The following is a 55,446-nucleotide window of genomic DNA, read 5'->3' as shown; positions in this document are numbered from 1 at the left end:
CATCGCCGGAGCTCTTGCCCGGGCCCGGCTGGCCTAACAGCTCCATTGAAGGCAGGCCGTTATAGCGTTCCAGACGCGGAGAACCGTAGATCCACTTACCGGTGGCGAAGGTATCGAAGGAGACCATCTCACCGCTGCTGGAGCGGACATACCAGTTACCGATATCTTTCGGCAGCATACGGTACGGCGCTTCACCCATCACGTAGACTTTTTTCACGCGGCCGCGGTCAATAAAGTCATTAACGTACGAACCACCCCAAGTCGAACGCAGCGTGGTGTTAATATCGGACAGCGATACCCCCATCGCCTGCGCTTTTTCCTGATCGATAGTCAGTTTGTACTGTGGCGTATCTTCCAGACCGTTCGGACGCACGCCGACCAGCGTATCCGGATGCTCGGCAATCATGCCCAGCAGCTGGTTACGCGCTGCGGTCAGCTTCTCATGGCCAAGGCCACCCTGGTCGACCAGCTGGAAGTCGAAACCGGTCGCCGTGCCCAGCTCGATAATCGCCGGCAGGTTGAACGGAATCACCATCGCATCGCGGATCGACGACAGCGCACCAAATGCCCGTCCGGCAATCGCCGGGACTTTATTCTCGGCACCTGGTCGGTCTTCCCACGGTTTCAGGCTGACAAAGGCGATACCGGTGTTCTGACCACGACCCGCGAAGCCAAAGCCGTTTACGGTAAACACGGAGTTTACGGTGGCTTTTTCTTTGTTCAGGTAGTAGTCGGTCACCTGATCCAGCACCTTCTGGGTACGCTCCTGCGTCGCACCCGCTGGCAGCTGGGCCATGGTCAGGAACACACCCTGATCTTCTTCCGGCAGGAAGGAGGAGGGCAGGCGCATAAACAGTACCGCCATGCCCACCACGATCAGCAGATAGAGAACCAGGTAGCGGCCGGTGCTGCGAATGATATGGCCCACGCTATCGGTATAGTGATGGGTACTCTTATCAAACATGCGGTTGAACCAGCCGAAGAAACCGGTGGTTTTACCGTGGTCGCCTTTAGCAATCGGCTTCAGCATGGTGGCACAGAGCGCCGGGGTCAGCACCAGGGCGACAATCACCGACAGCACCATCGCTGAAACAATGGTGATCGAGAACTGACGGTAGATAACCCCGGTCGAGCCGCCGAAGAAGGCCATCGGGATAAATACCGCAGACAGCACCAGGGCAATACCGACCAGCGCGCCCTGAATCTGATCCATCGACTTACGGGTAGCTTCTTTTGGCGGCAGGCCCTCTTCGGCCATCACACGCTCAACGTTCTCCACCACCACGATGGCGTCATCAACCAATAGCCCGATTGCCAGCACCATACCAAACATGGTCAGGGTGTTTATCGAGTAACCAAAGGCGCTGATAATGGCAAAGGTGCCCAGCAGTACCACCGGTACCGCAATGGTCGGGATCAGCGTAGCGCGGAAGTTCTGCAGGAACAGATACATTACCAGGAACACCAGCACGATCGCTTCAACGAGGGTTTTCACCACTTCGTTAATGGAGATCTGCACGAATGGCGTGGTGTCGTACGGGTAAACTACCTTCAGCCCTGACGGGAAGAAAGGTTCCAGTTTGGTCAGTTCAGCCTTCACCGCGGCAGCGGTGTCCAGTGCGTTAGCACCGGTAGCCAGCTTGATGCCGAGTCCGGAAGCCGGTTTGCCATTGTAACGGGCAATAATGTCGTAGTTTTCACCCCCCAGCTCAATGTGCGAGACGTCTTTCAGCAACACGCGGGAACCGTCGGTGTTCACCTTCAACAGGATCTTACCGAACTCTTCTGCCGAGGTCAGACGGGTCTGCGCAATGATCGAGGCGTTCAGCTGCTGGCCGGCAACCGGAGGTGACCCACCGAGCTGACCCGCCGCCACCTGGGCGTTCTGAGTATTAATTGCGGCGATCACGTCGACCGGGGTCAGCGAGTAGTTGTTCAGCTTGTGCGGATCCATCCAGATACGCATCGCGTACTGCGAACCAAACAGCTGGGTATCACCCACGCCAAGCACGCGGCTGATCGGATCTTTAATGTTCGAACCGACATAGTCCGCGATGTCATTCTGGGTCATGGTACCGTCATCGTTGATGAAGCCGGCCACCATCAGGAAGCTGCTGGAGGATTTTTTAACCTGAATCCCCTGTTGCTGTACTTCCTGCGGCAGCAGCGTCATCGCCAGCTGCAGTTTGTTCTGCACCTGCACCTGGGCGATATCGGCGTTGGTCCCGGACTCGAAGGTCAGCGTAAGCTGCAGCGATCCGCTGGAGTCACTGGCTGAGCTCATGTACATCAGACCGTCGATGCCGTTCATGTTCTGTTCAATAACCTGCGTGACCGAGTCCTGCAGGGTTTTTGCATCGGCACCTGGGTAGTTTGCCGTGACCTCAATCGCCGGTGGAGCAACGTTAGGATATTGCTCGATCGGCAGTTTAAGAATCGACAACGCACCCGCCAGCATAATAATGATGGCGATTACCCAGGCAAAGATGGGGCGATCGATAAAAAACTTAGCCATGAATCAGTGGCTCCTGTTAAGACTTCGGTTGTTCAGACTGCGCCTGAGGCTTGGATGCATCCGCTTTAGCGCCGTCTTCGCTCACTTCCTGTGGCGTGACTGCCGCGCCTGGCTTCACGCGTTGCAGGCCGGAAACGATCACTTTGTCACCGTCTTTCAGCCCGCCGGTCACCAGCCACTTGTCGCCAATCGCCTGGTCAGCGGTCAGGTTACGCACTTCAACCTTGTTATCCGCGCCTACCACCATTGCCGTTGCCTGGCCGGTCGGGGTACGGGTCACGCCCTGCTGTGGAACCAGCAGCGCATTCGGGTTGGTGCCTTCTTCCAGACGCGCACGCACGAACATGCCCGGCAGCAGGCTGTGATCCGGGTTAGGGAACACGGCACGCAGGGTGATAGAACCGGTCGTTTCGTCGACGGTCACATCAGAGAATTCTAATGTACCGCTCTGCGCGAACTCGTTACCATTCTGCATCAACAGTTTGACCTGAGCCTTGCCGTTAGCCTGCTGCAGCGTACCGGCGTTCAGTTCATCACGCAGGCGCATAAATTCTTCGCTGGACTGGGTGACGTCAACGTAGATCGGGTCAAGTTGCTGTACTGTAGCCAGCGCGTTGGTCTGACCGCTCTGCACCAGGGCGCCTTCGGTGACCGATGACTTACCTACGCGTCCGCTAATCGGAGAGGTGACTTTGGTGTACGCAAGGTTAATACGTGCCGTTTCCACAGCGGCCTGTGCGGCCTGAACGGCGGCAGCAGTCTGGCTCTGGGTGGCCGCAGCCGTATCGTAATCCTGCTGACTGATGTACTTGGTGCCCAGCAGCGGCTTGTAGCGTTTGACGGTTAAGGCAGCAATCTGTGCGTTGGCCTGCGCCTGGGCGAGGTCGCCTTTCGCACTGGCGTAGGCGGCCTGATAGGTTGCCGGATCAATCTGATAAAGTGACTGGCCGGCCTGGATATCACTGCCTTCAACGAAGTTACGTTTCAGAATAATACCGGAGACCTGTGGGCGCACTTCCGCGATGCGGAATGACGACGTGCGGCCTGGCAGATCGGTGGTAATAGTAAGTGGAGCACTTTTCAGCGTGACGATACCGACTTCAGGCGCCTGGCCCTGACCGCCTTGTTGTCCCTCATTTTTATTGTCACATCCTGTTAGCATTAAGCTGCCTGAGAGAATCAGAACGGCCGCCAGAGGCGTTAACCCTCTGTTTTTGTTCATAAATAAACCTCGTGTCCGGTATCAAATGTCCAGTGGATCACAAACGCACAAAGCCATGCTGCGTTTAAATTATGGTCGTGCTATGGTACATACATTCGGAAATGTATGTAAATCTGGCATTTTGTAAAAGTCACCCCTATGGCACGAAATACCAAACAGCAGGCGCAGGAAACACGCAATCACATCATCGATGCGGCGATTGAGCGCTTTTCAGAACATGGCGTATCAAAAACGTCACTCGCTGATATCGCGGCAGCCGCTGGGGTTACGCGGGGTGCCATTTACTGGCATTTTAAAAATAAAACCGATTTACTGAATGAAATCTGGGCGCAGTCCGAGTCGGTGATGGCCGAGCTGGAACTTGAGTATTATGCAAAATACCCGGCAGATCCACTGTCTGTTATGCGTTCAATGATTATCTATGTGCTTGATGCCGCAGCCACCGACCCGCGCAGGCGGGCGCTGATGGAAATTATCTATCATAAGTGTGAGTTTGTCGGTGAAATGACCACCCTGCAACTGATGCAGCAGAACCTCTATCTGGAGTGTTATGAGAAGATAGAAGAGGTTTTACAGGCCTGTATTGTCGCCGGGCTGCTGCCCGCCAACCTCAACACCCGGCTGGCGGCGATCGTAATGCGTGGGTACATCAGCGGCATTATGGAAAACTGGTTGTTTATGCCGGACAGCTACGACCTCGCGGCTGAAGTGCCGAAACTTGTGGATACGCTGATTGAGATGCTGATGCATTGCCCGACGCTGCAACTGCCGGGTGGCCGTTAGCATGCCGGGCTGCTCAACGCCCGTTGGCCCCCGGCCACACAGCAAACGTTTTAACAAGCATCCGCCAGCCGGTTGCAGCCCGGCCTGAGTGAGGCCCTGTCATCCACTTAATATGGCTGGTGAACAGGATCTGTACGTAAGCAGTAATCCTGACTGACAGCCCCGGCAGTTATTGGTCACTCGGCAGCAACGGCTGTGTAGCAACCTTACGCTCAAAATCTCTTTTGACAATTTCCAGCGCCGCCAGCACCGTTGCCGGTGCGATCTGGTTTTCTTCCAGCAACATAATCAAATCGACGGCCAGTCTTACCTCTTGAGGTGCGGTTTCCAGTGACATCGCTTCTCCTTTTTTTCAGTAATCAGGTGACAGGGAAATGACGCTTCACCCTTATGACTGACGCTCACGGTTTTCGATCGCGCGCTCAATGCGTTTCAGCGCCTGCAGGCAGCGCTGCAGCCGGCCCTCCAGCGCCGCTACCTCACGCTGCAGCTGTTGCTGCTGTGCCAGCGTCTCCTGCGCCGCCAGCAGGCTTTCACGATCGGCGATCATCCCGCGCAGCCGCCGCTCATAGCCCTGGTGTTCAGACAGCTTCTCATACAGGTTCTCTTTAACGTTCACCGGCGCAGTTTCCTTACCGCGCAGAGACATCGTCGCCAGCTCGCGCTGCAGCGCGCTCATCTGCAGCACTACCCGCTCCGCCATCCACGCGACGCGTTCGGCACGACCATCCTGTACGCTCTGCTTCAGCTGTGCCAGCGTCTGACGGATCTCCGCCAGATAATCTCCCAGCCGGGTGGAGTGGCTGTGAAACAGCTGCTCATCAAAGCGCGCCTTGCGGGTACTTTTCGTGGCGTGCGGCGCAACGGCCTGGGCAAGCTGTTCCAGCTTTGCGTCAAGCTGCTGCAGTAAACCTGCACTTTTCATTTTCATCTCCATGGCAGTCTGCGGGCTATGATACGCTGATGGCTCTGCTGATTCAGGTTCGGCCGGCTGATTTTCAGGCCGGATGCCTAAGGCCCAACGATGCAACGTTATATTCTACTGATTATTGGCTGGCTGGCGATAGCGCTGGCAACGCTGGGTGTGATCCTGCCGCTGCTGCCGACCACGCCGTTTCTGCTGCTGGCCGCCTGGTGTTTTGCCCGCTCCTCGCCGCGTTTTCATCACTGGCTGTTGCACCGCTCGCCGTTTGGCCGCTATCTGCGCCACTGGCAGCAGCACCGGGCGATGCCGCCGGGGTCGAAAGGGCGCGCGATTGCGGTGATCCTGGTGAGCTTTGCCTTTTCGCTGTGGATGGTGAAGATACTGTGGGTGCGCCTGCTGCTGCTGGCGATGCTCTGCGTCCTGCTGGTATTTATGATCCGCCTGCCGGTGGTTGATGAATCGCAAGAAAAGCGGTGATTTTGCCTGACATGGTTGCAATTGCCCGACGATTTGCATAGATTTGGTCGTTTTCGTGCGCGGCTTCCCCTCAACGTTTGAATTTCACTCCGCCGGATACCGGTCAGGGTGAAAGAGGCTGCGCGAAATTGATTTGTATTCACCAGGCACAAGATTATGACCGCGACTGCGCAGCAGCTTGAAATTATTGAAAACAGTATCAAAAGCATCCAGGATTACCCTAAGCCGGGTATCCTGTTTCGTGACGTTACCAGCCTGCTGGAAGACCCGAAAGCGTATGCGCTGAGCATTGAACTGTTGGTGGATCGCTACCGTCACGCGGGCATCACCAAAGTGGTGGGCACCGAAGCACGCGGCTTCCTGTTCGGTGCTCCGGTAGCGCTGGCGCTGGGCGTTGGCTTTGTACCGGTGCGTAAGCCGGGTAAACTGCCGCGTAAAACCTTCGCCGAAAGCTACGAGCTGGAGTACGGCACCGACCAGCTGGAGCTGCACTGTGATGCCATCCAGCCGGGCGACGTGGTGCTGGTGGTGGATGACCTGCTGGCCACCGGCGGCACCATTGAAGCGACCGTCAAGCTGATCCGCCGCGCCGGCGGTGAAGTAAAGGACGCCGCCTTCATTATCAACCTGTTTGACCTGACCGGTGAATCGCGCCTGAAGGCGCTGGGCGTAGAGAGCTACAGTCTGGTCAACTTCCCGGGTCACTAAGATCCGTTAACGGGCCTGCTGTGGCTGGCCCGTTTTCCCCGGCGGGCCCGCTGAACGGCCAGCCCGGTACCCCGGTGTTGGATGTGACCTGAACCCAGGGCACTATCATTGACGTCCGGGCAGCGGTGGTTGAGGAGAGGCCATCCCTTCAGGCTGCAGAAAATCGAGCTGCGGTAGCCGCGCAAAGCGAATCTCACGCTGATTGACCGCCTGCAACACCTCTTCTGTACAGTTCTCCTCTCCTGCAGAGGCCAGTGCCAGCTGCGCGGGCAGTACCAGGCCAGCACCGTGCTTTTTCCGCCATTTCTCTGCTTCGTCCAGAATGATTTTTTTTAGATCGTCGCTGATCGTCCGCTCCTCCCGCTCAAACTGCTGATCGAGCATCTGCTCCGCATTAGCGATTACCCGCTGCTGTTCCGCCGCGGGCGACTGCTGATAGTCGTTATGCACCTGTTGCAGCCCCTGACGAAAATGCAGCGCCAGTTTATCCAGATGCGCGCGTCCGGCTTTACCCGGCGTGGAATCTGCGATTACTTTCTCAATGTCCAACAGGGCGATCGCCGGGGCAGGGTGCCTCTGCTGCCAGAACAGCCAGCCGAGCGCCAGCACCATCAGGCTGATAAGGGTAAAGACAAATTTCATTTGAGGGTCTCATCGTTAAATCAGGCATGAAGCCGGGCGGCAAATCTGGCGGGTTTTTAAGGCGGTTTTGTTGCATTAAATGTGATTTTTCTTCAGATGAATTATTTTAAGAAAATAAAGCAAAAAGATCCCCGATGAGGGGGACCTTTTCATAATTGGTATAAGCACGATGTGATTTTTTTGTTATCAACCGGTCTGCGACGTTATTTTACGGCAACCTTCAAGCGTGCCGGGCGGCTGCGGCCCGGCTCACCGCCGGTGACAGGAACCGCGACGACCAGGTGGGGTTTCTGTTATAGTATCCGTCTTAAACTGGGTAAAAAAATGATGAAGTCCGAATGAGCTATCAGGTACTGGCCCGCAAGTGGCGTCCACAAGCGTTTACCGATGTTGTCGGTCAGGAACATGTCCTGACCGCACTGGCTAACGGCCTGTCGCTGGGGCGTATCCACCACGCTTATCTGTTTTCCGGCACCCGTGGCGTCGGTAAAACCAGCATTGCCCGCCTGTTGGCAAAAGGGCTGAACTGTGAAACTGGCATCACCGCGACGCCGTGCGGCAAGTGCGATAACTGTCGCGAAATCGAACAGGGGCGCTTCGTTGACCTGATTGAGATCGACGCCGCCTCGCGCACCAAGGTCGAAGACACCCGCGATCTGCTGGATAACGTGCAGTACGCACCGGCGCGCGGCCGATTTAAAGTCTATCTGATCGATGAAGTGCATATGCTGTCGCGTCACAGCTTCAATGCGCTGCTGAAAACCCTGGAAGAGCCGCCGGAACACGTTAAGTTCCTGCTGGCCACCACCGATCCGCAGAAGCTGCCGGTAACCATCCTGTCGCGGTGCCTGCAGTTTCATCTGAAAGCACTCGATCAGGTACAGATCCGCGGCCAGCTGGAGCACGTGCTGCAGGCTGAGCAGATCGCGGCGGAAACCCGCGCGCTGCAGCTGCTGGCCCGCGCCGCGGACGGCAGCATGCGTGACGCGCTGAGCCTGACCGATCAGGCGATCGCCATGGGGCAGGGGCAGGTTACCACCGCCACGGTCAGCGACATGCTCGGTACCCTGGATGATGAGCAGCCGCTGGCGCTGATTGAAGCGCTGACCGCCGCCGACGGCGCGCAGGTGATGGCGCTGCTCAACCAGGCGGCGGCCCGCGGCGTGGAGTGGGAGGCTCTGCTGGTGGAGATGCTGACCCTGCTGCACCGCATTGCCATGGTGCAGCTGCTGCCCTCGGCGCTCGGTGAAGAGATGGCGGCGATTGAGCAACGCCTGCGTGAACTGGCGCGCGTGCTGCCGCCGGCCGACGTGCAGCTGTTCTATCAAACCCTGTTGGTGGGCCGTAAAGAGCTGCCGCTGGCACCGGATCGGCGCATGGGGGTTGAGATGACCCTGCTGCGCGCGCTGGCGTTTCACCCGAAAGCGGTCATCGCCGAACCGGTGGCGCGTCCGCAGCTGGTCGCGCAGGTGGTGCCTGCGCCAGCGGCTGATTCCGCGCCGGCAGCGCCACCTGCGCGTGCGTCCGGCGTCGCTTCAGCACCCGCTGCACCCGCCCGTCCATCCGCTGCGCCGTCGGCCCCCCCGTTAGCGACCCGGCCGGCCGGCCCGGCCGTGGACCAGGCCGATGGCCCGGCGGATTTCGCTCCGCCGCACGGTCAGCCGTCTGCTGCCGCACAGGCCAGACCCGCTGAGCCCGCGCACGGCCAGCCGCCTGCCACCGCGCAGACCAGACCCGCTGAGCCACCGCCCGGCGGGCTGTCGGAGACCACCAGTCAGTTACTGCAGGCGCGCACTCAGCTGCTGCGCCAGCAGGGAGCAAACAAAGCAAAAAAGAGTGAGCCGGCAGCGCAAAGTGCGCGGCCGGCGAGTTCGGCCCTGGAACGGCTGGCTAACGTTACCGAGCGCGGTCAGCAGCGGTTGCAGCAGGCCGCCAGCGAGGCTGCCCCGGTAAAAGAGGAGGCCTACCGCTGGAAGGCCTTAACGCCGACCGAAATCAAAGCCGCGCCGGTCGCCACGCCGAAGGCGCTGCGCACCGCGCTGGAACATGAAAAGACCCCGGAGCTGATCGCCCGGCTGACGGTAGAAGCGCAGCAGCGCGACGCCTGGGCCGCCGAGATCGCCACGCTGCCGATGCCACGTCTGGTGCAACAGCTGGCGCTGAACGCCTGGAAAGAGGTCACGGAGCAGGGCATCTGCCTGCACCTGCGTTCCAGCCAGCGCCACCTGAACTCGCCGTCGGCGCAAAAGGCGCTGAGCGACGCGTTAAACGCGTCGGGCGCAGCGCCGGTTGAATTAACCGTGGTGGAAGATGATAATCCGGCGGTGCTGACGCCGCTGGAGTGGCGGCAAAAAATTTATGAAGAGAAGCTGGCGCAGGCGCGCCAGTCGATTAGTGCAGATACGCATATTCAGACGCTGCGGCGGTTCTTCGACGCTGACGTTGATGAAGAGAGTATTCGTCCTGTGTAACCCGCCGCAGCAGCATAACGTTGCTGTGGCCTGAGCTTAAGAGAGAGAACCTATGTTTGGTAAAGGCGGATTGGGCAACCTGATGAAGCAGGCCCAGCAGATGCAGGACAAAATGGCGCAGGTGCAGGAAGAGATCGCCGCGATGGAAGTGACCGGCGAGTCCGGTGCCGGTCTGGTTAAGGTCACCATCAACGGTGCGCACAACTGCCGTCGCGTGGAAGTTGACCCGAGCCTGCTGGAAGATGACAAAGATATGCTGGAAGACCTGGTCGCCGCAGCATTTAACGACGCCGCACGCCGCGTAGCCGAAGCGCAGAAAGAGAAGATGGCCGGCGTCTCTTCCGGTATGCAGCTGCCGCCTGGCTTCAAGATGCCGTTCTGATGCAGACCAGCCCGCTCCTTGAAGCCTTAATGGAGTCGCTGCGCTGCCTGCCGGGCGTTGGGCCGAAATCGGCCCAGCGTATGGCGTTCCAGCTGCTGCAGCGGGACCGCAGCGGCGGCATGCGGCTGGCGCAGGCGCTGACCCGCGCCATGTCCGAAATTGGCCACTGCGCCGACTGCCGCACCTTCACCGAACAGGAAATCTGCACCATCTGCGCTAACCCGCGGCGGCAGCAGAACGGCCTGATCTGTGTGGTGGAAACCCCGGCCGACATTCATGCCATTGAGCAGACCGGGCAGTTTGCCGGCCGCTACTTTGTGCTGATGGGGCACCTGTCGCCGCTGGACGGTATCGGTCCGAACGATATCGGCCTGGACAGGCTGGAGCAGCGGCTGGAGCGTGAGTCGATTCAGGAACTGATCCTCGCCACCAACCCGACGGTGGAAGGGGAGGCAACCGCCAACTACATCGCCAGCCTGTGTGAGCAGTATGGCGTGGAAGCCAGCCGCATCGCCCACGGCGTGCCGGTGGGCGGCGAACTGGAGATGGTTGACGGCACCACGCTGTCGCACTCGCTGGCCGGTCGTCGCAAGATGATTTTCTGAACAATCAACGGCACGAGCTCTCGTGCCGCCTTGAAATAGTTTTTTCCCGTCCCCATCTCTGGTCTCAACGTTCATCAACCTGTTTTTAGTTGAGGTAGCAATGACCATGAAAGGACAAGAGACCCGTGGCTTCCAGTCAGAAGTGAAGCAGCTGCTGCACCTGATGATCCACTCGCTCTATTCAAACAAAGAAATCTTCCTGCGTGAGCTGATCTCCAACGCCTCGGACGCCGCCGACAAGCTGCGTTTCCGCGCGTTGTCCACCCCGGATCTCTACGAGGGTGACGGTGAGCTGCGCGTGCGGGTTTCCGTTGATAAGGAAAAACGCACCCTGACGCTGAGCGATAACGGCATCGGTATGCGTCGTGACGAAGTCATTGAAAACCTTGGCACCATCGCCAAATCCGGCACCAAATCCTTCCTCGAATCACTGGGTTCAGACCAGGCGAAAGACAGCCAGCTGATCGGCCAGTTCGGCGTTGGCTTCTACTCGGCGTTTATCGTGGCGGACAAAGTGACCGTGCGTACCCGCGCGGCCGGTGCAGCGGTGGATGAAGGCGTGTTCTGGGAGTCCGCCGGCGAGGGCGAATACACCCTGGCAGAGATTGAAAAAGCCGATCGCGGCACCGAGATCACCCTGCACCTGCGCGAAGGCGAAGACGAGTTCCTCGACGCCTGGCGCGTGCGCAGCATCATCAGCAAATACTCAGACCACATCGCCCTGCCGGTTGAGATCGAATCCCGCAACGAAGAAGAAGACACCACCAGCTGGGAGAAGATCAACAAGGCACAGGCGCTGTGGACGCGTAACAAGTCTGACGTCAGCGAAGACGAGTACAAAGAGTTCTACAAGCACGTGGCACACGACTTCAGCGACCCGCTGACCTGGAGCCATAACCGCGTGGAAGGCAAGCAGGAATACACCAGCCTGCTCTATATCCCGGCCAAAGCGCCGTGGGACATGTGGAACCGCGATCACAAGCACGGCCTGAAGCTCTACGTGCAGCGCGTGTTTATCATGGACGACGCAGAGCAGTTCATGCCGAACTACCTGCGCTTCGTCAAAGGCCTGATCGACTCCAGCGATCTGCCGCTCAACGTCTCCCGCGAAATCCTGCAGGACAGCCGTATCACCCAGACCCTGCGCGGTGCACTGACTAAGCGCTCGCTGCAGATGCTGGAGAAAGTGGCGAAGGATGACGAAGAGAAGTATCAGTCGTTCTGGCAGCAGTTCGGCCTGGCGCTGAAGGAAGGCCCGGCGGAAGACAGCGCTAACATTGAAACTATTGCTAAGCTGCTGCGCTTCGCCTCCACCAGCAGCGACGGTGCGGCGCAGACCGTGTCGCTGGAAGATTACCTGACCCGCATGGTCGAAGGGCAGGAGAAAATCTACTACATCACCGCTGACAGCTACGCCGCCGCCAAGAGCAGCCCGCACCTGGAGCTGTTCCGCAAGAAAGGCATCGAAGTGCTGCTGCTCTCCGATCGCATCGACGAATGGATGATGAGCTATCTGACCGAGTTCGACGGTAAGCCGTTCCAGTCGGTGAGCAAGGCCGACGAGTCGCTGGACAAGCTGGCGGACGACGAAACCGAAGAGCAGAAAGAGGCCGGTAAGGCGCTGGAGCCGTTCGTGGAGCGTGTGAAAACGCTGCTGGGCGAGCGCGTAAAAGAGGTGCGTCTGACCCACCGTCTGACCGACACCCCGGCTATCGTTACCACCGAAGCCAGCGATATGAGCACCCAGATGGCCAAGCTGTTCGCCGCGGCGGGCCAGGACGTCCCTGAGGTGAAATACCTGTTCGAGCTGAATCCGGACCACGCGCTGGTGAAACGCGCGGCCGATACCCAGGATGAAGCGCGCTTCGCCGAGTGGATCGAGCTGCTGCTGGAGCAGGCGCTGTTAGCCGAGAAAGGCACGCTGGATGACCCTAACCAGTTTATCCGCCGCATGAACCAGCTGCTGCTGGGCTAACCGACCGCTACGCTGTCGGCAATAAAAACCGCCGCTGGGGCTGCTCAGCGGCGGTTTTTTTATGCCTTCGCAACCTCCCTGTTTGATGTCAGCAGCGTTTTCCCTGCTGCTCTGGACGCCTCGCGGCGTTGCCGCCTGCATTCCTGCAGTGACTCAGCCCGCCAGCACCGCCTCCTCCAGCAGCCAGCGGCGGAACAGGCCGATCTCCCGCTCCTCGCTGCGCGAGGCTTTCACCATCATCCAGGTAGCGCGATCCACTTCGGCAAAGCCCAGCGGCGCAATCAGCGTGCCTTCCCGGATCTCTTTCTTCACCAGGATCTGCGGCGTCATGATGATGCCCATGCCGTTGCGCGCAGCCTGAATCGCCAGCGTCAGGTTATCAAAGTGGCGTCCGGCCCAGAAATCCCCGCGCGCACCGGTCTTTTTCGCCCACTCGGCCCACGCATGCGGTTTGGTATCGGCATGCAGCAGCGGCAGGGTGGAGAAGTCGGTTTCAACGGTAAAGCCTTTAACCAGGGAGGGGGCGCACACCGGGCCGATGTTATCGACGGCGATCGGCGTGGCGGCAATATCCTCCTGCAACGCCTGCTCGTGGCTGAGGATCAGCACGTCGGTGTGTTCGCTGCGTACCTTATCGATATCGACGTGGGTTTGAAAGGTCAGCGCAATCTCACCGTGGCGCTCGCTGAAGCGGCTGATGCGCGGGATCAGCCACTGCGCCAGAAAACTCGGCGCGCAGGATACGGTCAGGCTGTGCAGATTGCGCGTGCGGATCTTCTCACAGGTGGTCTCAATCTGGCTGAAGGTCTGCATGCAGCACACCTTCAGGCGCTCCCCGTCCGACGTCAGCTGCACCCGGCCACTGGTTCGTAAAAACACCGGTTTACCCAGCCACTCCTCCAGCAGCTTGATCTGATGGCTGACCGCGCTGTGCGTCACGTTGAGCGACTGCGCCGCCAGGCTGAAACTTTGATGCAGCGCTGCCTGGTGAAAATAGCGCAGCGCGCGCAGTGATGGAAGTCCTGGCATAGGCCTGCCCTGTTAGAAAAATTCACAGTAAGTGTCTGTTTATATCATTTTAAAGTCCAGCCCGTTTTCCCTACTCTCAACTGGTTATCATCACGTTCACAGGAGAATCACGGGTAGCACTGTGTCAGTCTGTTATCTGAAGTTACAGGGGGGTCCTGTGTATCTCCGCTCAGTACAGCGGAGGTTCACTGCACAATAACGTAGCCTGCTGTCCCTTCGGCCGTTTCACGGCCGTGCCGGGAATGGAAATCGGGAGAATTTTGGGAGATGAAAAATGAGCAATATGCTGCCGTTGAACGGCAATATGATCGGTATTCTGGGTGGGATCATCCTCAGCACCGATTCGGTGTTTATCCGCATGATGGGTATTGCCGACTCCTGGCTGATCGTCGCCCTCAGAGGCGTGCTGATGTGGGGGATCTGCCTGCTGGTGTGGTGCTGCTGGCGGCAGAGCCGTAGCATGCTTGGCTCGCCCTGGCTGACCAGGGACAACGTGCTCTCCACGCTGTTTTTTTGCGTCTCATCGGCCTGCTTTGTTAACGCGCTGAACCGCGGCAACGTGGCAACCGTGCTGGTGATTATCTCCGCCACGCCGTTTATCTCTGCGCTTATTTCCCGGCTATTTTTCGGCATAAAAAGCGACCGCAGCGTCATGCTGGCCGCGCTGGCGGCAATGACTGGGGTGACGATCGTAATGTCCGGCCGCGGCGTTGATGACAGCGCCGTCGCCAACCTGTTTGCGCTGGGTACGGCGGTCTCAATGGCGCTGGCCTTTATCTTCAGCTCGCGGGTCAGCGGCGGAACGCTGGTGCTGCCTTCGCTGGGGGCGGTACTGGCTTCGGTCCTGATCGCACTGTGGTCCGGCGGCACGCTGGTCAGCGGCCTGGAACAGCTCAGCCCGGCGCAGGTTGGCTGGGTAGTGGCCGAAGGTGCGCTGGTTATGCCGCTGGCGATGGGATTAATTACGCTGTCGACGCGATTTGTTTCACCGGCCAACGCCGGGCTGTTCCTGCTGCTGGAAACCGCGCTGGCACCGTTATGGATGTTTCTGTTCCTTGGTGAAGTGCCGACGATTCAGGCAGTTATTGGCGGTGGCATCATTATCATCGCGGTGATCTCACAGAGCCTGCATGCCCGCCGACAGGGCGCGCCGGCGGGCCTGGCCGATGCGGGATAAGTTCCTGTTACCTTGTGATGCGCGGGGCATGATGGTATGTTCTTGCCCTCAGATATCATGAACTTTAAAGCAATTCGCAAGGGGATTTACGCAATGCGTATTATTCTGCTCGGGGCTCCGGGTGCAGGAAAGGGGACTCAGGCCCAGTTTATTATGGAGAAATACGGTATTCCGCAAATCTCCACCGGTGACATGCTGCGTGCTGCAGTGAAAGCAGGCTCAGAACTGGGGCTGCAGGCCAAAGAGATTATGGATGCCGGTAAACTGGTGACTGACGAACTGGTGATTGCGCTGGTCAAAGAGCGCATCGCTCAGGAAGACTGCCGCAACGGTTTCCTGCTGGACGGCTTCCCGCGCACCATCCCTCAGGCGGATGCCATGAAGGACGCCGGTATCAGGGTCGACAACGTGCTGGAATTCGCGGTACCTGACGAACTGATCGTTGAGCGTATTATTGGCCGCCGTGTGCACACACCTTCTGGCCGCGTCTACCACGTCACCTTCAATCCACCGAAGGTTGAAGGTAAAGACGATGCGACCGGCGAAGAGCTGACCACCCGTAAGGACGATCAGGAAGAGACCGTGCGTAAGCGCCTGGTGGAATACCATCAGATGACCGCACCGCTGATTGCTTACTACAGCAAAGAAGCGGCCGCCGGTAACACCGCGTACCACAAGATCGACGGCACCCGTAAGGTAGCCGAAGTCAGCGCCGAGCTGGCTAAAATCCTCGGTTAATCCGTTCCGGGGCCGACGATTGTCGGCCCCTGTTACAGCAACAGCTACATCCCCCGCCATTTTCCGCTAGAATAAGCCTCGTTTTCATTTCCTCCGTTTGCCATGAAAGGATGAACCATGCGGCAAGATAAGCCCGGTGTACTGCTGGTGAATTTAGGCACGCCTGATGCCCCCACCACGCCCGCCGTCAAACGCTACCTGAAACAGTTCCTCAGTGACCCGCGCGTGGTGGATTCGCCCCGCTGGCTGTGGTGGCCGATTCTGAATCTCGGTATTTTGCCGATTCGCTCACCGCGCGTAGCGAAGCTCTACGCCTCGGTGTGGACGGAAGAAGGTTCGCCACTGCTGGTTTACAGCAAGCGCCAGCGCGATGCGCTGGCCGCCCGGCTGGACATGCCGGTGGCGCTGGGGATGTCTTACGGCAACCCGAGCCTGAAAAGCGCGCTGGATCAGCTGATGGCGCAGGGCGTAAACCGGCTGATCGTGCTGCCGCTTTACCCGCAGTTCTCCTGTTCCACCGTTGCCGCGGTCTGGGACGGTATTACAAAAGTCTTTGCCGGCTATCGTAGCCTGCCGACCGTGCAGTTTATCCGCGACTACGCCGAGCATCCGGCCTATATCGCCGCGCTGGCCGCTTCAGTGCAACGTTCGTTTACGCAACACGGCAAGCCGGACCTGCTGGTGGGTTCCTTCCACGGCATACCGCAGCGTTTTGCCGACGAGGGTGATGATTATCCGCAGCGCTGCTATGACACCTTCGACGCGCTTAAGGCCGCGCTTGGCCTCGGTGAAAGCGAAGCGATGCTCACCTTCCAGTCGCGCTTTGGCCGCGAACCCTGGCTGATGCCGTACACCGACGAAACCATGAAGGGGCTGCCGGCCAAAGGCATTAAGCACGTGCAGATTATGAGCCCGGGCTTCTCCTCTGACTGTCTGGAAACGCTGGAAGAGATCAACGGAGAAAACCGCGAGATCTTCCTGCACGCGGGCGGCACGCGCTTTGAATATATTCCGGCGCTGAACGACGACGAAGAACACATCACCATGATGCTGGAGCTGGTTAACGCTTACCGTTGACGGCCCCCGCCGGTGAACGGCAGCTGATAAGCCAGTCTGTGCTGAGTCAGGCTTTTCACCGGCGATAAGCGTTAACGGCCCTGTTGCCGTTACCGCTGTGCCAGAGGCATTAATCAGACCTGGCAGACCTGCCAAATCCCCGAGGCCTGCTTACGGCCCGCGAAACGCCACCGGATTGCGCAAATCCGCCCGACCGGTTGCTGAGACGGTCAACGCGTTGCGCAACTGTGCTATCATCGCCCTCTGTTTCCCTGCCCGTAGTCAGCAATTATGAAATTCCCCGGCAAACGTAAGTCCAAACACTATTTCCCCGTCAGCGCGCGCGACCCGCTGCTGCAACCGGTCCAGCCGGAAAACGAGTCGGCCAGCAGCTGGATCGTCGGTATTGACCAGATCCTCGTGGATATTGAAGCGAAGGTGGACGATGACTTCGTCACCCGCTACGGCCTCAGCTTCGGCCACTCGCTGGTGATTGAAGATGACGTGGCCGAGGCGCTGTACGCCGAGCTGGTGCGCGAAAACCTGATTGCCCACCAGTTTGCCGGCGGCACCATCGGTAACACCCTGCATAACTACTCGGTGCTGGCGGACGACCGCTCGGTGCTGCTCGGCGTGATGTGCAATAACGTGCAGATCGGCGGCTATGCTTACCGTTACCTGTGCAACACCTCCAGCCGTACCGATCTTAACTACCTTCAGGGCGTGGACGGCGCTATCGGCCGCTGCTTTACGCTGATTGGCGATAACGGCGAACGCACCTTCGCCATCAGTCCGGGGATGATGAACCAGCTGCGGGCGGAGAGCGTGCCGGAAGCGGTGATCGCCGGCGCATCGGCGCTGGTGCTGACCTCCTATTTAGTGCGCTGCAAACCGGGCGAACCGATGCCCGCCGCCACCATGCAGGCGATTAGCTATGCCAAAAAGCATAACGTGCCGGTGGTGCTGACGCTGGGCACCAAATACGTGATTGCCGACAACCCGCAGTTCTGGCGTGATTTCCTGCGCGACCACGTTTCGATCGTGGCGATGAATGAGGATGAAGCCTTTGAGCTGACCGGCGAGCGCGATCCGCTGCAGGCGGCCAATATCGCCCTCGACTGGGTTGACCTGGTGCTCTGTACCGCCGGGCCGAACGGGCTGTATATGGCGGGCTTTACCGAAGAGTCCGGCAAACGCACCACCCAGCACCCGCTGCTGCCGGGGGCGATTGCCGAGTTTAACCAGTATGAGTTCAGCCGCGCGATGCGCCACCAGGACTGTGAGCAGCCGCTGCGCATCTACTCGCACATTGCGCCGTACATGGGCGGGCCGGAGAAGATCATGAACACCAACGGGGCAGGGGACGGTGCGCTGGCGGCGTTATTACACGACATCACCGCCAATAACTTTCACCGCAGCAACGTGCCCAACTCGAGCAAGCATGGCCGCAGCTACCTGACCTACTCGTCGCTGGCCCAGGTGTGTAAATACGCCAACCGCGTCAGCTATCAGGTGCTGAACCAGCACTCCCCGCGCCTGACCCGCGGCCTGCCGGAGCGCGAAGACAGCCTGGAAGAGTCTTACTGGGAACGGTAAGCATCGACATGGGGATCAACGAAGCCTGTAAAGCGCGTCGTTTTTCCCTGTAAGCGTGTTAATCGCAGAGGCCCGCCCGTCTGAATTGCACCCTAAAGGTTGTACACCCAACCGACGAAGGTACAGTTCACGTTTCCCGGGCGGGCATCAGATAACGGCTAAACACAGGGGCGCGTTTAACCGTTATCCGGTGACTGTCAGATCGGGCACTCGCTGGCTTTAGTCTCTTCCGGCTCGACCAGAATCAGATTGAGCATATTGTTGGCAATTTCCCGCTCGCCCATCACCACGCGGTCGGCACCGCGTTCCATAATATAGTCGACCTCGTCGTCGTAATGGGCGCGGGCGATAATCTCAATGTTGGGGCGTTTTTGCCGGGCGGCGGTGACGATCTCCCCGGCTTCGTAGCCGTTAGGAATGGTCAGCAGCAGCCAGCGCGCGCAGTCGAGTCGCGCCAGGTCCATCGTATCTTCGCGAGCGGCATTGCCCAGCACCGCCCGGATACCCTGCTCACGCAGCGCTTCCACGCGCGGGCGGCTGTTCTCCACCACCACCATTGGGATCCCGGCTTCCGTCAGCCGCTTGCCCAGCAGGCTGCCGACGCGGCCGTAGCCGACCAGCACCGCATGGTTGCACAGGTCAACCGGGATCTGCTTCTCTTCCTCGATCGCTTCTTCCTGGGTTTGCTCTTCGACGGTTTCGGCTTTCTGCAGATAGCGTTCCAGCAGGGCAAACAGAATCGGATTCAGCATGATCGACAGGATGGCGCTGGCCAGCACCAGGTTACGGCCGGTTTCCGGCAGCAGATTAAGGCTGACGCCGAGCCCGGCAAGAATAAATGCAAACTCACCGATCTGCGCCAGGCTGACGGAGATGGTCAACGCTGTGCGCCTGGAGTGGCCAAACAGCCGTACCAGGAACAGGGCAATCAGTGACTTACCCAGCACGATAATCGCCAGCGCGCCCAGCACCGCCAGCGGCTCCTGCACCAGGATCATCGGGTCGAACAGCATGCCGACCGACACAAAGAACAGCACGGCAAACGCATCGCGCAGCGGCAGCGTATCGTGCGCCGCCCGGTGGCTTAGCTCAGACTCGTTCAGCACCATACCCGCGAAGAAGGCACCTAATGCAAAGGAAACATCGAAGAACTCCACCGCGCCAAAAGCGATACCCAGCGCCAGCGCCAGCACCGCCAGGGTAAACAGCTCACGCGAGCCGGTGGCGGCGCTGCGCGCCAGGATCCACGGTACCACCCGGCGGCCCACCACCATCATCAGCACCATAAAGGCCACCACCTTGCCGATGGTCAGCAGCAGGTCCCACAGCACCAGCGTCACGCTGGCCTTGCCCTCTTCGAACATCCCGGCGATGGCAGGCAGCAGCACTAACGCCAGCACCATCACCAGGTCTTCAACAATCAGCCAGCCGATGGCGATCTGTCCGCGCTGGCTGTCAATAAGCTGCCGTTCTTCCAGCGCACGTAGCAGCACCACGGTACTGGCGGTGGACAGGCACAGCCCGAACACCAGCCCGGTCATTATCGACCAACCCAGCGCCCATGACAGCCCCATTCCCAGCACCGTGGCACCCGCAATCTGGGCGACAGCACCGGGAATGGCAATCGACTTTACCGCCATCAGATCTTTTAGCGAGAAGTGCAGACCAACGCCAAACATCAGCAGGATCACGCCCAGCTCGGCCAGTTCGGGGGCCAGATTGGTATCGGCGACAAAACCCGGCGTAAACGGGCCGGCCAGCACGCCGGCCAGCAGATAACCGACTAGAGGAGAGATGCGCAGGCGGTGAGCCAGCATACCGAAGAGGAAGGCGAGAACTAAGCCTCCGACAATGGTGGTGATAAGCGGGGTAGTATGGTGCATGCCTGTCTCCTTTAAATGCCTGGTCGTCATACTTCGCGTTGCAGATACGCTGGCGGTACCTGGCGAATCAGCCCCATCCGGGAGCTGAATATGACAGGCACTGGCGAGTGCCCGCGGGACTGACGGGCTTGCCGTTTTCCTGCAACTGGAATTAATCGGAGCAAAAATTGTGTCCAGTTGTAAGTTTTCAGTGTATGGCATAATCGGGTGAGGCGCTTGTAATAATTGGCCATAATCGAAAAAAATATCAGCCACAGCGGTAAACCAGGCAGAACGTGCGATTTCTCCCACTTATCGGCGAACAGGACTGATGTTACCGCCGTATGAACCGGTGCAAACTTCACTCATTTGCACCGGTAAGGGACTATTTATGGCGGTTATCAGGCAGGAAAGCGGTGAGAATGCCGAGAAGCGGCAGATAAGCGCAGATTTGATAGACCCGTTCGATACCGGTGTGGTCGGCTACCAGGCCAAGCACCGCCGCCCCGATGCCGCCCATACCAAAGGCAAAACCGAAAAACAGCCCTGAAACCATACCGATACGCGCCGGCATCAGCTCCTGGGCGTAGACCAGAATCGCCGAGAAGGCCGACGCCAGCACAAAGCCGATAATTACCGACAGCGCGCCGGTCCACCACAATCCGACGTGCGGCAGCAGCAGGGTAAACGGGGCGACGCCGAGAATCGACGCCCAGATCACCCGCTTACGGCCAATCTTATCGCCGATCGGCCCACCGATCACCGTACCGGCCGCCACGGCGAACAGAAACACGAACAGGTGCAGCTGGGCGCTCTGCACCGACAGGCTGAATTTCTGCATCAGGTAGAAAGTGTAATAGCTGCTCAGGCTGGTGAGGTAGAAGTACTTGGAGAATACCAGCAGCAGCAGGATGCTAATCGCCTGTGCTACCTTGCGGCGCGGCAGCGGGCTGACGGCCGGTGCCGGCTGGCTCTTCACCGCGCGGTGCTGCGCCTGATACCAGCGGCTGATTTGCAGCAGCAGCACAATCGCCAGCAGCGCGGCCAGCGTAAACCAGCCGACGTTACCGCGGCCGTAAGGGGCAATCACCAGCGCGGCCAGCAGCGGGCCGAGCGCGCTGCCGGCGTTACCGCCGACCTGGAACAGCGACTGGGCCAGCCCGTGACGCCCGCCGGAGGCCATACGGGCCACCCGCGACGACTCCGGGTGGAACACCGACGAACCGGTGCCGACCAGTGCTGCCGCCAGCAGGATCATAGGGAAGCTGCCGGCGGTGGCCAGCAGCGCCAGCCCGGCCAGGGTAAAGCCCATGCCAATCGGCAGTGACCACGGCTGCGGGTGTTTATCGGTGTACCAGCCAATCACCGGTTGCAGCAGCGAGGCCGTGACCTGAAAGGTCAGGGTGATCAGGCCGATCTGTACAAAGCTCAGCGAGAAGTCGGCGCGCAGCAGCGGGTAGATCGCCAGGATCAGCGCCTGCAACATATCGTTCAGCAGGTGGGCAACGCTGATAGCGCCAAGAATGCCAAAGGCGGTACGCCGCGCCGGTGCGGCGGGCGGGGAGGAGAGAGTACGTTCGCTTGCCATAAAATTAACCTGTCATCGTTATCTGTTTTAATGGGTGAACTGCAGGGAATCTTCCTTTATAACCAACTATCTTGTGCGTGATAATGACTTTTTTGATCTATGCCTGCGGCATAATTACACCCTTGATGAACGGCGCGGCCGTTTGTCTGATTTTTCATCACTGCCCGGTCAGGGCAATCGCGGTTATTCAACAAGGAGAGGCAGATGGCGGCAGTAAAAAAACAGATCCTCAGCGTGCTGGCGTTGGCACTGGTGAGCGCCCCGCTAATGGCGCAGGCGTGGGTCAAAGATCGCACCTATAAATTTACCGTATTGCACACCAACGATCACCACGGTCGTTTCTGGAACAACGAACGCGACGAGTACGGCCTGGCCGCGCAGAAAACCATGATGGACCAGATCCGCATGGAGGTGCAGGCGCACGGTGGGGCCACGCTGATCCTCTCCGGCGGCGATATCAATACCGGGGTGCCGGAATCAGACCTGCAGGACGCCGAGCCGGATTTCCGCGGCATGAACCTGATCGGTTATGACGCGATGGCGATCGGCAACCATGAGTTTGATAACCCGCTGTCGGTGCTGCGCCAGCAGCAGAAATGGGCGAAGTTTCCACTGCTCTCGGCCAATATCTATGAAAAAAGTACCGGCAAGCGCCTGTTCCAGCCCTATGCGCTGTTTAACCGCATGGGGCTGAAAATTGCGGTGATCGGCCTGACCACCGACGACACCGCCAAAATCGGCAATCCGGAAAACTTCACCGACATCGTATTCCATAAGCCGGCGGATGAGGCGAAAAAGGTGGTGGAGGCGTTACGTAAAAAAGAGAAGCCGGACGTGATTATCGCCGCCACCCATATGGGCCACTACGATAACGGCAACCATGGCTCTAACGCACCGGGTGACGTTGAAATGGCACGTGCCCTGCCCGCAGGTTACCTGGATATGATCGTCGGCGGCCACTCGCAGGACCCGGTCTGCATGGCAAAAGAGAATGTGAAACAGGCCGACTACGTGCCGGGTACCCCGTGTGTGCCGGACCGGCAGAACGGCACCTGGATCGTACAGGCGCACGAGTGGGGCAAATACATTGGCCGTGCGGACTTCACCTTCCGCAACGGCAAGCTCAGTCTTGAACACTACGAGCTGGTGCCGATCAACCTCAGGCATAAGGTCACCAACGCTGACGGCAGCACCACCTGGGTGAACTACACGCCGGAAATTGCCAAAAATCCAGCGATGATGAAGCTGCTGACCCCGTTCCAGAAAAAGGGTGAAGCGCAGCTGGGGGTAAAAATCGGCAGCACCGACGGGCGGCTGGAGGGGGATCGCAGCAAAGTGCGCTTTGTGCAGACCAACATGGCGCGGCTGATCCTTGAGGGGCAGATTGAACGGACCAACGCCGATTTTGCGGCGATGAGCGGCGGCGGCGTGCGTGATTCCATTGACGAAGGGAATATCACCTACAAAGACGTGCTTAAGGTGCAGCCGTTTGGTAATACGCTGGTGTACGTGGAGATGACCGGCCGCGAGGTTGAGCAGTATCTGGCGGTGGTGGCCAACAAGCAGGTGGATTCCGGTGCTTACGCCCAGTTTGCCCGTGTCAGCCTGGTGGCCGATGGCAAGGGGGTCAGCGAAGTGAAGATTAACGGTGAGCCGCTGCAGGCGGATAAAACCTATCGCATGGCGACGCTGAGCTTTAACGCCACCGGCGGTGACGGCTGGCCGGCGGTCGACAAACAGCCCAGCTACGTTAATACCGGTTTTGTTGATGCCGAAGTGCTGAAGCAGTACATCGCGGGCCACTCGCCGCTGAAGGCGGCCGACTACCAGCCGCACGGGGAGATTGTCTATCGTCAGGCAGAGAGTGCGGCATCCGGGCAGGACGCAACGGCGAAAAGCGATCTGCCTGCTATCTCCTCACCGCCGGTGAATGGTCCGGCCAACGCCGCGACGGCATCCGCAAAATAACAGGCGGATTAGGATGCGGAACAGGCCGCAATGACCGGCTGCTAAGGGCATAAAAAAACGGGTTCTCTTCACCATGACGAGAACCCGTTTTTGATTACGCCACGCGGGCGTTATGACCGACAGGCGGCGCGCTTCTGACGCGCGCCGATCAGACGGTCGCGCAGTTTGTCATACACCCAGTTGTACACCACGGTATACGGCAGGAAGAACAGGAAGAAACCGATCTCAATCATAAACGCCTGCAGCAGGCCGATATCCAGCATCCACGCGGCCAGCGGCAGGCCGATCAGAATAAAACCGCCCTCAAAGCCCAGCGCATGGGCCACGCGCAGCTTCAGGCCGCGGGTAACGCGCTCGCGCGGCCACAGGCGATCGAAACCGGCGTTGTAAATAATGTTCCACAGCATTGCCACCGTGGACAGCATAATCGCCAGCGCACCCATCTGAAACAGGGGCTTATCCATCAGCCAGGCGGCGGTGGGGGCAACGATCGCCAGCGCGACGGCTTCAAAACCGACCGCGTGTAAAATTCGCTCTTTCAGCGTGCGTACAGACATGGTAACTCCTTAAGGTTTAACGGCAGACGGCGACGTTCCTGTCTGTTAACTCTCACTTCGCCTGCCTGGGCGGGCCCGCTTCCGGCCCGTGACATCAGCTATTTTCTGTGATTTTTCTGCTAAGATAAAATGAATATCCATCGATAAAAGCGATACATTGATGCGCTACTCCCCGGAATCTCTCGAAGCCTTTGTGCAAACCGTTGAAAGCGGTTCCTTTTCGGCCGCGGCCCGCGCGCTGCGTAAAAGCCAGTCGACCATCAGCACCGCCATCGCCAACCTGGAAAGCGATCTCGGCTACGCGCTGTTTAACCGTGAGGCGCGCACGCCGGTGCTGACCGAAAACGGCCAGCGCACGCTGGCCCAGGTGCAGGCGATCCTCGCGGCGTCGGCAAAGCTGGATGACCTGGCGATAAGGCTGGCCGGCGAGGTGGAGCCGCACCTGCGGCTGGCGATTTCTGATTTCTGGCAGGCCGATCACCACGAACGGCTGCTGCAGCGGCTGGCCAGCCGCTACCCGGAGATTGAGTTCGAGTGCATGATTGCCGAAGACGACGATGTGATTGACCTGCTGCAGAGCGGGCGGGCGCACGTTGGCGTGATACGGGTGCAGCCGCGCTATCCGGCCGATATCAGCGTGCAGCGCCTGCAGGTTGAAGCGCAGATGGCGATCTACCTGCACCGCGACCACCCGCTGGCGCAACAGCCGCTGGTCAGCGAAGCGGATCTGCAGCGCGAACGGCAGCTCAGGCTGCGGCTGATGACCGCGCCGGTGCCGGTATCCGGTGGAAAGGTCTGGCTGGCAGATTCCTACCTGCTGCTGCTGGAGATGGCCGAACAGGGATTTGGCTGGACGGTATTGCCGCGCTGGATGGACGAACAGTTTGGTCATCAGAAGCTGCGCGAGCTGCCGGTGGCGGGCTGGCCGCAGCGCATCCAGGTGGACGTTGCCTGGTCCCGGCGCGCACCGCCAGGCCCGGCCGGGCGCTGGATGATCGACCAGCTGATTGCGCAGACTGCTGACTAATCGTGTTTAGCGATATCCGCAAAGCGCGCATCGAGCAGCGCCGCCAGATCGCCGGGGGCCAGTTCGAGATCCAGCCCGCGTTTGCCGCCGGAGATAAACAGGGTGGCAAACGCCTGCGCCGGCTGGTCAATCACCGTCGGCAGCCGTTTTTTCTGCCCCAGCGGGCTGATGCCCCCCAGCAGGTAGCCGGTGCTGCGCTGCGCCGCCTGCGGATCGGCCATCTCGGCCTTTTTCGCGCCCAGCGCCTTCGCCACCTTTTTCAGGTCCAGCTGCCCGGCAACCGGCGTCACCGCCACTGCGAGGGTTTTGTTGTCACCGTTCAGCGCCACCAACAGGGTTTTGTACACCTGCGCGGCGTCCAGATTGAGTTTCCGTACCGCCTCTTCACCAAAATGGGTTTCGTTACTGTCGTGCTCATACGCGTGGATGGTGAAATTAATTTTATGTTTTTCGAGAAGTTTTACTGCCGGCGTCATCGCGGTCATCCCTCTTTTATGCTGGTGAGTCACAAGTCTTGATTTGATGAATAAAAGTACTGGCGAAAAAGTGCACTTTGCGCGACAATCTGCCCCGCGTCAGCACCCGTGCTGGCTGACAACCAAAATCATAAAAATTTCCTTATTGACTGGCCGGTAGTGATACCGGCCATTTTTTTTATTTTTCCTGCAGCAGGTCGGGCAGATTGCCGTCCCCGTAAAGATGCAGCGCCCCGACCGCCACCACATAATGCCCCGGCGGCAGCTGGCGCAGCGTCTGTTGCCACTGGCGGTTGCGCTGGTGCATCAGCAGCTCGTTAAGCCCGCTGCTGAACGTATCCGGCAGGGCGAAGCGGTCGCGGTGCCGCGGCGGCGTAGCCAGCCACCAGCCGATCATAGTTTGTAGCAGGCGGGCGTTCACCTGCCAGTGCTGCAGGGTATCCAGCAGCAGCGGTAAGCCGTTATCCGACAGTGATTTCAGCAGCGCCAGCTGGGTTTCTGCTCCTTCCAGCTCGATAATCGGCTTTTGCTGTTGCCGGGCAGCCCGCAGCAGCTGGTAGTCAATTCCGCAGTCGGCATGCAGCCCGAGACGTTGCGCCTGTTGCGCCTGCAGCATCAGCGCCACCTGCCAGGCGGGCAGCGTCTCCACGCGGGCCGCGTCGATCCCCAGCTCTTCACAACGCTGCTGCAGATCGCTGAACGCCTGCGGCGTCAGCCGCTCCGCGAGCGGCGCGCAGACCTCGGCTTCAGAAAACGGCGAGGCGGCGTGGGTGATATCGGCTTCCACAATCAGCGCATCGGCCTGCGCCAGCCGGGCCAGCAGCGCCTCAGGCAGCGGCTGCATGGTGCGGGTGCCCATATGGATGCTGCCGACCAGATGCAGCTGGCAGTGGGGCAGGGTAATATCCAGCGCAGGGTAACCACAGGGTTCCTGCCAGATCCTGCGCCAGCACGCCCGCAGGTCGCGGATAAATTTGCCCATCGCTTCTCTTCCACCTTATAGCCCCGGAACCCCCATGCTAGCCTGATAAGTGACTGATGGACAGATTACAACCGCGTGATTTTACACCTTATCCTGCGGCGGCCGGAAGCGCAGCAGGCGGTTGGCGTTGCTGACCACGGTAATCGACGACAGCGCCATCGCCGCCCCGGCCACCACCGGGCTGAGCAGGGTGCCGGTCAGTGGATAGAGCACGCCGGCGGCGATCGGGATGCCGCAGGCGTTATAGATAAAGGCGCCCAGCAGATTCTGTTTCATATTACGCAGCGTGGCATTAGCGATCGCCAGCGCATCCACCACCGCATTCAGATCCTGGCGCATCAGCGTGATCGCCGCGGTTTCAATTGCCACGTCGCTGCCGCCGCCCATGGCGATGCCGACGTCGGCCTGCGCCAGCGCCGGGGCATCGTTGATACCGTCGCCGATCATCGCCACCCGCTGGCCCTGCTGCTGCAGTTCGCGAATCGCCTGCGCTTTACCGTCCGGCAGCACCCCGGCAATCACCCGATCGATGCCGGCTTCACGGGCCACCGCCTGCGCGGTCAGCTGATTGTCGCCGGTCAGCATTACCAGCTGATAGCCACGCTGGTGCAGGCGTCGCAGCGCGTTAACGCTCTCACTGCGCAGCGGGTCGCGGATGGCGAACAGCGCCACGATGCGCCCTGCGGCGGCCAGCAGCACCGGCGTCGCGCCCAGGCTGGCCTGCTGCTCCAGCGCGGCCGCAACCGGTGCGGTGTCTATCTGCTGCTGCTCCATCAGCGCCCGGTTGCCCAGCAGCAGCGGCACACCGTCAAGTAAGCCGCTGACGCCCAGGCCCGCCAGGGTACGGAACTGAGCGACCTCCGGCAGCGTCGCCAGCCCGGCGTGGCTGAGAATAGCCCGGGCCAGCGGGTGGCCGGAGCCCTGCTCCAGCGCTGCGGCCTGAAGCTGCACCTGCGACAGCTCCGCACCGTTAAACAGCAGCACCTCGGCCACTTTAGGTGCCCCTTCGGTCAGGGTGCCGGTTTTATCAAACACCAGCGTGGTCAGCGTACTGGCCTGCTGCAATGCGTCGGCATCGCGCACCAGCACGCCAAACTCGGCGGCGCGGCCGACGCCGGCGATAATCGACATCGGCGTGGCCAGGCCGAGTGCACAGGGGCAGGCGATGATCAGCACGGTGGTGGCAACCACCAGGGTGTAGACCAGCTGGGGTGCCGGGCCAGACAGGTACCAGACCGCCGCGCTGACCAGCGCAATGGCCACCACCACCGGCACAAACACCGCCGAGATGCGGTCCGCCAGCCTGCCGATTTCCGGCTTGCTGCTCTGTGCCTGGCGTACCAGCTGAATAATTCGCGCCAGGGTGGTGTTCTTACCTACGGCATCGGCGGTAAACAGCACGCTGCCGTCCTGCATCACCGTTCCCGCGTGCAGCGTATCGCCCGCCGCCTTCTGCTGCGGTAGCGCTTCGCCGGTCAGCATCGCCTCATCCAGCCACGCCTCGCCCTGCACGATGGTGCCGTCCACCGGCACGCGATCGCCGGTATTGACCCGCAGCGTCATCCCCGGCTGCACCTCGCTCAGCGGCAGGCTGCGTTCACCGTTTTCCGTCACCACGCGGGCGACAGGCGGGGTCAGATCCAGCAGCCGCTCCAGCGCCCTGGAGGAGCGCTGCCGTGCCCGCTGTTCGAGCATATGGCCAAGATTAATCAGCCCGATAATCATCGCGCTGGCTTCGTAATAAAGGTTCTGCGCCGCCATCGGGAACCACTGCGGCCACAGGTTAACGCTGAAGGAGTAGAGCCAGGCCGCGCCCGTGCCCAGTGCTACCAGCGTATCCATGGTCGCCACGCCGTTGCGCAGGCTACGCCAGGCGCTGCGGTAGAAATGGCCACCGGCTACCACCATCACCATTAACGTCAGGACGCCGAGCCCCAGCCACAGGCTGCGGTTGTCGGCGGTCAGCATCATATTGTCGCCGAGCATCCCCCAGATCATCAGTGGAATACCCAGCGCTAACGCGAGGGCCGCCTGCCAGCGGAAACGGCGCATCGCCGCCAGCGCGCTCTGCTGCTGCTTCTCGCGGCGCTCGCCTTCATCTTCAATAATTTCCGCGCCGTAGCCGGCGCGGCTCACGGCCTCAGTCAGCATGGCCGGCGTGGCCGTACCCTGCACCAGGGCGCTGCGTTCGGCCAGATTGACGCGTGCCTGACGGACGCCGGGCACGTTTGTTAACGCCTTCTCCACCCGGCTGACGCAACTGGCGCAGCTCATTCCCTCGATCAGCAGCTGGTGGCTGTCGTCGGGCATCGCCGACTTAGCCTGGCTGCTGCTGTCGGTTATCCCCGCCGCCGGGGCCTGAATGCTCTCTTCGGTTTTGCCTGCTTTGGCAGAAAGCGCATCCCGACCAGCCTGCTTCGCGCGCACGGCGGGCTGGATGCCGACAACGCGCAGCGGTTGCGTTGCAGCGCTGTGCATGCCGGTCATTTTCGCCGGAAGCTTCGACGCCGCCGCTGTCAGCGCTTCCGGCTGAGATTCTGATTCTGTCAGCGGGTCAGCCTTTGGGCGCGCGGCCTCCGTGGCCAGCGTGGCGTGATAACCCGCGGATTCAACCGCGGCGATCAGCGCTTCACCGCTGGCACTGCCGGTTACCTGCGCTGCATCGACCGTAACGTCTGCATGCTGCACGTCATCGCGTTTTTCCAGCGCCTCTTTCACGCGTTTTACGCAGTGGCCGCAGGTCAGGCCATCCAGCGCAAGATGAATGGTATCGGTCATAATTCTCTCCTGTGAGTGGGACATCACAGACAAGGTTAAACCTTCCCGCAAGGGGAAGGTCAAATGTTAACGTGAAGAACAGGATCCACACGCTATGCCGCGGGTTTGCCTGCACTGCTGCGGGCATCGGGTCTGCCAGCGGCGAGTGTTGCTGAGTAACCGGGTAAGCAACGTGTGCGTCTGGTTTTTTTCGGCGTGGCAGCGGCTATCAGGCCTGCGTCTGCCAGCGGCGGCAGCAGGCGTGCGTGATACCTGAGGATATGTAGAATAAGAGTGATGACAGAGATACGGCCAGCCTGTGGAGAAGCGATGAATATCAGCGATGTGGCGAAAAAGACCGGATTAACCAGTAAAGCGATCCGTTTCTACGAAGAGAAGGGGCTGGTCACGCCGCCGCTGCGCGGCGACAACGGCTACCGTACCTATGGGCCGAAACATCTGGAAGAGCTGACGCTGCTGCGCCAGGCGCGCCAGGTGGGGTTCAACCTTGACGAGTGCCGCGAAATGGTCGGGCTGTTTAACGATCCCGCCCGGCACAGCGCCGACGTTAAGGCACGCACCCTGGAGAAAGTCAGCGAAATTGAGAACCATATCCAACAGCTAACAGAGATGCGCCAGCGCCTGCTGGATCTCGCCGCCAGCTGCCCCGGCGATGACAGCGCCGACTGCCCGATCATCAATCATCTGGCAGGCTGCTGCCAGAAAGCAACGTGACGAACGTCAGGCCGAACCGAACGCCGGCTATTTTTGGATATTTTACGACGATTACTGGAATCTTAAAGGCGGTATAATCAGCGCGGCGCTTGAGGCTTCTGCCTCAGGCTGCTGGCAGCAGTGCCGGTTGGTGTGAGGCAGAATGCAGAAAAGCCCCGAAGTTAATCTATCCCATTAACCCCGAGGCCCCTGTATGACCAAACACCATCAGGATAGCCTCTTACCTGCCGCAAGGCAAGGAGAAGCCTGCCATGAAACTGCCACGCAGTACCCTGTTATGGTGCGTATTAATGGTGTGTTTAACGCTGTTAATATTCACCGGCCTGATGCGGAAGTCGCTGTGCGAAATCCGCTATAAAGATGGCTTCAGGGACGGCATCCATGGCCTGTGGATCCGGTAAGTAGCCACCCGGAGGCGGGGGAAACCCCGCCTTTTCAGGAAACTGATGATGCCAGGGCGTCACAAGCGTCTTTATAAAGGGCTTCTCTTAACATCGGGAAGCCCTTTTTCTGTCTTCCAGATTACCGATTGAAGTCAATGACCTCTCAATCATCAGTCGGCCTCGCTTTCCTTAGTCGTATTGCTGGTGTAGATAAACCACAGCGCCAGCACCAGACAGAGCACCGCCAGCCCGCGACTGCCAGAGAACGGGATCTGCGCGTTACCCAGCCAGCCAAAGCTGTCAATCATCAGGCTCATGGCAATCTGCCCGGTAATCACCGCCACGGTCGCCACCGCTGAGCCGATGCGCGGCACCGCAAACGCCATAATTGCCACATAGGGTACGCCGAACAGCGCACCGAGCAGCTGCCATTTCGGCACATCCAGCAACGTCACCGTCTGTTTGGGCTCAAAGAAGACGATTAACAGCGCGGTGATCAGCGCACCTATAGCAAAGGTCAGAAACGCGCTGCGGAAGGTGCCTACCGCGCTGCCCAGCCTGCCGTTGATCGCGGCCTGAATACTCAGCAGCGCACCGCCCACCAGGCTCAGTAAGATCATCAGTAAAATCATGCTTTACCTCCGGCAATCAGCCCCAGCGCAACAACAATCAGCAGCAGAGCAACCAGCCTTCTGGCGTTAACCGGCCTGCGCGGGCTGCCGAACCAGCCAAAATGATCGATGGCCAGGCTCTTAAAAATCTGCCCGGCAAGAATGCCGATCATGGTCATCGCCAGTCCGATCACCGGTGAGGCGAGAGTCAGGATCACCACATACCCCGGGCCTAAAATCCCCCCGGTAAGTTGCCAGCCGGGTCGGGAGAAGAAGGAGGGCGCGTCGCGCGGGCCGAAAAACAGCATCAGCAAAAACGCCAGCGCGGTGCCGATGCCAAAAATGCTGAAGGTCGCCCACAGATGCCCGACCTCCCCACCCAGCGGGCCAAGCAGGCCGCCTTCTACCGACAAACCCATGCCGGCCAGTACCACCAGAATAATTAACAGTATTTGCATCAGGACAATGTCTTCGCTCAAAAAGGAGCAGTAGGGTAGCCGAACCGGTTATGTTGAAAAACGCTATAATGCAGAAAATACTTTTTCATATTCCGATGAGATGAACATGCTAAACCAGATCGACTTCCGCGCGCTGCGCCTGTTTGTCGCCGTTTTCGACCTGCAAAGTTTTTCACTGGTTGCCCGCAGGGAAGACGTTTCCGCGTCGCTGGTGACGCGTACCATCAACCAGCTGGAAAGCTCACTGGGCCAGCAGTTGTTCCACCGTAACACCCGCGCGGTGGTGCCGACGGAAGCTGGGAGTATCTTTGCAGCCCATGCCCGCACCCTGCTGGCACAACTCGCTGACGCCCAGGCCGAACTGCAGGAGAAAGAGAGCGAACCGTCTGGTCTGGTGCGCATTAACGCGCCGGTGGTGTTTGGTCAGCGGCATATTGCGCCGTGGCTGGCCGAGCTTTATCAGCGCTATCCGCGCATCCGCGTCGATCTGACCCAGACCGACAGCTATATCGAGCCGCATCGTGAAGGGGCCGATCTGATTTTTCGCATTGGCGTGCTGGCCGACTCCGGCCTGCAGGCGAGGATCTTTGGCCCGCAGATCAACTCGCTGCTGGCGTCACCCGCTTACGTAGCGCGCTACGGCAGGCCGGAAACGCCTGAGGATCTCGCCGCTCACCGCAGCCTGGCCTTTAACGGCCCGCAGGGGCTGAACCGCTGGTACTTCCGCCGTGGACAGGAAAGCTGGCGGCACTATCCCCTGAATCCGGTGTTGACCTCGAACAATGCCGACACGTTGCTGACGGCGGCGTTGAACGGCATGGGAATGGTGCTGTTCCCCGACTGGATGAGTGGTGAACACCTGAGCAGCGGCAGGCTGATTAATCTGCTGGAGGGCTTTGAGTGTGCGACTACCCTGGAGCAGCCGCAGATCGCCGCCGTCTGGCCCAAATCGCGACGCCTGCCGCTAAAGGTACGGGCAACGGTGGATTTTTTTGTCGAGAAGTTTGGCTCACCGCTCAACTGGCGGAACCGCTGATTTTTGGATTTTTTACGACAATTACTGGAATTATAAAGGCGGTATAATCAGCGCGGCGCTTGAGGCTTCTGCCTCAGGTTGCTGGCAACAGTGTCAGTGGATGTGAGGCAGAATGCAGAAAGCCCCGACGTTAATTTTCCAATTAACCCCGAGGCCCCTGTATGACCACACATCATCAGGATAGCCTCTTACCTGCCGCAAGGCAAGGAGATGCCGACCATGAAACTGCCACGCAGTACCCTGTTCTGGTGCGTGTTAACGGTGTGTTTAACGCTGTTGATATTCACTGCCCTGACGCGGAAATCGCTGTGCGAAATCCGTTACCGGGATGAAACCAGGGAGGTGGCAGCCTTTATGGTCTGCGGATCCGGTAAGTAGCAACCTGGAGGCGGGGGAAACCCCGCCTTTTCAGGCAGCTGATGATATTGGTTCAGCACAAGCGCTTTTACAGAGGGCTTCCCGGGCAACTGGGGAGCCCTTTTTTCAGCTTAGCCGGTGCAGATAAGGCGGCAGCTGCGGGACCGGCAGTACTGACAGCACCTTAAGTTTTTGCAGCGTTCGCGCCTGCGCGCGCTCCAGATGCTCACGCAGGCTCATCGCCGCCAGGTCCCAGCTGCCCTTCAGCAGCATTTCATACACCAGCCGGTGTTCATCGATCACCGTTTGCTCCAGCGGCAGCGCCAGCACTTCGTAGAAGATCCTCGTCACGATCAGCGGGGACTGACTCTGCCGCAGCATCTCCAGCATCGGTCGGTTGCCCGCCGGCTGCAGGCAGGCAAAGTGCAGGTCGTCTTCCACCTGTTCCAGCGTGGCGGCGGTAATCTGGTGCCCTTTCAACTGCGACAGCCGCTGTAAATTATCGAGCAGCTGCCGTTGCGGGATCAGCGGCGCGGCTTTGCGCAGGGCGAAAGGCTCCAGGCTGGCGCGGATCTCATAGTGGTCAGCGATCTCGCGGGCGGTCAGCGGGCCGGACAGCCACTGCGCGTAGGGTTCTTTCTCGACCAGCCCCTTGTCACGCAGGCGCATCAGGCTTTCGCGGATGCTGCTGCGGCTGATGTTGTAAAACTCAGCGGCCAGCCCCTCGTTGAGCTGATAGTGGCCAAACACCATGCAGGTCGACAGCGCCTGCTGCAGGCTCTCCAGCACCTGCTCCCCGGCGCTGCGGGTGTCAACCAGCTCGCGCTCCTGGTCGAGTCCCAGCACGCTGCGGGTCAGGGCGATGCGCTGCGGCTCCACGTCCTGCCCGTCTGCGGCGACAATAAAGCCGCGCCCCTCAAAACGGGCAATCAACCCCTGCTCGTGCAGCAGCCCCAGCGCGCGACGCACCGGCACCCGGCTGGTGCCAAACAGCTGCGCCAGCGGCCCTTCCAGTAAAACCAGCCCGTCCGGTACCGCCTGCGAGACGATGGCCTGCTGCAGTACCTGGCGGATCACCTCATAGCGTGCGGCCGCACGCGCTTCTGTCTGAGTTCCGTCGCTGTCGTTAAGCATCCTGGGGATCGCCGCTCCTGCTGGTTGATAACGCGCAGTATGACATATCGTGCCGCTCGCCGGGGCGGGGTACGATCAATTCACCCGCCTGCCTGTCGATGGTGCAGCATTGCACGGTATTGGATCATTAAATCAAAAATTCATTATCAACAGACAAGAAAAACCAGTCACTCAGCAAAATTATGCCAGTGCATGCGGGCATTTCATTACGCTTCTCCGTCGGTATTTGCCGGTATCTTCACAATTTCGAGCGATCCTTTCGCGCTAACCGTGATCAACCTGGCATCTCTATTGCAATGCCTAAATGTACATTTAAAAAAAAGATACATTTTATGGGTGAGATAATAACCGATTATCTGCTGGCACCGGCCAGCGTTACCCAGACGGACGGAGAGAAGATCATGGCTAAAGAAATTCTGTGTGCATTTGGCGTCGATGTGGATGCGGTGGCGGGCTGGCTGGGCTCGTACGGCGGTGAGGATTCACCGGACGATATTTCGCGCGGGCTGTTCGCTGGTGAGGTCGGATCGCCTCGCCTGCTGAAGATGTTTGCCGAGCATAACCTGCGCACCACCTGGTTTATTCCGGGCCACTCCATCGAGACCTTCCCGGAGCAGATGAAGGCGGTGGCGGCGGCCGGCCATGAAATCGGCATTCATGGCTACAGCCATGAAAATCCGATCGCCATGACCCCGGCGCAGGAAGAGGCGATCCTCGATCGCAGCATCGAACTGGTCACCGAGCTGGCTGGTAAACGGCCGACCGGCTACGTGGCCCCCTGGTGGGAGTTCAGCAACGTCACCAACGAGCTGCTGCTGAAAAAAGGCATCAAGTACGATCACAGCCTGATGCACAACGACTTCCACCCTTACTACGTTCGCGTTGGCGACAGCTGGACCAAAATCGACTACAGCCAGCACCCGGACAGCTGGATGAAGCCGCTGGTGCGCGGAGAGGAGACGGATCTGGTGGAGATCCCCGCCAACTGGTATCTCGACGATCTGCCGCCGATGATGTTTATCAAAAAATCCCCCAACAGCCACGGCTTCGTTAACCCGCGCCATCTGGAAGAGATGTGGCGCGATCAGTTTGACTGGGTGTATCGCGAAAATGATTTCGCGGTGTTCACCATGACCATTCACCCCGACGTCTCCGGCCGCCCGCAGGTGCTGCTGATGCTGGAACGCCTGATTAAGCACATCCAGAGCCACGAAGGGGTGCGTTTTGTCACCTTCGATGAGATCGCCGACGACCACCTGAAGCGCTACCCGCGCCACGGCTGACCGCCCCCTAACCCGGAACAGTGAGAGCAATATGAGCATCTTTAAACGCCGCAGTGTCAACGGCTGGCAGCCGCAGCAGCTGACCCGCAGGGACGTAACATTCGCAACCTGGATTGCTTTCTTCGCGTGGGTCTTTGCCGTCTATGACTTTATTCTGTTTGGTACGCTGCTGCCGGAGATCGGCGCACACTTTGGCTGGAGCGAAGTGGAGCAGTCGGAGATCGCCACCCTGGTGGCGGTGGGCGGGGCGGTGATCGCGCTGGCCGTGGGTCCGCTGGTTGACCGGCTTGGCCGACGGATGGGCATTGTGATCACCGTGGGCGGCGCGGCGCTCTGTTCGCTGCTGACAGCCGTCGGCGGTGCCTGGGGCAAAGGCGCGCTGACCGCCATTCGTTCAGTGGCCGGCCTCGGCTATGCCGAGCAGACCGTCAACGCCACCTACCTGTCCGAGCTGTATACCGCGCTGGACGATCCGAAGCTCAACAAGCGTAAAGGCTTTATCTACAGTCTGGTGCAGGGCGGCTGGCCGGTGGGGGCGCTGGTGGCCTCGGCGCTGACTGCGGTCCTGATGCCGCTGATCGGCTGGCAGGGCAGCTTTGTTTTTGCCGCGCTGCCGTCGCTGGTGATTGCCTTTCTGGCGCTGAAGCTGAAAGAGACGCCGCAGTTCGAGGTGCACCGGCATATTCGCCAGCTGCGTGAAGCCGGTAACGAGAACGACGCCCGTCAGGTGGCCAGCGATTATGCGGTGGAGTATGACGAGCATAAAAGCGCTGGCCTGGCGGCCGCATTCCGCGGGCCTGCGCTGCGCGCCACGCTGGTACTCGGCGGTGCGGTGCTCCTCAACTGGTTTGCAATTCAGATCTTCAGCGTGCTGGGCACCACGGTGATCACCAAAACCCACGCCATCTCGTTCAACAACTCGCTGCTGATCCTGATCATGTCTAACCTGGTCGGCTACTGTGGCTACCTGGCGCACGGCTGGCTGGGCGACCGTATTGGCCGCCGCAACACTATCGCGGTCGGCTGGATGCTCGGCGGCGTAGCCTTTACCGGCATGCTGTTCTGCCCGGACAACTTTGCCACCATTGTGGTGCTCTACAGCCTCGGCCTGTTCTTCCTGATTGGCCCGTACGCGGCGGCGCTGCTGTTTATCAGCGAAAGCTTCCCGACCGCCATCCGCGCCACCGCCGGTTCGCTGATTGGCGCGATGGGTCCGGTCGGCGCGATCATTGCCGGCATCGGCACCACCACCATTCTGAGCAAAGGCGGCAACTGGCAGGACGCGGCGCTGTGGTTCGGCGCGCTGCCGTGCTTTATCTCCGGGATGGTGATCCTGCTGGCGCGCCAGCTACCGCAAACCACCGCCGCGGTGACGCCGCCGGTTAATGCCCAACTGCAAGGAGCTCCTCATGAATAAAGGTTCAGCCAGCGCCCCGGTGGCGTTGATTAGCGGCGCGGCCAGCGGTATTGGCCTGGCGCTGGCAACGGTCTACGCCCGGCGTGGCGTACGGGTGGTCGCCGGTTACTACCCGGCCGACCCGCACGACCCGCAGCAGGCGGCGGCAGAGGTTGAAGCCGCAGGCGGTGACGCGCTGTGGCTGCCGCTCGACGTGGCGAACACGGCATCGGTGGAGCAGTGGGTCAGCGCCGGGCTGGCTCATTACGGCCGGCTGGATTACGTGGTGGCCAACGCCGGGGTACTGCGCCGCGCGCCGATTGCGGAGATGAGCGACGCGCGCTGGGACGAGATGCTGAACGTCGACCTCAGCGGCGTCATGCGCTGCTTCCGCGCCGCTGCACCGCACCTGACGGAGGGGGCCAGCCTGGTGGCGGTCTCCTCCATCGCCGGTGGCGTTTACGGCTGGCAGGATCACGCGCATTACGCCGCGGCCAAAGCGGCGATCCCCGGTCTGTGCCGTTCGCTGGCGGTGGAGCTGGCGGCGCGTGGCGTGCGCTGTAACGCGGTGATCCCTGGCCTGATCGAAACGCCGCAGTCGCTGGATAAACAGAACTCGCTGGGGCCGGAAGGACTGGCCAAAGCCGCACGGGCAATCCCGCTCGGGCGGGTCGGGCGGGCGGAAGAAGTGGCGGAGGTGATTAGCTTCCTCACCAGTCCGCAGAGCAGTTATCTCACCGGGCAAAGCCTGGTCATCGACGGCGGCCTGACGGTACGCTGGCCGGATTAGGGAGGTCATCATGCAGTTAGAGCAAAAACGGGTAGCGATCAGCGGAGCGGGCAGCGGTATCGGCGCGGCGATTGCGCTGCTGTTTGCCCGTGAAGGGGCGCGGCTGCTGTTAAGCGATCGCAACGCAGAGACGCTGCAACGGCAGGTTAGCGCCTGCCGTGAGCAGGGCGTCGAGTGTTACGGCGTGGTCGCTGACGTGGCTGAGGTGGCGGGCGCACGGGCCGGCGTGGACGCCTGCGTCGCGCGCTTCGGCGGTATCGACGTGCTGGTCAACAATGCCGGCATGCTCAGCCAGGCGCGCTGCGAGGAGATTACGCTGGCGATGTGGGATCAGATGCTGGCGGTGGATCTGCGCAGCGTGTTTCTCGCTTCGCAGCGGGCGCTGCCGCTGATGCGCCAGCAGCGCTGGGGGCGCATTATCAATATTGCCTCACAGCTGGGTATCAAGGGTGGGGCAGAACTCTGCCACTACGCCGCTGCCAAGGCCGGGGTGATCGGCTTTACCAAATCACTGGCGCTGGAGGTCTCGGCCGACAACGTGCTGGTCAACGCCATCGCCCCAGGCCCTGTCGCCACGCCGTTGATCGACGGCCTCAATCCGCAGTGGCAGCGGGCCAAAGCCGCTGAACTGCCGCTCGGCCGCTTTGGCCTGGCGGAGGAGGTTGCGCCGGTGGCGCTGCTGCTGGCCAGCGAGCCGGGCGGCAACCTGTTTGCCGGCCAGACGCTGGGGCCGAATTCCGGCGACGTCATGCCTTAGGAGATTTGCCATGTGTGGCGTATGCGGTTTACTTGATGACGGCCCGCAGTGGAGCGATCCGCTGCAGCAGACCCTGCCGCGCCGCCAGCTGCGGCTGCAACAGCTGGCGATGCTTAACCGGGCGCTGGCCCCGTACCGGCTGAAGCTGAGCGATTTCCACAGCAGCTGGCTGCTGGCCGGGCCGACCGGGCAGCAGGCGCTGGTCAGTAACCTGCAGCAGATCTGGCAGGAGGCGGAAAAAATGCTCAGGCGGCCAGTCGATCCACTCGACGAAGCTTATCTGGCGGCGCTGGATGGGGGGAGCGGGCGATGAACGGCGATAGCCGGCTGCCGGTGCAGGTGCTGAGCGGTTTTCTCGGCAGCGGCAAAACCACGCTGCTCAAACGCTGGCTGCAGGGCCAGGTGCTGAGCGACGTGGCGCTGCTGGTTAACGAGTTTGGCGAGGTGGGCATCGACCATCTGCTGTTAAATGAGGTGGCGCCGGACACGGTGCTGCTGCCCGGTGGCTGCGTCTGCTGCCAGATCCGCGGCGAGCTGAAACAGGCGCTGCTGGATCTGTGGGAGCGGCGCGAGCGCGGTGAGCTGCCGCCGTTCAGCCAGGTGATCCTCGAAACCACCGGGCTGGCCGATCCGGCACCGATCCTCTCCACCCTGCTGCACGACCGCCAGCTGCAGTTCCACTTTAAGCAGGGCGCGCTGGTCACGCTGGTGGATGCCGAGCACGGGCTCAGCGAGGGGCAGCAGCACCCGGAGTGGCTGGCGCAGGTGACGGCCGCCGACCGGCTGCTGATTAGCAAGCGTGACCGGGTCAGCGCCACGCAGGCAGAGGCGCTGGCGGACCGCCTGTGCCAGCTGAATCCGCTGGCAGAGCTGCTGCCAGCCGGGGCTGAACTGGCTGACCTGTTCCGGCTGAGCTATACGCACGGCAGCGCCAGCCAGCGTTTTCGCTGGCTGGGACCGGCCCCGGCCGTGGCGGCAGCGCGTGCCGTTGCGAAAAGTGGCGACGTCAGCGCCGGGGGGCATCCGCAGCTGCCACACCTGCAGCACCCGCTGACCGAAACCTGCGTCATCACCCTGCAGGATAAAATAAACTGGCCGGCTTTTGCCGTCTGGCTGTCGATGCTGTTACATTGCCACGGGGCCAGCATTTTACGTATGAAAGGCATTCTGCGGGTCAGCGAAAGCCAGACGCCGGTCGCGATCCACGGCGTGCAGCACAGCCTGCACCCGCCGGTGCACCTTAACGACTGGCCGGGGGAACTGCAGCAGTCACAGCTGGTGTTCATTCTGCGCGGCGTGTCGGCCTCGCGGCTGAAACAGGCGTTTCTGCGCTTCCAGCAGCCATTTTTAACCGGGGACACAGCACCATGACTTCAGCGGCGGTTGCCACCAGTAACATTACCCTGCGCGTGCTTGGCACCTCGGTCACCCTGCTGGAGCTGCTGCGTGAGCGCGCCGAGCAGGACCTGGGGATAAAAATCGACTACCTGCTGCGCAGCGTCGAGGACGCGCAGCGCATCGCGGTGATGGAGCCGGAAAGCTACGATCTCTACGATCAGTGGTTCCACAATATCGATTTTGTCTGGCCGGCGCGGGCGATCCAGCCGCTGGAGATCGCCCGCCTGAGCTACTGGGATGAGATCAACAGCCTGCCGAAAACCGGTACCCTGCGTCCCGGCGGCCGGCTGGGAGATGGCAGCGTGCCGGTCAACCGGCTTTACGTGCAGCGCGACAACAGCCTCGGCTGCCTGCCGGGCGAGCTGATCAGCATGCTGCCGCTAACCCACAACGCCGACAGCTTTGCCTATCACGCCGACCGGCTGCCGCGCGGCCTGCAGGGTGAGGAGGAGAGCTGGGGCTGGCTGCTGCACCCGGCTTACTCGGGGCAGGCGGCGTTTCAGGACGATGCGGCGATGGGGGGGCTGGACGCGGCGCTGGCGGTGCAGGGGGCCGGGCTACAGCGCTTTGCCAACGTGGGGAATCTGACGCTGGAGGAGATCGACAGCCTGACCGGCGAGCTGGCGCGGCTGCGGCGGCAGGGGCACTTTGCCGCCTTCTGGTCGACCCAGGATCAGGCCTGCAAGCTGATCGAAAATCAGCAGGTCGGCGTGCAGAGCCTGTGGGCACCGACCTATTTTCGCCATCATTTCCGCCAGCACGGTTATAAGCTGGCTACGCCGCGTGAAGGTTATCGTGCCTGGTACGGCGGCATGTCGCTGTCGCGCTGCGCCAGCGGTAAAATTCGTGATGCGGCCTATGACTACCTGAACTGGTGGCAGTCCGGCTGGCCGGGGGCGGTAATGGCGCGGCAGGGGTATTACATCTCCAACCCGCAGCGCAGCAGGCCGTATATGTCCGCCGCCGAGTGGGACTTCTGGTACGGCGGATTGCCGGCGCGGGAAACGTTGCCCAACGCCTGGGGCGAGCCGCTGATTGCCAAAGGCGAACTTCGCGACGGCGGCAGCTATGAACAGCGTATGAGCCATATTGCGGTATGGAACTCGGTGATGGACGAACACAACTATCTGGTCAGGCGCTGGCAGGACTGCCTGCGCGCCTGAGGATGCCGATCGTGTCTGGCAGGGGTGCCAGCGTGTCTGAGGCTGCACATGCTGCCTGGCAGGAGTGCGGAAGAAGGCTATGGCTGGCTGCGAACGATACGCAGCGTAATCCCTTCCACCGCCACCACGGTCACCAGGCTACCGGCAGGCAGACCCTCATCCGCCTGCACCCGCCAGTTGCCATCGCCGACGCGCACGTGGCCGAAGCCGTTCACCAGCGGTGCGTCCAGCGTCAGCTGGCGGCCAATCAGCTGCTGGCCGCGCTGGTTAAGCTGGGAAGGGGGGTGACGGCGGTCGCGGTGCTTCAGCCAGCGGTGCCACCACAGCGCCGCCAGCACGGTAAGGACGGCAAAACTCAGCCCCTGCCACTCCCACGCCAGCGGTACCAGCCACACCAGCAGCCCGACCAGCACCGCCGCCACGCCGCTCCACAGCAGGTAGCCGCTGGTGCCGAGCATCTCGGCGGCCAGCAGCAGTCCGCCCAGCGTCAGCCACAGCCACCAGGGGTGAGAGAGCAGCTCACCAATCATCCCTTGTTACGCTCGCGCTTGCTGTCGCCCAGCAGTTCGCTGATGCCGGCAATCGAGCCCATCAGGCTGCTGGCCTCCAGCGGCATCATCACCACCTTGCTGTTGCTGGCCGAGCCGATCTGCTGCAGCGCATCGGTGTACTTCTGCGCCACAAAGTAGTTAATTGCCTGAATATCGCCGGCGGCAATCGCCTCAGAGACCATTTTCGTCGCCCGCGCTTCCGCTTCTGCCCCGCGCTCGCGCGCCTCAGCGGCCAGAAACGCCGACTGACGTTCACCCTCCGCCTTAAGGATCTGCGACTGCTTCTCGCCCTCTGCACGCAGGATCGCCGCCTGGCGCACCCCTTCCGCTTCCAGAATATCGGCGCGCTTGGTGCGTTCGGCCTTCATCTGCGCGTTCATTGAGGCGATCAGCTCGGCCGGCGGCCGCACGTCGCGGATCTCAATACGGGTGATCTTCACCCCCCACGGATTAGTCGCTTCATCGACGATGTGCAGCAGGCGGGTATTGATGTTGTCGCGCTGCGACAGCATCTCGTCCAGCTCCATAGAGCCGAGTACGGTACGCATGTTGGTCATGGTCAGGTTGATGATCGCCAGCTGCAGATTGCTGACCTCATAGGCGGCACGCGCCGGGTCGACCACCTGAATAAAGCACACCGCATCGATGGTGACGCTGGCGTTATCCTTGGAGATGATCTCCTGGGAAGGGATATCGACTACCTGCTCCATCATATTAATTTTGCGGCCGACGCGGTCCATAAACGGCACCACCAGGTTCAGGCCCGGCTGCAGCGTCGTGGTATAGCGGCCAAAGCGCTCCACCGTCCACTGATAGCCCTGCGGTACGATCTTGATGCCCGACCAGACCAGAATAAGCGCCAGGACGACAATGACGGGAATGACAGCCAGCATACAACCTCCGGATTGTTATATGGGAGAGCAAGGGCCCGCTCACGCGGCCGGCGGCCAACTGAGCGGACAGGGGCGATAGTTAATTTTAGTACAGCAGCGAATAGAGCTGACGACGATATTTAGCCGCCAGCGCGTCGCCGGTGCCCAGCGCCGCGAGGATCTCCTGCAGGGTTTTACGTGCCTGGCCGTCGGCAGCGCCAAGATCTTTCTTCAGGTAGCTGAACAGCAGCTCCAGCGCCTCTTCGTTACGGCCCACCTGCTGCAGCTGGATCGCCAGCTGGGTGGCCAGCGCCGCGTTGTCCGGATCGGCTTCATGCTGCTGCTGAAGCTGCTGGATCTCCGGGCTGTCCGCTGCCTGCTTCAGCAGGTCGATCTGCGCCACCAGCCCCTGATAGCGGGTATCCTGATCCTGCAGCGGCACCACCTTCAGCACCGCTTCGGCCTCGTCGCTGCGGTTCAGGCCAATCAGCACTTCCGCCAGCAGGAAGCCGATATCGCTGCGCTGCTTGCTCAGCTGCCAGGCATCTTTCAGCAGCGGCAGTGCCTCAATCAGCTTGCCTTCGTCCATCAGCTGCATCGCCTGCTGTGCTTTCAGCTCCTCTTCCTTCGGCAACACTTTTTCCAGCAGGGCACGGACCGCCTCTTCCGGCTGTGGCCCCTGGAAGCCATCGACCGGCTGACCGTTCTGGAACAGATAGACGGTCGGGATCGAGCGCAGGCCAAACTGCTGGGCGACCGCCGGTTCGGCGTCGCAGTCCAGTTTTGCCAGAATAAACTGCCCGGCATACTCCTGCGCCAGGCGGTCAAGGAGCGGGGTCAGCTGCTGACAATGCTGGCTGCGGGCAGACCAGCAGTAAAACAGCACCGGTACCTGCATCGACTGTTCCAGCGTGGCGTGCAGGTTGGTTTCGTTAATATCAACAATGACAGCTTGTGGTGACATGAATTCGTCTCTTTTTCACGTGAGTTTCTCACTGTATTGGGGCAGCGGCGTCAGCTTCAAGCCCTGCCGGCTATTTCTGGCGTAAAATACGATCCAGTATCCGGCCCGGCAGCAGGCGTTTCAGCACGCTCATCAGATGTGCGACCAGCGTCACAGGATAACGCAGCCGCGGACGGCGGCTCTCCAGCGCATGGCGCAGCTTAGGCAGCACCGCCTCCGGCGGCAGGGTAAAGCGTGCGGCGATGCCGGGATTTTTCACCGGCTTATCCTGCTCGGCCTGGCTGACGTTATCGGTAAAACGGCTGGCGATCGGCCCCGGTTCGATCAGGCTGACGCGTACGCCGCTGCCGTGCAGCTCCATGCGCAGCGCATCGGACCAGGCTTCCAGCGCGTATTTACTGGCCGCATAGGCACCGCGACCGGGGGTGGAGACCAGTCCGAGCACCGAGCTGGTATTGATAATGCGCCCGTCGCCGCTGGCGATCAGCGCGGGCAACAGCAGGGTGGTCAGCTGGTGGGTGCCAAACAGGTTGGTGGAGAACTGCTGCTCCAGCTGCTGGCGGGTAATCAGCTGCAATGGCCCGTAAATACCAAAGCCGCCGTTGTTAAAAAGCCCGTACAGCCGCCCGTCGCACAGCGTCAGGATCTCTGCGGCAGCTCGCGCCACGCTCTGCTCATCATCCAGATCCAGCTGCACACCGCTGAAGCCCAGCTCAGCCATCCGTTCCACATCCTGCGGTTTCCGGCACGCGGCGATGACATGATAGCCACGGCGCAGCAGGTCATTGGCAGCCGCCAGACCGATACCGCTGGAACTGCCGGTAATTACGACTGATTTTTGCATATCTTTACCTGCCTGCCCGCTCACAACCGGGTCACTCATGGTTAACTAAGGGGGTCAGTTGCTTCGCCAGCAGATCGGCGATAAACGGCTGCGCGGCAGGAGCCGGGTGGATACCGTCATCCTGCATCCATTCCGGTTTCAGATAGACCTGCTCCATAAAAAACGGCACCAGTGGAATTGAATAGTGCTGCGCCAGCTCAGGGTAAATCGCCGAAAAGGACTCGGTGTAGCGGCGGCCATAGTTGGCGGGCAGGCGCACCTGCATCAGCAGCGGCTCGGCTTTCGCCGCTTTGACCTGGCTAATTACCTGGTCCAGCGTCTGTTTCAGCTGCTGCGGCGGAAAGCCGCGCAGGCCATCGTTGCCACCGAGTTCAATCAGCACCCAGCGCGGCTGATGCTGCTTCAGCAGCGCGGGCAGGCGCGACAGGCCCTGCGCCGCGGTGTCGCCACTTATGCTACCGTTAACCACGGCAGGGGATTCTTGCCACTTATCATTGAGCAGCGCCGGCCATGCGGCACTGGCCGACATCCGGTAACCGGCGCTCAGGCTGTCACCGAGCACCAGCAGGGTATCTGCTGCCGTCGCACGCAGCGACATCAGCGCTATTAACAACAGGACAGGGTAATGCCAGCGGAAAACATTCTTGAAGTTCATCGTCTTAGTAAGTCCGTCGGTTCGGGTGAGCATCAGCTTTCCATCCTTACCGGAGTTGAGCTGGTTGTCAAACCGGCAGAAACGATTGCCCTGATCGGCGAGTCCGGCTCCGGCAAGTCGACCCTGCTGGGAATTATTGCCGGGCTGGATGACGGCAGCGAAGGCGAGGTGCACCTGCTGGGCCAGCCGCTGCACCAGATGGATGAGGAGCAGCGGGCCGAGCTGCGCGCGCAGAACGTCGGTTTTGTCTTCCAGTCGTTTATGCTGGTTCCCACCCTCAACGCCGTAGAAAACGTGCAACTACCGGCCCTGCTGCGCGGCGACAAAGATCGCCAGAGCCGCGAACAGGCGGCGGCGCTGCTGGCCCAGCTGGGGCTTGGTGAGCGCTTAACCCACCTGCCGGCGCAGCTCTCCGGCGGTGAGCAGCAACGCGTGGCGCTGGCCCGCGCCTTTAACGGCCGCCCGGCGCTGCTGTTTGCCGATGAGCCCACCGGCAACCTCGATCGTAAAACCGGCGATCGCATCGCCGACCTGCTGTTCTCCATGAACCGCGACTTCGCCACCACGCTGATCCTGGTGACCCACGACGAGCAGCTGGCGGCGCGCTGCGACCGCCGCCTGCGGCTGCGCGACGGCAAGCTGTGGGAGGAAGCATGATCTGGCGCTGGTTCTGGCGCGAGTGGAAATCCCCCTCGCTGCTGATCGTCTGGCTGGCGCTGACCCTGGCGGTGGCCTGCGTGCTGGCGCTCGGCTCGCTCAGCGACCGCATGGAGAAGGGGCTGACGCAGCAGAGCCGCGACTTTATGGCCGGCGATCGCACCCTGCAGACCGCGAAGCCGGTACCGGACGCGTGGCTGCAGCAGGCGCGTGATGACGGCCTGCAGGTGGCGCGACAGCTCACCTTTATGACCATGACCTTTGCCGGTGACACGCCACAGCTGGCCTCGGTCAAGGCGGTGGACGACGCCTACCCGATGTTTGGCACGCTGGACACGCAGCCAGCCGGGCTGAAACCGGCGGCGGGCACGGTGCTGGCCGCGCCGCGCCTGCTGGCGCTGCTGGGGCGTAAGGCGGGGGATGAGCTCGACGTGGGAGATACCACGCTGCGTATCAGCGGCGAGGTGATTCAGGAGCCGGATGCCGGCTTTAACCCGTTCCAGACCGCGCCGCGCCTGCTGATGAATCTGGCCGACGTGGAGAAGACCGGGGCGATCCAGCCCGGCAGCCGCGTCACCTGGCGTTACAAATTTGCCGGTAATCCCGACCAGCTGGCGCGTTACGACGGCTGGATCGCCAGCCGCCTGACCGCCGATCAGCGCTGGATCAGCGTCGAGAACTCGGAGGATGCGCTGGGTAAATCGATGCAGCGTGCCCAGCAGTTCCTGCTGCTGTCGGCGCTGCTGACGCTGATGCTGGCGATTGCCGCGGTAACGGTAGCGATGAACCACTACTGCCGCAGCCGCTACGACCTGGTGGCGGTGCTGAAAACGCTCGGCGCCAACCGCCGGGCGCTGCGTAAGCTGATCGTCGGCCAGTGGCTGTCGGTGCTGCTGCTGGCGGCCGTCACCGGCAGCGCCATCGGGCTGGGCTTTGAGGCCTTGCTGTTGCGGATGCTGCGCCCGGTGCTGCCGGGGGAACTGCCCGCCGCCAGCGCCTGGCCGTGGCTGTGGGCGGTCGGCTCACTGTTTGTGATTTCGCTGCTGGTGGGTCTGCGCCCCTACCGCCTGCTGCTGGCTACCCAGCCGCTGCGCGTGCTGCGGCGCGATACGGTGGCTAACCTGTGGCCGCTGAAGTTCTACCTGCCGGTAATGGCGCTGGTGGTGATCGGCCTGCTGGCGCTGCTGGTCGGCGGCAGTAAACTGCTGTGGGCGCTGGTGGCGGGCATCGTGCTGCTGTCGCTGCTGCTGGGGGCGATTGGCTGGGGCGGACTGCTGCTGCTGCGTCGCCTGACCGTGCGTAACCTCGCCTTCCGCCTGGCGGTAAACCGCCTCTTGCGCCAGCCGTGGACCACCCTCAGCCAGCTGGCGGCGTTCTCGCTCTCGTTTATGCTGCTGGCGCTGCTGCTGGTAATGCGCGGCGATCTGCTGGACCGCTGGCAGCAGCAGCTGCCGCCGGGCAGCCCGAACTACTTCCTGCTGAACATCACCACGGAGCAGGTGCCGCAGGTGAAAACCTTCCTTGAACAGCATCAGGTGACACCGGAAACGTTTTATCCGGTGGCGCGGGTGCGCCTGACCGGCATCAACGGTCAGCAGGCTGACCCGGAGAAGGACGAATCGCTGAACCGCGAGCTGAACCTGACCTGGCAACAGGATTTACCGGATCACAACCCGCTCACTGCAGGCCAGTGGCCGCCGAAAGCGGGTGAAGTGTCGATTGAGCAGGAGCTGGCCGGGCGGCTGGGGGTGAAACTGGGTGATACGGTGACGTTTACCGGCGATACCCAGCCGTTCAGCGCGAAGATCACCAGCATGCGTAAGGTGGACTGGGAGAGCCTGAAGCCAAACTTCTTCTTTATCTTCCCGCCGGGCGCGCTGGACGGTCAGCCGCAAAGCTGGCTGACCAGCTTCCGCATGGAGGGCAACGACGCCGCGCTGGTGCAGCTTAACCGCGCGTTCCCGACCCTCAGCCTGCTGGATATCGGCACTATTCTGAAGCAGATTGGTCAGGTGCTGGCGCAGGTCAGCCAGGCGCTGGAAGTTATGGTGATTCTGGTCACCGCCTGCGGCGTGCTGCTGCTGCTGGCGCAGATCCAGGTCGGCATGCGCCAGCGTCGTCAGGAGCTGGTGGTCTACCGCACGCTCGGCGCCGGCAAAAAGCTGCTGCGCGGCACGCTGTGGTGCGAGTTTGCGCTGCTCGGCGTGGTCTCCGGCGTGGCCGCCGCCATCGGCGCGGAAGCGGCGCTGTGGGGCCTGCAGCGTAAGGTGTTCGACTTCCCGTGGCAGCCGGACTGGACGCTGTGGCTGGTGCTGCCGCTCAGCGGTGCGCTGCTGCTGTCGCTGTGCGGCGGCTGGCTCGGCGTACGGCTGCTGAAGGGCAAGGCGCTGTTTCGCGGGTATTATGCGGGATGAGGAGGCTTTTGACGTTGGGAGGCTTCTCTGACAAACTGCCCTAATCGGTTTAGCTGCAATGTAACGGAGACGACAATGACTACACGTTATGACAGCGACTTTTATGGCTGGACTCAGGAGCAGGCGGGTTTGCTGCGTTCGGGTAACCTGCACTTGCTGGACACACGGAACCTGCTTGAGGAAATTGAGAGCATGGGTAACAGTGAGCGACGTGAACTGGAATCACGCCTGGAAGTGCTGTTTCAGCATCTGCTGAAGTGGCAGTATCAGCCTTCTCATCGCGGCCGTAGCTTGCAGCTAACTATTGCGGAGCAACGGCGAAAAATAGTGCGTCGCCTCAGCCGTAACCCGAGTCTTAAAAATGAACTGGGGGAGCTGATGGCAGATGCCTACGGGGATGCTATCCTCTCTGCATCAAGAGAGACGGGCCTGGAAGCGCAGACCTTTCCGGCCGACTGCCCGTGGGACTATGAGCAGCTGACGGACAGCCAGTTTTACCCGCAATAGCCTGCTCACTATAAAAAAACACCGCCGTGGCGGTGTTTTTTTGTTAAGCAGAACGGTGGCCGGATTTACCCCAGCTTCTCCACCGCCCACGCAATGCCGCTGGCGTACTCTTCCGGCAGCATCGGCACCAGCGCGTTCAGCGCGTCGGCCAGCGCGGCCGGGCTGCGATCGGCCAGGTTAAGGTGGCCGACCTTACGGCCCGGGCGCACCTCTTTCTCGTACCAGTGCAGATGCACCAGCGGCTGGTTCAGCCAGTCCCGGTTTACGTCGGTGCCGATCAGGTTAACCATCACCGCCGGCGTATTGGCCACCGGCTGCGGCAGCGGCAGGCCAAGGATCGCCCGCAGGTGCAGCTCGAACTGACCGATCGACGCGCCGTTCTGCGTCCAGTGGCCGCTGTTGTGCACGCGCGGTGCCAGCTCGTTGATCAGCAGGCCTTCCGGCACCACAAAGCACTCCATCGCCATCACGCCGACGTAGCTGAGCTCGTTCATGATCGCCGACAGCATCTTCTCAGCCTGCTGCTGGTGCGCCGCATCCACATCCGGCAGCATTACGCTGGTGCGCAGAATGCCGTCCTGATGCAGATTATGGGTCAGCGGATAGAACACCGTTTTACCGTCGTGGCCGCGTGCGCCCACCAGCGACACTTCACCGGAGAAGTTAATCCCGCGCTCCACGATGCACTCGCCGTAGCACTCGGCGGGCAGGGTGGCGGTATCCGCCGCGCGCAGCCGCCACTGGCCGCGGCCGTCGTAGCCGCCGGTGCGGCGCTTAACGATCGCCAGCTCGCCGAGGGTGGTGAACACCTGCGCCCACTGGTCAGCGTCAGACAGCAGCTGCCACGGTGCGGTCGCCAGGCCCAGCTGATCCAGCAGCTGCTTCTGCGTCAGGCGGTCGGCCAGCCGCGGGAAAATATCGCGGTTCACAAAGGCGCTATGGCTGGCCAGCTCGCGGGTCAGCGCGGTTTCCGGCCAGCGCTCGATCTCGGCGGTGATCACGCTGGAAGCGATCGGCAGCGCGGCCGGATCGGCGTCCAGACCCACCGGATACACGGCGATGCCCAGCGGCTCACCGGCCTGGCGCAGCATACGGCCCAGCTGGCCGTTTCCTAATACGCAGACCGGTTTCATGCCTGCACCTGCGGATCCGGGTTGTTCAGCACCTCATCGGTCTGCGCCTGACGCCAGGCCGCCATACGGGCCGCCAGCTCAGCGTCGTGCAACGCCAGGATCTGCGCCGCCAGCAGGGCCGCGTTGGCCGCGCCCGCTTTGCCGATCGCCAGCGTACCCACCGGAATGCCGCGCGGCATCTGTACGATGGAGTAGAGGCTGTCGACGCCGCTCAGCGCCGCGCTCTGCACCGGCACGCCCAGCACCGGCACCAGCGTTTTTGCCGCCAGCATGCCCGGCAGGTGCGCCGCGCCGCCCGCGCCCGCAATAATCACCTGATAGCCGTTTTCCGCCGCCGTTTCGGCAAAGCTGAACAGCTTATCCGGCGTGCGGTGCGCGGAAACGACTTCGCAGTGGAACGGCACGGCCAGTTCAGTGAGGATATCCGCGGTGAACTGCATAGTAGCCCAGTCACTTTTGGAACCCATAACGATAGCAATGCGGGCCGGAGCGGCGTTGGATGACATGCGGGTAAACTCCTGTGAATGTAAAACGTCACCGGGAGAGCCGAAACAGCGGCTGACCGGGTGGGAAGGGCAGAGAGAATACCATGACTGATGGCGAAGGAAAACGGTTGCGTAGCGCAAAGTGACCGCCGTTCAGCGGCAACTTTATCGGGACGGGGCCGATAATGGCGCTGGGAGGAACGGCCAGTCTTTTCAGCTGGCAGAGCAACCGGTAAGCCGTCTGTTCAGAGCGGGAAGGCGATCTGCGGACGGTCTGAGCGCAGAAGCCACGGCGATCGAAAATCGTCTGCCATGGCATATCAACGGTGAGGCAAACTGCCTGGCGTCGCAAAGGGGATCGCGAATCGTCTGCCTGGTGCGGCTATCCTGTCAGCAGAGGGGCTGCTCAGAAGGGAAAAGCGATCAGCGCGATGTCGTCTGCACTCACTTTAATCATCGACCCCTGCTCGTGCCAGGCTCCCAGCACCAGCCGTTCGGCGGGATGGCCGTCGATCTCAAGCTGATGTACCGCCGGGCGATGGGTGTGGCCGTGGATCAGGTAAGGCACGTTCCGGCGATGCATGGCTTCAGCCACCGCCTGCGGATTGACGTCCATAATCGCCATATCTTTGCCGCTGTTAGCCGCTTTACTGCCGGCCCGCATTTTGCGCGCAATACGCTGGCGCACAAACAGCGGCAGGGCGAGGAACAGCCGCTGTACCCACGGGTTATGCACCTTGCGGCGAAACCTCTGGTAGCCTTCATCGTCGGTGCAGAGCGTATCGCCGTGCATAATCAGCACCCGCTTACCGTACAGCTCCAGCACCTGTTCTTCCGGCAGCAGCCGCATACCGCTGGCCGCCGCAAAGCGTTTACCGAGCAGGAAGTCGCGGTTGCCGTGAATAAAGTAGCAGGGAATGGTCAGCTGGCGCAGGGCGCGGGCCACCTCCGCGTGCAGCGGATTCGGATCGTCGTCGCCGATCCAGGCTTCAAACAAATCGCCGAGAATATACAGCGCGTCGGCGTGCTGTGCTTCACGGCGTAAAAAATGCAGAAAACCGGCAGTGATTGCCGGTTCTTCAGTACACAGATGGATATCTGCGATAAACAGCGTGTGCGACATTATTCGCTGACGGTGACTTTCTGAACGATCACGTCGTCTTTCGGCACGTCCTGGTGCATGCCGCTGCGGCCGGTAGAGACGGCTTTGATTTTCTCAACCACGTCCATACCTTCAACCACTTCAGCGAACACGCAGTAACCCCAGCCCTGCAGGCTTTCGTCACGGAAGTTCAGGAAGTCGTTGTCGGCAACGTTGATGAAGAACTGTGCGGTGGCCGAGTGAGGAGCCTGAGTACGCGCCATCGCCAGGGTGCCTTTGGTGTTCTTCAGGCCGTTGCTGGCTTCGTTACGGATCTCTTCTTTGGTGTCTTTCTGCTTCATGCCCGGCTCAAAGCCGCCGCCCTGAATCATAAACCCGTTGATCACACGGTGGAAAATGGTGTTGTCGTAGAAACCTTCGCGGCAGTATTCCAGGAAGTTCTTAACGGTTGCAGGGGCTTTATCGTCGAAAGTCTTGATGACGATGTCACCATGGTTAGTCTGGAAAGTGACCATATTCTCATCCTGTCAGGGTTGGAGTTTTTAACGATTGGCGCACGAAACGGTCAGGCAAACGCTTCCCGCGTGCGACAGACGGCTCTTATATCACAAAATGTGATGGTGAGTCAGCCCTGCTGCATATCGCCAGTGTCTGTAGCGGTGCTTTGCGTGGCGCTTCGCTAAAAAATACGTCAGAATACCGGATTCACCTTTTTTATCGTTAACCCGCACACGCCTAAAACGGAATGTCTCAATGCTAAAGATTTACAACACCCTGAGTCGTCAAAAAGAGGAATTTAAACCTATCCATGCTGGCCAGGTCGGCATGTACGTGTGCGGCATTACCGTTTATGACCTCTGTCACATTGGACACGGCAGGACCTTTGTCGCGTTTGACGTGGTGTCACGCTACCTGCGTTACCTTGGCTACTCGCTGAAGTACGTGCGCAACATCACCGATATTGATGACAAGATCATCAAACGTGCCAACGAGAACGGTGAAACCATCGAGCAGCTGACCAACCGCATGATCGCGGAGATGCACACCGACTTCGCGGCGCTGAATATCCTGCCGCCGGACCTGGAGCCGCGCGCCACCCGCCATATCGCTGAAATCATTGAGCTGGTGCAGACGCTGATCGCCCGCGAACACGCCTACGTGGCCAGCAACGGCGACGTGATGTTCTCGACAGACAGCGATCCCAACTACGGCTCGCTGTCGCGCCAGGATCTGGAGCAGCTGCAGGCCGGCGCCCGCGTGGCGGAAGTGGCCGACGTCAAGCGCAACCCAATGGACTTCGTGCTGTGGAAAATGTCGAAAGAGAACGAACCCTTCTGGGAATCGCCGTGGGGCAACGGCCGTCCGGGCTGGCATATCGAGTGCTCGGCGATGAACTGCAAACAGCTGGGGGCGCACTTTGACATCCACGGCGGCGGCTCGGACCTGATGTTCCCGCACCATGAGAACGAAGTGGCGCAGTCGACCTGCGCCCACGACGGCCCGTACGTCAACTACTGGATGCACTCCGGCATGGTGATGATCGACCGCGAGAAGATGTCCAAATCGCTGAACAACTTCTTCACCGTGCGCGACGTGCTGGCGCACTATGACGCGGAAACCGTGCGTTACTTCCTGATGTCCGGCCACTACCGCAGCCAGCTCAACTACGGCGAAGATAACCTGAACCAGGCGCGTTCGGCGCTGGAGCGCCTGTACAACGCGCTGCGTAATACCGATCCTGCGGCAGAACCGGCGGGCGGCGATGAGTTTGAAGCGCGCTTCCGTGAGGCAATGGACGATGACTTCAACACCCCGGTGGCCTACTCGGCGCTGTTCGACCTGGCGCGTGAAGTTAACCGCCTGAAGGGCGAAGACGCGGCGGCGGCCAACGGCCTGGCGGCGCGCCTGCGCCAGCTGGCGGCGGTGCTCGGCCTGCTGGCGCAGGATCCGGAGCAGTTCCTGCAGAGCGGCGTGAACATCAACGACGAAGAAGTGGCGCAGATTGAAGCGCTGATCAAGATGCGTTTCGATGCGCGTCAGGCGAAGGACTGGGCGCAGGCGGACGTGGCGCGCGACCAGCTGAACGCGCTGGGCATTATTCTGGAAGACGGCCCGGCGGGCACCAGCTGGCGTCGTAAGTAACCAGCGGCACGGGAACAGCAGCTCGCGGTTCCCGTGCGGGCTTCGGCCTGGCCACATCAGGGCAGCCGAAGAGTCGCTACCGCCCGCAGCAGAGCCATATGTTGCGGGCGGCAGCATCACACTGCCGCTGACGACCCGCCCGTCGGCACTCTGAGTACGCGGGAGCGGGCACCGCCCCTTTCCTGCCTGTGATCCCCTTTAATACCCTGAGGATCTCACGTTGATCAGACAGATCGCCATCACCAACTTCCGTTCTATCCGCCAGCTGGAACTGCGGCTCGGCCAGCTTAACGTCATCACCGGGCCGAACGGCTGCGGCAAATCCAACCTGTATAAAGCGGTACGGCTGCTGCATGAGGCGGCCTGTGAACGGCTGTCGCCGGCGCTGGCCGAAGAGGGCGGGATCCAGAAATCGATGTGGGCGGGCGGCGGGCGGCGCGGCGAACGCAACAGCGAGCTGAAGCGCATGGTGCTCGCGGCGGAGATGGAAGATTACGACTACCAGCTGGAGATCGGTTACCCGGAGCCGCTGGTCAGCCTGTTTAACCTCGATCCGCTGGTGAAAACCGAGCAGCTGTGGCTGAGCGGCCACCGCCGCCGCCCCTCATCGCGGCTGCTGGATCGGCGTAACCAGGTCGCTTTTCTCAACAACGTCGACGGCGAGCGGGTGGCCTATCCGGCTTCGCTGCACGCTGAAGAGTCGGTGTTCGGCCAGCTGTCGGAGCCGCACCTCTATCCCGAAGTGTCGCGGGTGCGGGAAACCCTGCGCGGCTGGCGCTTCTACCACGAATTTGCCATCTGGCCGGGGTCACCGCTGCGCGCGCCGCAGGTGGGCATCCGCTCGCCGATCCTCGCCCATGACGGCAGCAACCTCGCCGCCGCTTTTGAAACTATTCGCGAGCGCGGCCATAGCGAGCTGCTGTTCAGCATTCTCGGCCAGGCCTTCCCGGAGAGTGAGTTCAGCGTGGAGGCGAACAGCGGCCGTTTCCAGATGCTGATGCACCGCCAGGGCATCCTGCGCCCGCTGGAAGCCGCCGAACTCTCCGACGGCACGCTGCGCTTTCTCTGCCTGGTGGTGGCGCTGCTCAGCCCGCGTCCGCCGGCGTTTATGGCGCTGAACGAACCCGAAAACAGCCTGCACCCGGACCTGCTGCCGGCGCTGGCGCAGCTGATCGCCGAAGCCAGCCGCTACAGCCAGCTGTGGATAACCAGCCACTCGCCGCTGCTGGCGGAACTGATCGCCCGCCACACCGATGTCACCCACTACCGGCTGGAGCAGGTGAATGGGGCGACGCAGGTGGCCGTTAACGATGGTGAATAGCGCCTGCTGAACGCATGGCGCTGAACACCGCCAGCAGCGGTGCCAGCGCCAGCACGCCGAACAGCACATACGCGGCGCTCTGCGCCCCGGCAATGCCGCCCGGCGCGTTCAGCCCGCCCTGATTGGCCAGCATACCGGCCAGCGCAGCCCCCAGCGCGGTAGCCACCAGCTGCACGGTGGTGATCGAGGTGGCGGCAGCGTCCTGCTCCTCTTCCGGCGTCACCTGCAACACCCGGGTCAGCAGATGCGGCCAGCCCAGCCCGATACCGAAACCGACCAGCAGCAGCGCAAGTGAAATCACCACCAGCAGCCCCGGCGCGCCGTTGCCGTTCACCGGCAGCGCCAGCGTCAGGGCGACCATGCCCGCCAGCACCAGCAGCGGACCGGCTACAATCGCCAGCCTGATGCGCTTGCCCTGCCAGCCGGAACTCCAGATCTCCGCCAGCGTCCAGCCGGCCGCCATCAGCGCTGCCAGATATCCCGACAGCAGCGGCGACTGGCCGTGCAGCAGCTGCAGGAAGTAAGGCACAAAGGTCTCACTGGTCATACCCACCACCAGCAGGCCGATGGTCAGGTAGAGCGGCAGCAGCGGCGAGCCCCGGCGCAGCGCGTTGCGCGGCAGCATACGGTACTTACCGTTGCGCTCGCGGCGCACCAGCAACAGCAGCAGTATGGCAGCGAGGGCCACGCTGGCGAGGTTAACGCTAAGGCGCGGATCGGTGCTGCCGAGGCCGATCGCCAGCACGGCAGCGGTCAGCAGCAGCAGCTGTGCCAGCGGCA

Annotated in this window: 54 protein-coding genes, 2 pseudogenes and 1 other annotated feature (1 of these 57 running past the window's edge); of the genes and pseudogenes, 31 read left to right on the top strand and 25 right to left on the bottom strand. The window is 61.1% G+C overall.

The window, feature by feature from the left end; translation table 11 throughout:
- Window positions 1–2,515, bottom strand: the 5' portion of a protein-coding gene (gene acrB, locus NV64_RS13350; protein ID WP_056240462.1) for a multidrug efflux RND transporter permease subunit AcrB. 632 nt of this gene lie to the left of the window's left edge; only the first 2,515 of its 3,147 coding nucleotides appear in the window; its start codon is at window positions 2,513–2,515; the stop codon falls past the left edge of the window.
- Window positions 2,516–2,531: 16 nt separating this feature from the next.
- Complete coding sequence (locus NV64_RS13345; protein ID WP_056240456.1) at window positions 2,532–3,737, bottom strand: efflux RND transporter periplasmic adaptor subunit; 1,206 nt, start codon at window positions 3,735–3,737, stop codon at window positions 2,532–2,534.
- Between the two features lie 138 nt (window positions 3,738–3,875).
- Between NV64_RS13345 and acrR the strand changes: the two genes are divergently transcribed.
- Window positions 3,876–4,520 carry a multidrug efflux transporter transcriptional repressor AcrR gene (gene acrR, locus NV64_RS13340; protein ID WP_056240453.1) on the top strand — a complete coding sequence of 215 codons (645 nt, stop codon included), beginning with the start codon at window positions 3,876–3,878 and terminating at the stop codon, window positions 4,518–4,520.
- A gap of 169 nt (window positions 4,521–4,689) precedes the next feature.
- Here acrR and rsmS read toward each other — a convergent pair whose 3' ends face one another.
- Window positions 4,690–4,857 (bottom strand): pleiotropic regulatory protein RsmS, encoded by a 168-nt coding sequence (gene rsmS / locus NV64_RS13335; protein WP_072166442.1) that lies wholly within the window; start codon window positions 4,855–4,857, stop codon window positions 4,690–4,692.
- A gap of 51 nt (window positions 4,858–4,908) precedes the next feature.
- Window positions 4,909–5,445 (bottom strand): primosomal replication protein PriC, encoded by a 537-nt coding sequence (priC, locus tag NV64_RS13330; protein WP_101506104.1) that lies wholly within the window; start codon window positions 5,443–5,445, stop codon window positions 4,909–4,911.
- A 99-nt stretch (window positions 5,446–5,544) separates the two neighbouring features.
- On the opposite strand from priC, the gene NV64_RS13325 reads away from it, so the two are divergent.
- Window positions 5,545–5,922, top strand: a complete 378-nt coding sequence (locus tag NV64_RS13325) for a DUF454 family protein (RefSeq protein ID WP_101506093.1) — start codon at window positions 5,545–5,547, stop codon at window positions 5,920–5,922.
- 156 nt (window positions 5,923–6,078) lie between these two features.
- Complete coding sequence (gene apt, locus NV64_RS13320) at window positions 6,079–6,630, top strand: adenine phosphoribosyltransferase (protein ID WP_056240440.1); 552 nt, start codon at window positions 6,079–6,081, stop codon at window positions 6,628–6,630.
- Window positions 6,631–6,735: 105 nt separating this feature from the next.
- Here apt and NV64_RS13315 read toward each other — a convergent pair whose 3' ends face one another.
- Window positions 6,736–7,272 (bottom strand): hypothetical protein, encoded by a 537-nt coding sequence (locus tag NV64_RS13315; protein ID WP_101506092.1) that lies wholly within the window; start codon window positions 7,270–7,272, stop codon window positions 6,736–6,738.
- A gap of 338 nt (window positions 7,273–7,610) precedes the next feature.
- Here NV64_RS13315 and dnaX point away from each other — a divergent pair, with 338 nt between their 5' ends.
- From dnaX to htpG, 4 genes are all read left to right on the top strand, one after another.
- Window positions 7,611–9,743, top strand: a complete 2,133-nt coding sequence (gene dnaX / locus NV64_RS13310; RefSeq protein ID WP_101506091.1) for a DNA polymerase III subunit gamma/tau — start codon at window positions 7,611–7,613, stop codon at window positions 9,741–9,743.
- Window positions 9,082–9,143, top strand: a sequence feature (DnaX frameshifting element). It overlaps the preceding gene by 62 nt.
- Window positions 9,744–9,795: 52 nt before the next feature.
- Window positions 9,796–10,125 carry a YbaB/EbfC family nucleoid-associated protein gene (locus NV64_RS13305; protein WP_056240426.1) on the top strand — a complete coding sequence of 110 codons (330 nt, stop codon included), beginning with the start codon at window positions 9,796–9,798 and terminating at the stop codon, window positions 10,123–10,125.
- A complete protein-coding gene (recR, locus tag NV64_RS13300; protein ID WP_056240423.1) occupies window positions 10,125–10,730 on the top strand; it encodes a recombination mediator RecR in 606 nt (201 codons plus the stop codon). The genes NV64_RS13305 and recR overlap by 1 nt, the downstream gene beginning before the upstream one ends.
- A 100-nt stretch (window positions 10,731–10,830) precedes the next feature.
- A complete protein-coding gene (htpG, locus tag NV64_RS13295) occupies window positions 10,831–12,705 on the top strand; it encodes a molecular chaperone HtpG (protein ID WP_101506090.1) in 1,875 nt (624 codons plus the stop codon).
- 153 nt (window positions 12,706–12,858) lie between these two features.
- Here the strand turns inward: htpG and NV64_RS13290 are convergent, their stop codons facing one another.
- The gene (locus NV64_RS13290) at window positions 12,859–13,734 is read right to left on the bottom strand and encodes a LysR substrate-binding domain-containing protein (protein WP_101506089.1); all 876 of its coding nucleotides are present in this window, start codon (window positions 13,732–13,734) and stop codon (window positions 12,859–12,861) included.
- Between the two features lie 274 nt (window positions 13,735–14,008).
- Here NV64_RS13290 and NV64_RS13285 point away from each other — a divergent pair, with 274 nt between their 5' ends.
- The 4 genes from NV64_RS13285 (at window position 14,009) to NV64_RS13270 (ending at window position 18,301) form a co-directional block, all read left to right on the top strand.
- Window positions 14,009–14,911 carry a DMT family transporter gene (locus tag NV64_RS13285; protein WP_101506088.1) on the top strand — a complete coding sequence of 301 codons (903 nt, stop codon included), beginning with the start codon at window positions 14,009–14,011 and terminating at the stop codon, window positions 14,909–14,911.
- A 93-nt stretch (window positions 14,912–15,004) separates the two neighbouring features.
- A complete protein-coding gene (gene adk, locus NV64_RS13280; protein WP_056240573.1) occupies window positions 15,005–15,649 on the top strand; it encodes an adenylate kinase in 645 nt (214 codons plus the stop codon).
- A gap of 117 nt (window positions 15,650–15,766) precedes the next feature.
- Window positions 15,767–16,726, top strand: coding sequence for a ferrochelatase (hemH, locus tag NV64_RS13275; protein WP_056240410.1), 960 nt, complete (start codon window positions 15,767–15,769; stop codon window positions 16,724–16,726).
- Between the two features lie 270 nt (window positions 16,727–16,996).
- The gene (locus NV64_RS13270) at window positions 16,997–18,301 is read left to right on the top strand and encodes an inosine/guanosine kinase (RefSeq protein WP_056240404.1); all 1,305 of its coding nucleotides are present in this window, start codon (window positions 16,997–16,999) and stop codon (window positions 18,299–18,301) included.
- 197 nt (window positions 18,302–18,498) lie between these two features.
- On the opposite strand, the gene ybaL is transcribed toward NV64_RS13270, so the two are convergent.
- The gene (ybaL, locus tag NV64_RS13265) at window positions 18,499–20,184 is read right to left on the bottom strand and encodes a YbaL family putative K(+) efflux transporter (protein ID WP_056240398.1); all 1,686 of its coding nucleotides are present in this window, start codon (window positions 20,182–20,184) and stop codon (window positions 18,499–18,501) included.
- Window positions 20,185–20,548: 364 nt separating this feature from the next.
- Entirely contained in the window at window positions 20,549–21,751 is a 1,203-nt protein-coding gene (locus tag NV64_RS13260; protein WP_056240396.1) for an MFS transporter, read from the bottom strand.
- 204 nt (window positions 21,752–21,955) lie between these two features.
- On the opposite strand from NV64_RS13260, the gene ushA reads away from it, so the two are divergent.
- Window positions 21,956–23,719 carry a bifunctional UDP-sugar hydrolase/5'-nucleotidase UshA gene (ushA, locus tag NV64_RS13255; protein WP_101506087.1) on the top strand — a complete coding sequence of 588 codons (1,764 nt, stop codon included), beginning with the start codon at window positions 21,956–21,958 and terminating at the stop codon, window positions 23,717–23,719.
- Window positions 23,720–23,829: 110 nt separating this feature from the next.
- Here ushA and NV64_RS13250 read toward each other — a convergent pair whose 3' ends face one another.
- Window positions 23,830–24,276: a multidrug/biocide efflux PACE transporter gene (locus tag NV64_RS13250; RefSeq protein ID WP_056240392.1), complete on the bottom strand. Its 447-nt coding sequence runs from the start codon at window positions 24,274–24,276 to the stop codon at window positions 23,830–23,832.
- Window positions 24,277–24,436: 160 nt separating this feature from the next.
- On the opposite strand from NV64_RS13250, the gene NV64_RS13245 reads away from it, so the two are divergent.
- On the top strand, window positions 24,437–25,303 hold the full coding sequence (locus tag NV64_RS13245) for a LysR family transcriptional regulator (RefSeq protein ID WP_056240388.1): 867 nt from the start codon (window positions 24,437–24,439) through the stop codon (window positions 25,301–25,303).
- Here the strand turns inward: NV64_RS13245 and ybaK are convergent.
- The 3 genes from ybaK to copA all read right to left on the bottom strand — a co-directional run bounded on the left by ybaK (window position 25,300) and on the right by copA (window position 29,539).
- Window positions 25,300–25,779, bottom strand: coding sequence for a Cys-tRNA(Pro)/Cys-tRNA(Cys) deacylase YbaK (gene ybaK / locus NV64_RS13240; protein WP_056240570.1), 480 nt, complete (start codon window positions 25,777–25,779; stop codon window positions 25,300–25,302). The two genes, NV64_RS13245 and ybaK, sit on opposite strands and share 4 nt — an antisense overlap.
- Before the next feature lie 178 nt (window positions 25,780–25,957).
- Complete coding sequence (locus NV64_RS13235) at window positions 25,958–26,761, bottom strand: TraB/GumN family protein (protein ID WP_056240385.1); 804 nt, start codon at window positions 26,759–26,761, stop codon at window positions 25,958–25,960.
- A gap of 81 nt (window positions 26,762–26,842) precedes the next feature.
- The gene (gene copA, locus NV64_RS13230; protein ID WP_056240382.1) at window positions 26,843–29,539 is read right to left on the bottom strand and encodes a copper-exporting P-type ATPase CopA; all 2,697 of its coding nucleotides are present in this window, start codon (window positions 29,537–29,539) and stop codon (window positions 26,843–26,845) included.
- A 309-nt stretch (window positions 29,540–29,848) separates the two neighbouring features.
- Here copA and cueR point away from each other — a divergent pair, with 309 nt between their 5' ends.
- The 3 genes and pseudogenes from cueR to NV64_RS13220 all read left to right on the top strand — a co-directional run bounded on the left by cueR (window position 29,849) and on the right by NV64_RS13220 (window position 30,654).
- A complete protein-coding gene (gene cueR, locus NV64_RS13225; protein WP_056240379.1) occupies window positions 29,849–30,253 on the top strand; it encodes a Cu(I)-responsive transcriptional regulator in 405 nt (134 codons plus the stop codon).
- Between the two features lie 193 nt (window positions 30,254–30,446).
- Window positions 30,447–30,548, top strand: a pseudogene (locus tag NV64_RS24080) (DUF5431 family protein); the annotation flags it as partial.
- A complete protein-coding gene (locus NV64_RS13220; protein ID WP_056240376.1) occupies window positions 30,505–30,654 on the top strand; it encodes a type I toxin-antitoxin system Hok family toxin in 150 nt (49 codons plus the stop codon). The pseudogene NV64_RS24080 and the gene NV64_RS13220, both read left to right, overlap by 44 nt.
- A 152-nt stretch (window positions 30,655–30,806) precedes the next feature.
- On the opposite strand, the gene NV64_RS13215 is transcribed toward NV64_RS13220, so the two are convergent.
- Entirely contained in the window at window positions 30,807–31,268 is a 462-nt protein-coding gene (locus NV64_RS13215; RefSeq protein ID WP_056240374.1) for a DMT family transporter, read from the bottom strand.
- Window positions 31,265–31,705 carry a DMT family transporter gene (locus NV64_RS13210; RefSeq protein ID WP_056240371.1) on the bottom strand — a complete coding sequence of 147 codons (441 nt, stop codon included), beginning with the start codon at window positions 31,703–31,705 and terminating at the stop codon, window positions 31,265–31,267. Before NV64_RS13210 ends, NV64_RS13215 begins: the two co-directional genes overlap by 4 nt.
- Window positions 31,706–31,805: 100 nt before the next feature.
- Here NV64_RS13210 and NV64_RS13205 point away from each other — a divergent pair, with 100 nt between their 5' ends.
- From NV64_RS13205 to NV64_RS13200, 3 genes and pseudogenes are all read left to right on the top strand, one after another.
- A complete protein-coding gene (locus NV64_RS13205) occupies window positions 31,806–32,741 on the top strand; it encodes a LysR family transcriptional regulator (protein ID WP_101506086.1) in 936 nt (311 codons plus the stop codon).
- Between the two features lie 161 nt (window positions 32,742–32,902).
- Window positions 32,903–33,004, top strand: a pseudogene (locus NV64_RS24075) (DUF5431 family protein); the annotation flags it as partial.
- Entirely contained in the window at window positions 32,961–33,119 is a 159-nt protein-coding gene (locus tag NV64_RS13200; protein ID WP_056240364.1) for a type I toxin-antitoxin system Hok family toxin, read from the top strand. The pseudogene NV64_RS24075 and the gene NV64_RS13200, both read left to right, overlap by 44 nt.
- Window positions 33,120–33,224: 105 nt before the next feature.
- Here the strand turns inward: NV64_RS13200 and NV64_RS13195 are convergent, their stop codons facing one another.
- Window positions 33,225–34,232: a GntR family transcriptional regulator gene (locus tag NV64_RS13195; RefSeq protein WP_056240361.1), complete on the bottom strand. Its 1,008-nt coding sequence runs from the start codon at window positions 34,230–34,232 to the stop codon at window positions 33,225–33,227.
- Window positions 34,233–34,633: 401 nt separating this feature from the next.
- Here NV64_RS13195 and NV64_RS13190 point away from each other — a divergent pair, with 401 nt between their 5' ends.
- From NV64_RS13190 to NV64_RS13160, 7 genes are read left to right on the top strand one after another with little or no spacing between them, the layout of a single operon-like run.
- Window positions 34,634–35,515 carry a polysaccharide deacetylase gene (locus tag NV64_RS13190; protein WP_056240567.1) on the top strand — a complete coding sequence of 294 codons (882 nt, stop codon included), beginning with the start codon at window positions 34,634–34,636 and terminating at the stop codon, window positions 35,513–35,515.
- Between the two features lie 31 nt (window positions 35,516–35,546).
- A complete protein-coding gene (locus NV64_RS13185) occupies window positions 35,547–36,932 on the top strand; it encodes an MFS transporter (protein ID WP_056240358.1) in 1,386 nt (461 codons plus the stop codon).
- A complete protein-coding gene (locus NV64_RS13180) occupies window positions 36,925–37,701 on the top strand; it encodes an SDR family NAD(P)-dependent oxidoreductase (RefSeq protein WP_056240354.1) in 777 nt (258 codons plus the stop codon). The genes NV64_RS13185 and NV64_RS13180 overlap by 8 nt, the downstream gene beginning before the upstream one ends.
- A gap of 10 nt (window positions 37,702–37,711) precedes the next feature.
- Window positions 37,712–38,458 (top strand): SDR family NAD(P)-dependent oxidoreductase, encoded by a 747-nt coding sequence (locus tag NV64_RS13175; RefSeq protein WP_082502387.1) that lies wholly within the window; start codon window positions 37,712–37,714, stop codon window positions 38,456–38,458.
- 10 nt (window positions 38,459–38,468) lie between these two features.
- Complete coding sequence (locus tag NV64_RS13170; RefSeq protein ID WP_056240347.1) at window positions 38,469–38,771, top strand: hypothetical protein; 303 nt, start codon at window positions 38,469–38,471, stop codon at window positions 38,769–38,771.
- The gene (locus tag NV64_RS13165) at window positions 38,768–39,829 is read left to right on the top strand and encodes a GTP-binding protein (protein ID WP_101506085.1); all 1,062 of its coding nucleotides are present in this window, start codon (window positions 38,768–38,770) and stop codon (window positions 39,827–39,829) included. The genes NV64_RS13170 and NV64_RS13165 overlap by 4 nt, the downstream gene beginning before the upstream one ends.
- On the top strand, window positions 39,826–41,019 hold the full coding sequence (locus NV64_RS13160) for a PotD/PotF family extracellular solute-binding protein (RefSeq protein ID WP_056240340.1): 1,194 nt from the start codon (window positions 39,826–39,828) through the stop codon (window positions 41,017–41,019). The genes NV64_RS13165 and NV64_RS13160 overlap by 4 nt, the downstream gene beginning before the upstream one ends.
- 77 nt (window positions 41,020–41,096) lie before the next feature.
- Here NV64_RS13160 and NV64_RS13155 read toward each other — a convergent pair whose 3' ends face one another.
- The 5 genes from NV64_RS13155 to tesA all read right to left on the bottom strand — a co-directional run bounded on the left by NV64_RS13155 (window position 41,097) and on the right by tesA (window position 44,905).
- Complete coding sequence (locus NV64_RS13155; RefSeq protein WP_056240337.1) at window positions 41,097–41,549, bottom strand: NfeD family protein; 453 nt, start codon at window positions 41,547–41,549, stop codon at window positions 41,097–41,099.
- On the bottom strand, window positions 41,546–42,463 hold the full coding sequence (locus NV64_RS13150; RefSeq protein WP_056240333.1) for an SPFH domain-containing protein: 918 nt from the start codon (window positions 42,461–42,463) through the stop codon (window positions 41,546–41,548). Before NV64_RS13150 ends, NV64_RS13155 begins: the two co-directional genes overlap by 4 nt.
- An 85-nt stretch (window positions 42,464–42,548) precedes the next feature.
- Window positions 42,549–43,406 carry a co-chaperone YbbN gene (locus tag NV64_RS13145; RefSeq protein WP_056240330.1) on the bottom strand — a complete coding sequence of 286 codons (858 nt, stop codon included), beginning with the start codon at window positions 43,404–43,406 and terminating at the stop codon, window positions 42,549–42,551.
- A gap of 70 nt (window positions 43,407–43,476) precedes the next feature.
- On the bottom strand, window positions 43,477–44,250 hold the full coding sequence (locus NV64_RS13140; protein ID WP_101506103.1) for an SDR family oxidoreductase: 774 nt from the start codon (window positions 44,248–44,250) through the stop codon (window positions 43,477–43,479).
- A 31-nt stretch (window positions 44,251–44,281) separates the two neighbouring features.
- Window positions 44,282–44,905, bottom strand: a complete 624-nt coding sequence (gene tesA / locus NV64_RS13135; RefSeq protein ID WP_146005488.1) for a multifunctional acyl-CoA thioesterase I/protease I/lysophospholipase L1 — start codon at window positions 44,903–44,905, stop codon at window positions 44,282–44,284.
- On the opposite strand from tesA, the gene ybbA reads away from it, so the two are divergent.
- From ybbA to NV64_RS13120, 3 genes are all read left to right on the top strand, one after another.
- Complete coding sequence (ybbA, locus tag NV64_RS13130; RefSeq protein ID WP_056240329.1) at window positions 44,876–45,562, top strand: putative ABC transporter ATP-binding protein YbbA; 687 nt, start codon at window positions 44,876–44,878, stop codon at window positions 45,560–45,562. The two genes, tesA and ybbA, sit on opposite strands and share 30 nt — an antisense overlap.
- Entirely contained in the window at window positions 45,559–47,976 is a 2,418-nt protein-coding gene (gene ybbP / locus NV64_RS13125) for a putative ABC transporter permease subunit YbbP (RefSeq protein WP_056240326.1), read from the top strand. Before ybbA ends, ybbP begins: the two co-directional genes overlap by 4 nt.
- A 75-nt stretch (window positions 47,977–48,051) precedes the next feature.
- The gene (locus NV64_RS13120) at window positions 48,052–48,483 is read left to right on the top strand and encodes a DUF29 domain-containing protein (protein ID WP_056240324.1); all 432 of its coding nucleotides are present in this window, start codon (window positions 48,052–48,054) and stop codon (window positions 48,481–48,483) included.
- Window positions 48,484–48,548: 65 nt separating this feature from the next.
- Here NV64_RS13120 and purK read toward each other — a convergent pair whose 3' ends face one another.
- From purK to ppiB, 4 genes are all read right to left on the bottom strand, one after another.
- A complete protein-coding gene (purK, locus tag NV64_RS13115) occupies window positions 48,549–49,616 on the bottom strand; it encodes a 5-(carboxyamino)imidazole ribonucleotide synthase (protein ID WP_101506084.1) in 1,068 nt (355 codons plus the stop codon).
- On the bottom strand, window positions 49,613–50,122 hold the full coding sequence (gene purE, locus NV64_RS13110) for a 5-(carboxyamino)imidazole ribonucleotide mutase (RefSeq protein ID WP_056240316.1): 510 nt from the start codon (window positions 50,120–50,122) through the stop codon (window positions 49,613–49,615). The genes purK and purE overlap by 4 nt, the downstream gene beginning before the upstream one ends.
- A 385-nt stretch (window positions 50,123–50,507) precedes the next feature.
- Window positions 50,508–51,224 carry a UDP-2,3-diacylglucosamine diphosphatase gene (gene lpxH, locus NV64_RS13105; protein WP_056240312.1) on the bottom strand — a complete coding sequence of 239 codons (717 nt, stop codon included), beginning with the start codon at window positions 51,222–51,224 and terminating at the stop codon, window positions 50,508–50,510.
- Window positions 51,224–51,718 carry a peptidylprolyl isomerase B gene (gene ppiB, locus NV64_RS13100; RefSeq protein WP_056240310.1) on the bottom strand — a complete coding sequence of 165 codons (495 nt, stop codon included), beginning with the start codon at window positions 51,716–51,718 and terminating at the stop codon, window positions 51,224–51,226. Before ppiB ends, lpxH begins: the two co-directional genes overlap by 1 nt.
- A gap of 238 nt (window positions 51,719–51,956) precedes the next feature.
- Between ppiB and cysS the strand changes: the two genes are divergently transcribed.
- Window positions 51,957–53,345 carry a cysteine--tRNA ligase gene (cysS, locus tag NV64_RS13095; protein ID WP_056240308.1) on the top strand — a complete coding sequence of 463 codons (1,389 nt, stop codon included), beginning with the start codon at window positions 51,957–51,959 and terminating at the stop codon, window positions 53,343–53,345.
- A 220-nt stretch (window positions 53,346–53,565) separates the two neighbouring features.
- Window positions 53,566–54,666, top strand: coding sequence for an AAA family ATPase (locus NV64_RS13090; RefSeq protein WP_101506083.1), 1,101 nt, complete (start codon window positions 53,566–53,568; stop codon window positions 54,664–54,666).
- Here the strand turns inward: NV64_RS13090 and NV64_RS24070 are convergent.
- A partial coding sequence (locus NV64_RS24070; protein ID WP_369878882.1) for an MFS transporter occupies window positions 54,650–55,446 on the bottom strand: 797 nt, incomplete at its 5' end. The two genes, NV64_RS13090 and NV64_RS24070, sit on opposite strands and share 17 nt — an antisense overlap.

It is taken from the genome of Erwinia sp. B116 (assembly GCF_002865965.1).
In the GTDB taxonomy this organism is placed as follows: domain Bacteria; phylum Pseudomonadota; class Gammaproteobacteria; order Enterobacterales; family Enterobacteriaceae; genus Erwinia.
Note: the sequence above shows the minus strand (reverse complement) of the source record. Positions and strands in the feature narration are given on the sequence as shown.

Coding starts and splice junctions, on each gene's coding strand:
- NV64_RS13345 (WP_056240456.1), bottom strand. CDS start 3,737: ATGAACAAAAACAGAGGGTTAACGCCTCTGGCGGCCGTTCTGATTCTC.
- acrR (WP_056240453.1), top strand. CDS start 3,876: ATGGCACGAAATACCAAACAGCAGGCGCAGGAAACACGCAATCACATC.
- rsmS (WP_072166442.1), bottom strand. CDS start 4,857: ATGTCACTGGAAACCGCACCTCAAGAGGTAAGACTGGCCGTCGATTTG.
- priC (WP_101506104.1), bottom strand. CDS start 5,445: ATGAAAAGTGCAGGTTTACTGCAGCAGCTTGACGCAAAGCTGGAACAG.
- NV64_RS13325 (WP_101506093.1), top strand. CDS start 5,545: ATGCAACGTTATATTCTACTGATTATTGGCTGGCTGGCGATAGCGCTG.
- apt (WP_056240440.1), top strand. CDS start 6,079: ATGACCGCGACTGCGCAGCAGCTTGAAATTATTGAAAACAGTATCAAA.
- NV64_RS13315 (WP_101506092.1), bottom strand. CDS start 7,272: ATGAAATTTGTCTTTACCCTTATCAGCCTGATGGTGCTGGCGCTCGGC.
- dnaX (WP_101506091.1), top strand. CDS start 7,611: ATGAGCTATCAGGTACTGGCCCGCAAGTGGCGTCCACAAGCGTTTACC.
- NV64_RS13305 (WP_056240426.1), top strand. CDS start 9,796: ATGTTTGGTAAAGGCGGATTGGGCAACCTGATGAAGCAGGCCCAGCAG.
- recR (WP_056240423.1), top strand. CDS start 10,125: ATGCAGACCAGCCCGCTCCTTGAAGCCTTAATGGAGTCGCTGCGCTGC.
- htpG (WP_101506090.1), top strand. CDS start 10,831: ATGACCATGAAAGGACAAGAGACCCGTGGCTTCCAGTCAGAAGTGAAG.
- NV64_RS13290 (WP_101506089.1), bottom strand. CDS start 13,734: ATGCCAGGACTTCCATCACTGCGCGCGCTGCGCTATTTTCACCAGGCA.
- NV64_RS13285 (WP_101506088.1), top strand. CDS start 14,009: ATGAGCAATATGCTGCCGTTGAACGGCAATATGATCGGTATTCTGGGT.
- adk (WP_056240573.1), top strand. CDS start 15,005: ATGCGTATTATTCTGCTCGGGGCTCCGGGTGCAGGAAAGGGGACTCAG.
- hemH (WP_056240410.1), top strand. CDS start 15,767: ATGCGGCAAGATAAGCCCGGTGTACTGCTGGTGAATTTAGGCACGCCT.
- NV64_RS13270 (WP_056240404.1), top strand. CDS start 16,997: ATGAAATTCCCCGGCAAACGTAAGTCCAAACACTATTTCCCCGTCAGC.
- ybaL (WP_056240398.1), bottom strand. CDS start 20,184: ATGCACCATACTACCCCGCTTATCACCACCATTGTCGGAGGCTTAGTT.
- NV64_RS13260 (WP_056240396.1), bottom strand. CDS start 21,751: ATGGCAAGCGAACGTACTCTCTCCTCCCCGCCCGCCGCACCGGCGCGG.
- ushA (WP_101506087.1), top strand. CDS start 21,956: ATGGCGGCAGTAAAAAAACAGATCCTCAGCGTGCTGGCGTTGGCACTG.
- NV64_RS13250 (WP_056240392.1), bottom strand. CDS start 24,276: ATGTCTGTACGCACGCTGAAAGAGCGAATTTTACACGCGGTCGGTTTT.
- NV64_RS13245 (WP_056240388.1), top strand. CDS start 24,437: ATGCGCTACTCCCCGGAATCTCTCGAAGCCTTTGTGCAAACCGTTGAA.
- ybaK (WP_056240570.1), bottom strand. CDS start 25,779: ATGACGCCGGCAGTAAAACTTCTCGAAAAACATAAAATTAATTTCACC.
- NV64_RS13235 (WP_056240385.1), bottom strand. CDS start 26,761: ATGGGCAAATTTATCCGCGACCTGCGGGCGTGCTGGCGCAGGATCTGG.
- copA (WP_056240382.1), bottom strand. CDS start 29,539: ATGACCGATACCATTCATCTTGCGCTGGATGGCCTGACCTGCGGCCAC.
- cueR (WP_056240379.1), top strand. CDS start 29,849: ATGAATATCAGCGATGTGGCGAAAAAGACCGGATTAACCAGTAAAGCG.
- NV64_RS13220 (WP_056240376.1), top strand. CDS start 30,505: ATGAAACTGCCACGCAGTACCCTGTTATGGTGCGTATTAATGGTGTGT.
- NV64_RS13215 (WP_056240374.1), bottom strand. CDS start 31,268: ATGATTTTACTGATGATCTTACTGAGCCTGGTGGGCGGTGCGCTGCTG.
- NV64_RS13210 (WP_056240371.1), bottom strand. CDS start 31,705: ATGCAAATACTGTTAATTATTCTGGTGGTACTGGCCGGCATGGGTTTG.
- NV64_RS13205 (WP_101506086.1), top strand. CDS start 31,806: ATGAACATGCTAAACCAGATCGACTTCCGCGCGCTGCGCCTGTTTGTC.
- NV64_RS13200 (WP_056240364.1), top strand. CDS start 32,961: ATGAAACTGCCACGCAGTACCCTGTTCTGGTGCGTGTTAACGGTGTGT.
- NV64_RS13195 (WP_056240361.1), bottom strand. CDS start 34,232: ATGCTTAACGACAGCGACGGAACTCAGACAGAAGCGCGTGCGGCCGCA.
- NV64_RS13190 (WP_056240567.1), top strand. CDS start 34,634: ATGGCTAAAGAAATTCTGTGTGCATTTGGCGTCGATGTGGATGCGGTG.
- NV64_RS13185 (WP_056240358.1), top strand. CDS start 35,547: ATGAGCATCTTTAAACGCCGCAGTGTCAACGGCTGGCAGCCGCAGCAG.
- NV64_RS13180 (WP_056240354.1), top strand. CDS start 36,925: ATGAATAAAGGTTCAGCCAGCGCCCCGGTGGCGTTGATTAGCGGCGCG.
- NV64_RS13175 (WP_082502387.1), top strand. CDS start 37,712: ATGCAGTTAGAGCAAAAACGGGTAGCGATCAGCGGAGCGGGCAGCGGT.
- NV64_RS13170 (WP_056240347.1), top strand. CDS start 38,469: ATGTGTGGCGTATGCGGTTTACTTGATGACGGCCCGCAGTGGAGCGAT.
- NV64_RS13165 (WP_101506085.1), top strand. CDS start 38,768: ATGAACGGCGATAGCCGGCTGCCGGTGCAGGTGCTGAGCGGTTTTCTC.
- NV64_RS13160 (WP_056240340.1), top strand. CDS start 39,826: ATGACTTCAGCGGCGGTTGCCACCAGTAACATTACCCTGCGCGTGCTT.
- NV64_RS13155 (WP_056240337.1), bottom strand. CDS start 41,549: ATGATTGGTGAGCTGCTCTCTCACCCCTGGTGGCTGTGGCTGACGCTG.
- NV64_RS13150 (WP_056240333.1), bottom strand. CDS start 42,463: ATGCTGGCTGTCATTCCCGTCATTGTCGTCCTGGCGCTTATTCTGGTC.
- NV64_RS13145 (WP_056240330.1), bottom strand. CDS start 43,406: ATGTCACCACAAGCTGTCATTGTTGATATTAACGAAACCAACCTGCAC.
- NV64_RS13140 (WP_101506103.1), bottom strand. CDS start 44,250: ATGCAAAAATCAGTCGTAATTACCGGCAGTTCCAGCGGTATCGGTCTG.
- ybbA (WP_056240329.1), top strand. CDS start 44,876: ATGCCAGCGGAAAACATTCTTGAAGTTCATCGTCTTAGTAAGTCCGTC.
- tesA (WP_146005488.1), bottom strand. CDS start 44,905: ATGAACTTCAAGAATGTTTTCCGCTGGCATTACCCTGTCCTGTTGTTA.
- ybbP (WP_056240326.1), top strand. CDS start 45,559: ATGATCTGGCGCTGGTTCTGGCGCGAGTGGAAATCCCCCTCGCTGCTG.
- NV64_RS13120 (WP_056240324.1), top strand. CDS start 48,052: ATGACTACACGTTATGACAGCGACTTTTATGGCTGGACTCAGGAGCAG.
- purK (WP_101506084.1), bottom strand. CDS start 49,616: ATGAAACCGGTCTGCGTATTAGGAAACGGCCAGCTGGGCCGTATGCTG.
- purE (WP_056240316.1), bottom strand. CDS start 50,122: ATGTCATCCAACGCCGCTCCGGCCCGCATTGCTATCGTTATGGGTTCC.
- lpxH (WP_056240312.1), bottom strand. CDS start 51,224: ATGTCGCACACGCTGTTTATCGCAGATATCCATCTGTGTACTGAAGAA.
- ppiB (WP_056240310.1), bottom strand. CDS start 51,718: ATGGTCACTTTCCAGACTAACCATGGTGACATCGTCATCAAGACTTTC.
- cysS (WP_056240308.1), top strand. CDS start 51,957: ATGCTAAAGATTTACAACACCCTGAGTCGTCAAAAAGAGGAATTTAAA.